This is a genomic window from Jeotgalibacillus terrae (genome assembly GCF_016908195.1).
Taxonomy (GTDB): Bacteria; Bacillota; Bacilli; order Bacillales; family Jeotgalibacillaceae; genus Jeotgalibacillus; species Jeotgalibacillus terrae.
In genome coordinates this window covers 1-57,671 of the sequence record NZ_JAFBDK010000005.1, presented here as the reverse complement: position 1 = coordinate 57,671, position 57,671 = coordinate 1, and the positions used below count along the sequence as shown (strand labels likewise).

The 57,671-nt window shown below is 40.0% G+C and carries 50 protein-coding genes, 8 tRNA genes, 2 rRNA genes and 3 pseudogenes (1 of these 63 running past the window's edge); 14 read left to right on the top strand and 49 right to left on the bottom strand.

All coding sequences use genetic code 11. The features are described from left to right. From JOD21_RS05975 to JOD21_RS05955, 5 genes are all read right to left on the bottom strand, one after another. Positions 1-582: the 5' portion of an ABC transporter ATP-binding protein gene (locus tag JOD21_RS05975; protein WP_204728738.1), read on the bottom strand. Its footprint begins 291 nt before the window's first position; the window shows 582 of its 873 coding nt (coding positions 1-582); it begins with the start codon at positions 580-582; its stop codon lies off the left edge, out of view. Continuing rightward, positions 576-1,334, bottom strand: a complete 759-nt coding sequence (locus tag JOD21_RS05970) for a hypothetical protein (protein WP_204728737.1) — start codon at positions 1,332-1,334, stop codon at positions 576-578. The genes JOD21_RS05975 and JOD21_RS05970 overlap by 7 nt, the downstream gene beginning before the upstream one ends. Before the next feature lies 1 nt (position 1,335). Further along, positions 1,336-1,851: a sigma-70 family RNA polymerase sigma factor gene (locus JOD21_RS05965; protein WP_204728736.1), complete on the bottom strand. Its 516-nt coding sequence runs from the start codon at positions 1,849-1,851 to the stop codon at positions 1,336-1,338. Between the two features lie 336 nt (positions 1,852-2,187). Then, the gene (locus JOD21_RS05960) at positions 2,188-2,904 is read right to left on the bottom strand and encodes a class I SAM-dependent methyltransferase (protein WP_204728735.1); all 717 of its coding nucleotides are present in this window, start codon (positions 2,902-2,904) and stop codon (positions 2,188-2,190) included. Between the two features lie 189 nt (positions 2,905-3,093). Then, positions 3,094-4,716, bottom strand: coding sequence for a sensor domain-containing diguanylate cyclase (locus JOD21_RS05955; protein ID WP_204728734.1), 1,623 nt, complete (start codon positions 4,714-4,716; stop codon positions 3,094-3,096). Between the two features lie 466 nt (positions 4,717-5,182). Between JOD21_RS05955 and JOD21_RS05950 the strand changes: the two genes are divergently transcribed. Then, complete coding sequence (locus JOD21_RS05950) at positions 5,183-6,289, top strand: DNA alkylation repair protein (protein WP_204728733.1); 1,107 nt, start codon at positions 5,183-5,185, stop codon at positions 6,287-6,289. Positions 6,290-6,501: 212 nt separating this feature from the next. On the opposite strand, the gene JOD21_RS05945 is transcribed toward JOD21_RS05950, so the two are convergent. Together JOD21_RS05945 and JOD21_RS05940 are read right to left on the bottom strand one after the other, a co-directional pair. Continuing rightward, positions 6,502-6,906, bottom strand: a complete 405-nt coding sequence (locus JOD21_RS05945) for an HIT family protein (RefSeq protein ID WP_204728732.1) — start codon at positions 6,904-6,906, stop codon at positions 6,502-6,504. A 34-nt stretch (positions 6,907-6,940) separates the two neighbouring features. Next, complete coding sequence (locus tag JOD21_RS05940) at positions 6,941-7,726, bottom strand: aminoglycoside adenylyltransferase domain-containing protein (RefSeq protein WP_204728731.1); 786 nt, start codon at positions 7,724-7,726, stop codon at positions 6,941-6,943. Positions 7,727-7,950: 224 nt separating this feature from the next. Here JOD21_RS05940 and JOD21_RS05935 point away from each other — a divergent pair, with 224 nt between their 5' ends. Further along, entirely contained in the window at positions 7,951-8,544 is a 594-nt protein-coding gene (locus JOD21_RS05935; protein WP_204728730.1) for a type IV toxin-antitoxin system AbiEi family antitoxin domain-containing protein, read from the top strand. Beyond that, complete coding sequence (locus JOD21_RS05930) at positions 8,541-9,392, top strand: nucleotidyl transferase AbiEii/AbiGii toxin family protein (RefSeq protein ID WP_204728729.1); 852 nt, start codon at positions 8,541-8,543, stop codon at positions 9,390-9,392. Before JOD21_RS05935 ends, JOD21_RS05930 begins: the two co-directional genes overlap by 4 nt. Before the next feature lie 301 nt (positions 9,393-9,693). On the opposite strand, the gene JOD21_RS05925 is transcribed toward JOD21_RS05930, so the two are convergent. Then, positions 9,694-10,236, bottom strand: a complete 543-nt coding sequence (locus JOD21_RS05925) for a DUF6155 family protein (protein WP_239581453.1) — start codon at positions 10,234-10,236, stop codon at positions 9,694-9,696. A gap of 34 nt (positions 10,237-10,270) precedes the next feature. Beyond that, on the bottom strand, positions 10,271-12,517 hold the full coding sequence (locus JOD21_RS05920; protein ID WP_204728728.1) for a DEAD/DEAH box helicase: 2,247 nt from the start codon (positions 12,515-12,517) through the stop codon (positions 10,271-10,273). A 215-nt stretch (positions 12,518-12,732) separates the two neighbouring features. On the opposite strand from JOD21_RS05920, the gene darT reads away from it, so the two are divergent. After that, positions 12,733-13,350: a type II toxin-antitoxin system toxin DNA ADP-ribosyl transferase DarT gene (gene darT, locus JOD21_RS05915; RefSeq protein WP_204728727.1), complete on the top strand. Its 618-nt coding sequence runs from the start codon at positions 12,733-12,735 to the stop codon at positions 13,348-13,350. A gap of 14 nt (positions 13,351-13,364) precedes the next feature. Continuing rightward, positions 13,365-14,423 carry a type II toxin-antitoxin system antitoxin DNA ADP-ribosyl glycohydrolase DarG gene (gene darG, locus JOD21_RS05910; protein ID WP_204728726.1) on the top strand — a complete coding sequence of 353 codons (1,059 nt, stop codon included), beginning with the start codon at positions 13,365-13,367 and terminating at the stop codon, positions 14,421-14,423. A 195-nt stretch (positions 14,424-14,618) separates the two neighbouring features. On the opposite strand, the gene JOD21_RS05905 is transcribed toward darG, so the two are convergent. The 3 genes from JOD21_RS05905 to JOD21_RS05895 form a co-directional block, all read right to left on the bottom strand. Then, positions 14,619-15,353 (bottom strand): urease accessory protein UreH domain-containing protein, encoded by a 735-nt coding sequence (locus JOD21_RS05905; protein WP_039806478.1) that lies wholly within the window; start codon positions 15,351-15,353, stop codon positions 14,619-14,621. Positions 15,354-15,440: 87 nt separating this feature from the next. Beyond that, the gene (locus JOD21_RS05900) at positions 15,441-15,689 is read right to left on the bottom strand and encodes an SHOCT domain-containing protein (RefSeq protein ID WP_204728725.1); all 249 of its coding nucleotides are present in this window, start codon (positions 15,687-15,689) and stop codon (positions 15,441-15,443) included. A gap of 179 nt (positions 15,690-15,868) precedes the next feature. Further along, on the bottom strand, positions 15,869-16,078 hold the full coding sequence (locus JOD21_RS05895) for a copper ion binding protein (RefSeq protein ID WP_204728724.1): 210 nt from the start codon (positions 16,076-16,078) through the stop codon (positions 15,869-15,871). A 360-nt stretch (positions 16,079-16,438) separates the two neighbouring features. On the opposite strand from JOD21_RS05895, the gene JOD21_RS19545 reads away from it, so the two are divergent. Beyond that, positions 16,439-17,365, top strand: coding sequence for a plastocyanin/azurin family copper-binding protein (locus JOD21_RS19545; RefSeq protein ID WP_204728723.1), 927 nt, complete (start codon positions 16,439-16,441; stop codon positions 17,363-17,365). Positions 17,366-17,500: 135 nt separating this feature from the next. Further along, positions 17,501-18,139 (top strand): YdhK family protein, encoded by a 639-nt coding sequence (locus JOD21_RS05885; RefSeq protein WP_380269414.1) that lies wholly within the window; start codon positions 17,501-17,503, stop codon positions 18,137-18,139. A gap of 235 nt (positions 18,140-18,374) precedes the next feature. Here the strand turns inward: JOD21_RS05885 and JOD21_RS05880 are convergent, their stop codons facing one another. After that, the gene (locus tag JOD21_RS05880; RefSeq protein ID WP_236953561.1) at positions 18,375-19,895 is read right to left on the bottom strand and encodes a multicopper oxidase family protein; all 1,521 of its coding nucleotides are present in this window, start codon (positions 19,893-19,895) and stop codon (positions 18,375-18,377) included. Positions 19,896-20,134: 239 nt separating this feature from the next. Here JOD21_RS05880 and JOD21_RS05875 point away from each other — a divergent pair, with 239 nt between their 5' ends. Together JOD21_RS05875 and JOD21_RS05870 are read left to right on the top strand one after the other, a co-directional pair. Then, positions 20,135-22,165 carry a copper-translocating P-type ATPase gene (locus tag JOD21_RS05875; protein WP_204728722.1) on the top strand — a complete coding sequence of 677 codons (2,031 nt, stop codon included), beginning with the start codon at positions 20,135-20,137 and terminating at the stop codon, positions 22,163-22,165. An 83-nt stretch (positions 22,166-22,248) separates the two neighbouring features. Continuing rightward, on the top strand, positions 22,249-23,694 hold the full coding sequence (locus JOD21_RS05870) for an MATE family efflux transporter (RefSeq protein WP_204728721.1): 1,446 nt from the start codon (positions 22,249-22,251) through the stop codon (positions 23,692-23,694). Between the two features lie 56 nt (positions 23,695-23,750). Here JOD21_RS05870 and JOD21_RS05865 read toward each other — a convergent pair whose 3' ends face one another. The 12 genes and pseudogenes from JOD21_RS05865 to JOD21_RS05810 form a co-directional block, all read right to left on the bottom strand. Beyond that, the gene (locus JOD21_RS05865) at positions 23,751-24,647 is read right to left on the bottom strand and encodes a F510_1955 family glycosylhydrolase (RefSeq protein ID WP_204728720.1); all 897 of its coding nucleotides are present in this window, start codon (positions 24,645-24,647) and stop codon (positions 23,751-23,753) included. Between the two features lie 227 nt (positions 24,648-24,874). Further along, positions 24,875-26,218 (bottom strand): murein hydrolase activator EnvC family protein, encoded by a 1,344-nt coding sequence (locus tag JOD21_RS05860; protein ID WP_204728719.1) that lies wholly within the window; start codon positions 26,216-26,218, stop codon positions 24,875-24,877. A 1,082-nt stretch (positions 26,219-27,300) separates the two neighbouring features. After that, positions 27,301-28,035 carry an urease accessory protein UreH domain-containing protein gene (locus JOD21_RS05855; protein ID WP_204728718.1) on the bottom strand — a complete coding sequence of 245 codons (735 nt, stop codon included), beginning with the start codon at positions 28,033-28,035 and terminating at the stop codon, positions 27,301-27,303. A gap of 79 nt (positions 28,036-28,114) precedes the next feature. Then, entirely contained in the window at positions 28,115-28,363 is a 249-nt protein-coding gene (locus JOD21_RS05850) for an SHOCT domain-containing protein (protein WP_204728717.1), read from the bottom strand. 261 nt (positions 28,364-28,624) lie between these two features. Beyond that, a complete protein-coding gene (locus JOD21_RS05845; RefSeq protein ID WP_204728716.1) occupies positions 28,625-29,059 on the bottom strand; it encodes a disulfide oxidoreductase in 435 nt (144 codons plus the stop codon). Positions 29,060-29,061: 2 nt separating this feature from the next. Further along, complete coding sequence (locus tag JOD21_RS05840; protein ID WP_338032879.1) at positions 29,062-29,727, bottom strand: thioredoxin domain-containing protein; 666 nt, start codon at positions 29,725-29,727, stop codon at positions 29,062-29,064. A gap of 12 nt (positions 29,728-29,739) precedes the next feature. After that, positions 29,740-30,822 (bottom strand): copper resistance D family protein, encoded by a 1,083-nt coding sequence (locus tag JOD21_RS05835; protein ID WP_239581452.1) that lies wholly within the window; start codon positions 30,820-30,822, stop codon positions 29,740-29,742. Further along, the gene (locus tag JOD21_RS05830) at positions 30,819-31,328 is read right to left on the bottom strand and encodes a copper resistance CopC family protein (RefSeq protein ID WP_204728714.1); all 510 of its coding nucleotides are present in this window, start codon (positions 31,326-31,328) and stop codon (positions 30,819-30,821) included. The genes JOD21_RS05835 and JOD21_RS05830 overlap by 4 nt, the downstream gene beginning before the upstream one ends. Before the next feature lie 21 nt (positions 31,329-31,349). Further along, positions 31,350-31,898, bottom strand: coding sequence for a thiol-disulfide oxidoreductase ResA (gene resA / locus JOD21_RS05825; RefSeq protein ID WP_204728713.1), 549 nt, complete (start codon positions 31,896-31,898; stop codon positions 31,350-31,352). A 22-nt stretch (positions 31,899-31,920) separates the two neighbouring features. After that, on the bottom strand, positions 31,921-32,628 hold the full coding sequence (locus tag JOD21_RS05820; protein WP_204728712.1) for a cytochrome c biogenesis protein CcdA: 708 nt from the start codon (positions 32,626-32,628) through the stop codon (positions 31,921-31,923). A gap of 30 nt (positions 32,629-32,658) precedes the next feature. Next, the gene (locus tag JOD21_RS05815) at positions 32,659-33,048 is read right to left on the bottom strand and encodes an ArsR/SmtB family transcription factor (RefSeq protein WP_204728711.1); all 390 of its coding nucleotides are present in this window, start codon (positions 33,046-33,048) and stop codon (positions 32,659-32,661) included. A gap of 429 nt (positions 33,049-33,477) precedes the next feature. Continuing rightward, positions 33,478-33,801, bottom strand: a pseudogene (locus JOD21_RS05810) (recombinase family protein); the annotation flags it as partial. A 271-nt stretch (positions 33,802-34,072) separates the two neighbouring features. On the opposite strand from JOD21_RS05810, the gene cadC reads away from it, so the two are divergent. From cadC to JOD21_RS05795, 3 genes are all read left to right on the top strand, one after another. Beyond that, positions 34,073-34,441: a Cd(II)-sensing metalloregulatory transcriptional repressor CadC gene (cadC, locus tag JOD21_RS05805; RefSeq protein ID WP_003322301.1), complete on the top strand. Its 369-nt coding sequence runs from the start codon at positions 34,073-34,075 to the stop codon at positions 34,439-34,441. Continuing rightward, complete coding sequence (locus JOD21_RS05800) at positions 34,434-36,605, top strand: heavy metal translocating P-type ATPase (protein WP_204728710.1); 2,172 nt, start codon at positions 34,434-34,436, stop codon at positions 36,603-36,605. The genes cadC and JOD21_RS05800 overlap by 8 nt, the downstream gene beginning before the upstream one ends. 116 nt (positions 36,606-36,721) lie before the next feature. Further along, entirely contained in the window at positions 36,722-37,390 is a 669-nt protein-coding gene (locus JOD21_RS05795; protein ID WP_204728709.1) for a CadD family cadmium resistance transporter, read from the top strand. Positions 37,391-37,915: 525 nt separating this feature from the next. On the opposite strand, the pseudogene JOD21_RS05790 reads toward JOD21_RS05795, so the two are convergent. The 5 genes and pseudogenes from JOD21_RS05790 to glmS all read right to left on the bottom strand — a co-directional run. Further along, positions 37,916-38,092: pseudogene (locus tag JOD21_RS05790) on the bottom strand (heteromeric transposase endonuclease subunit TnsA); the annotation flags it as partial. A 663-nt stretch (positions 38,093-38,755) separates the two neighbouring features. Next, entirely contained in the window at positions 38,756-40,396 is a 1,641-nt protein-coding gene (gene merA / locus JOD21_RS05785; protein ID WP_204728707.1) for a mercury(II) reductase, read from the bottom strand. Positions 40,397-40,536: 140 nt separating this feature from the next. Then, complete coding sequence (gene merR / locus JOD21_RS05780; protein WP_204728706.1) at positions 40,537-40,935, bottom strand: Hg(II)-responsive transcriptional regulator; 399 nt, start codon at positions 40,933-40,935, stop codon at positions 40,537-40,539. Between the two features lie 451 nt (positions 40,936-41,386). Further along, a pseudogene (locus JOD21_RS05775) lies at positions 41,387-41,668 on the bottom strand (nucleotide-binding domain-containing protein); the annotation flags it as partial. Between the two features lie 333 nt (positions 41,669-42,001). Beyond that, complete coding sequence (gene glmS, locus JOD21_RS05770; RefSeq protein ID WP_204728704.1) at positions 42,002-43,804, bottom strand: glutamine--fructose-6-phosphate transaminase (isomerizing); 1,803 nt, start codon at positions 43,802-43,804, stop codon at positions 42,002-42,004. Between the two features lie 729 nt (positions 43,805-44,533). Between glmS and JOD21_RS05765 the strand changes: the two genes are divergently transcribed. Beyond that, on the top strand, positions 44,534-46,243 hold the full coding sequence (locus JOD21_RS05765; RefSeq protein WP_204728703.1) for a DUF2207 domain-containing protein: 1,710 nt from the start codon (positions 44,534-44,536) through the stop codon (positions 46,241-46,243). A gap of 164 nt (positions 46,244-46,407) precedes the next feature. Here the strand turns inward: JOD21_RS05765 and glmM are convergent, their stop codons facing one another. From glmM to sigW, 6 genes are all read right to left on the bottom strand, one after another. Further along, entirely contained in the window at positions 46,408-47,757 is a 1,350-nt protein-coding gene (glmM, locus tag JOD21_RS05760) for a phosphoglucosamine mutase (RefSeq protein ID WP_041120889.1), read from the bottom strand. Between the two features lie 41 nt (positions 47,758-47,798). Further along, complete coding sequence (locus JOD21_RS05755; protein ID WP_204728702.1) at positions 47,799-49,136, bottom strand: CdaR family protein; 1,338 nt, start codon at positions 49,134-49,136, stop codon at positions 47,799-47,801. Continuing rightward, positions 49,129-49,968 (bottom strand): diadenylate cyclase CdaA, encoded by an 840-nt coding sequence (gene cdaA, locus JOD21_RS05750; protein WP_204728701.1) that lies wholly within the window; start codon positions 49,966-49,968, stop codon positions 49,129-49,131. The genes JOD21_RS05755 and cdaA overlap by 8 nt, the downstream gene beginning before the upstream one ends. Positions 49,969-50,093: 125 nt before the next feature. Next, positions 50,094-51,137, bottom strand: a complete 1,044-nt coding sequence (locus JOD21_RS05745; RefSeq protein ID WP_204728700.1) for a GGDEF domain-containing protein — start codon at positions 51,135-51,137, stop codon at positions 50,094-50,096. Between the two features lie 263 nt (positions 51,138-51,400). Further along, the gene (locus tag JOD21_RS05740) at positions 51,401-51,997 is read right to left on the bottom strand and encodes a zf-HC2 domain-containing protein (RefSeq protein WP_204728954.1); all 597 of its coding nucleotides are present in this window, start codon (positions 51,995-51,997) and stop codon (positions 51,401-51,403) included. Between the two features lie 45 nt (positions 51,998-52,042). Continuing rightward, positions 52,043-52,606: an RNA polymerase sigma factor SigW gene (gene sigW / locus JOD21_RS05735; RefSeq protein ID WP_204728699.1), complete on the bottom strand. Its 564-nt coding sequence runs from the start codon at positions 52,604-52,606 to the stop codon at positions 52,043-52,045. A gap of 219 nt (positions 52,607-52,825) precedes the next feature. On the opposite strand from sigW, the gene JOD21_RS19430 reads away from it, so the two are divergent. Next, on the top strand, positions 52,826-52,954 hold the full coding sequence (locus tag JOD21_RS19430; RefSeq protein WP_275579571.1) for a hypothetical protein: 129 nt from the start codon (positions 52,826-52,828) through the stop codon (positions 52,952-52,954). A 63-nt stretch (positions 52,955-53,017) separates the two neighbouring features. Here the strand turns inward: JOD21_RS19430 and rocF are convergent, their stop codons facing one another. From rocF to JOD21_RS05670, 13 genes are all read right to left on the bottom strand, one after another. After that, positions 53,018-53,920, bottom strand: coding sequence for an arginase (rocF, locus tag JOD21_RS05730; protein WP_204728698.1), 903 nt, complete (start codon positions 53,918-53,920; stop codon positions 53,018-53,020). A gap of 204 nt (positions 53,921-54,124) precedes the next feature. Next, on the bottom strand, positions 54,125-54,541 hold the full coding sequence (locus JOD21_RS05725; RefSeq protein WP_204728697.1) for a universal stress protein: 417 nt from the start codon (positions 54,539-54,541) through the stop codon (positions 54,125-54,127). Further along, entirely contained in the window at positions 54,538-55,170 is a 633-nt protein-coding gene (locus tag JOD21_RS05720) for a class I SAM-dependent methyltransferase (RefSeq protein WP_204728696.1), read from the bottom strand. The genes JOD21_RS05725 and JOD21_RS05720 overlap by 4 nt, the downstream gene beginning before the upstream one ends. A gap of 119 nt (positions 55,171-55,289) precedes the next feature. Continuing rightward, positions 55,290-55,362: transfer RNA gene (locus JOD21_RS05715), tRNA-Lys, on the bottom strand. A 3-nt stretch (positions 55,363-55,365) separates the two neighbouring features. After that, positions 55,366-55,440, bottom strand: a tRNA-Gln gene (locus tag JOD21_RS05710). A 67-nt stretch (positions 55,441-55,507) separates the two neighbouring features. After that, positions 55,508-55,591, bottom strand: a tRNA-Tyr gene (locus tag JOD21_RS05705). 16 nt (positions 55,592-55,607) lie between these two features. Beyond that, a tRNA-Thr gene (locus tag JOD21_RS05700) sits at positions 55,608-55,683 on the bottom strand. Positions 55,684-55,690: 7 nt separating this feature from the next. Further along, positions 55,691-55,766: transfer RNA gene (locus JOD21_RS05695), tRNA-Val, on the bottom strand. A 16-nt stretch (positions 55,767-55,782) separates the two neighbouring features. Next, positions 55,783-55,857 (bottom strand) — tRNA-Glu (locus tag JOD21_RS05690). A gap of 4 nt (positions 55,858-55,861) precedes the next feature. Next, positions 55,862-55,937, bottom strand: a tRNA-Thr gene (locus JOD21_RS05685). A 7-nt stretch (positions 55,938-55,944) separates the two neighbouring features. Further along, positions 55,945-56,019: transfer RNA gene (locus JOD21_RS05680), tRNA-Asn, on the bottom strand. A 5-nt stretch (positions 56,020-56,024) separates the two neighbouring features. Next, positions 56,025-56,140, bottom strand: a 5S ribosomal RNA gene (rrf, locus tag JOD21_RS05675). 143 nt (positions 56,141-56,283) lie between these two features. Beyond that, positions 56,284-57,671: ribosomal RNA gene (locus JOD21_RS05670) — 23S ribosomal RNA — on the bottom strand; the annotation flags it as partial.

Below are 57,671 nucleotides of genomic sequence, written 5' to 3'. Positions count from 1 at the left end.
TTCAATGTCAGAGACAATGTGAGTAGATATTAATACGATGCGGTTTCTGGCCAGATCAGACAGCATGTGGCGAAAGCGTGCGCGCTCTTTCGGATCAAGTCCGGCTGTCGGCTCGTCTAAAATTAATATTTGCGGATCTGCGAGGATAGCCTGTGCAATCCCCACCCGCTGGATCATTCCACCTGAAAACTTTCTCATCTTCTTATCCTTCACGTCACTTAAAGCAACGAGCTCAAGCACCTCATCAATCCGCTTCTCCACTCCTGACTTTTTCATCCCTTTAAGCGCAGCAATATACCGTAAATATTTACGCGGGGAATAATGCTTATAGTAGCCAAAGTGCTGGGGCAGATAGCCAATCAGCTCTCTGTAGCGCTCTCCCATTGCATGAATTGATTTCCCATCATAGAGAATTTCGCCGCTTGTCGGCCTGATTAACGTAACCAGCATATTAATGAGCGTTGTTTTTCCTGCTCCGTTTGGCGCCAGCAGGCCATAAATGCCATTTTCAAATTGAACATTCATCTCTTTCAGCGCTGTAAAACTGCCATATGTTTTTCCAATGTTGCGGATCGTCAGCATAATCCTAATCCCTCCTGCTTTCTAGTCATTGTTTGTGCGAACGTATAAAAACACCAGACAATTGCGATGGCCAGGATGCCTGTATAGATGATGAGTGGCAATTCAAAAACAGCCAGGCGATAGTTTTCCGGATGTGTGAGCACCAGCGTGGCATTGATCACAACCCAGCCAATAGCCGCTCCCCACGTTCTTCTCCATACATCTCCCCGTGTGAGCAATCCGAGCAGGAGAGCCGTAAAACTGAATAATCCGGTCAGTGAAATGAGCCAGACACGTAAAAATGGCACATCAAAATTAGCTGCAAGCACGAAAGAAGATGTCATAGACACTACCAGCGCCACTCCACTAAAACTCAGCATACGCAGTGCGATGATTTGAAAAATCGTAATCTTCATTGTCATTTCAAGTGCCATGACATGCTTCTCACGCTTTTCATACATGGCATACAGGGTGAGCAGTACAATCGGCAGCGGTGAAGTAAAGAATATATAACTGTAAAGGATACGGGCTCCCTCATATTCATTGGCCACCACAAAGCTCAGTGAACCGATTAGCAGAGCAATCACAATCGCTGTAAATATCAACTCACTTCTATTAGGAAACAGATACATCCAGCCCATCTGCTCTTTGATGTCTCTGACCTGCGATAAAAAAGAACGTCTTTTTGGAAATGCACTTCTTACAATATGGGCAGTCTGCTCCTCAATCTCCTTATCAGATGGGTACGGGATCTTCCATGGATCATTCTCCAATTCATCTCTCCTCCATTTCCTTTCGTATTGTTCGGATGGCTTTATAATACTTTGTTTTTACTGATGACTCTGGAACGTTCAAGCTGACCGCAATTTCCCGAAAGCTTTGTTCTAAAAACAGCTTATAGCGGACAATGAACTGGGTGTCCTGATCAAATCGTGCAAGCACAGCCTGCAGGCCCTCCATCTGCTCTTTTTTGAGCACACCCTCCAGAACGTTCTCCGTACTTTCAACGTCCTGATCTTCTATGTAATCAATCCTGCTTTCTGTCTTATAGCTTTTCGACCGGAAATAATCAATACAGTGGTTTGTAGCGATGCGATACAGCCATGTCCTGAAGCTCGCCTTCCCGGCATCATAGTTTTCGATAGACTGCAGCATACGGATACAAACCTCCTGTGTCAGATCAAGCGCTTCCTGTTCATCCATCACTTGTTTATAGACGAATGCAAAAATTTCTTTATAATAGTGCTTCACAAGCTGATTGGCACTCTCCTCATGCGCGGACTTCTGCACCCGCCTGATCCATCTTTTCTCTCGGTTCACTCACTTTCACATCACTTTCAAGGCCTCAGTTATATATTCGGAAAAGAGCTGAGAATAGTTTTACTTTTTTTGAAAAAATTTCACTGGGGGCAGAGTTATATCTATTATGCCGTCGACATCCTTTTGTGGCAGTACGGATTCAGCATCATAAAAAAGAGGAACGTATATGTTAAGTCATTCAGATACTTGAATGACTCAACATATACGTTCCTCAGTTACACAAAATCTATCGTTTTATTTCATATGTCATTTTCTTGAGCACTAATCACATGAGACGTAATATTTATACCCTTTCCTAAAATCGTATCATACTGTCTTTCTCGAACTCCCTTTAATGATCAGAAAATGAGGACTGGTCATGAGATAGTGATAAGACTTTTCCTTCACTTCCTTCATTTTTTCCTGCGGCTGGGGTTCAATCAGCTGATCGAGACTAAAAAATTGAGTGGTTTCATTCAGGATGCTTTGCATCGGTCTTCTGTAATAGCTGACATCAATCGTGATCGTCGGTTTTCTCCAGGTTTCTGATAAGGATTGAGTGTCAAAATAATCCTCACAATTGTGCCTGGTGTAGTCCATAAATGGATGATGTACTGAAAATAATAAGGTTCCGCCTGCTTTTAGCACACGGTTGAATTCCTGAAATGTGTACGTCCAATCCTTTAAATAATGAAGCGCAAGTGAGCTGACAATGACGTCAAAAGCATCATCATCAAACGGGAGTGCTTCCTGCAGATCATGACAAAGAATTGTCGCTTCTTCACCTACACGCTGCTTTGCTGCTTTCACCATTTCAGGGCTTATATCTATACCAGTCACTTCAGCTCCGTACTGCAATAATTCAGAGGCATACCATCCAGCAGAGCACCCGGCATCAAGCACCTTTTTTCCTTTTAAATGTGGAGGCAGCGCTGCCATCATTGCCGGACGCTCGTAAAAAGCGTTGTAGGGACTACCCTCATCAATATCGTGTTGATATGTATGAGCCAGCTGATTGTATATCTCTCTTGTAGAATTGTTCATTTAATCCCCTTCTTCAGATCAGTCTGCTTTCTTTACCAATAGACACGCTCATTTCATCTCTACCGTTATAGCAGGTACTTTTCCTTCGCGTGTTAATCACTCACTTCTAATTCTTACTTATGCGATCTGCTTATATTGTCAGAGTTACTCATTTTTCTGAAGGACGGTAATGATGCTTTATGACTAATGTTAAGCTTCATAAAAGTGAACATGATTTTTTCCCTGCTTCTTCACTTGATATAGAGAGTCATCTGCTCTCTTGATTGTTTCTTCTATGCTGACAGCGCTTGATTCTGTCCAGAAAGCCGCTCCAATACTGCAACTGACAGAGGCAGATTGGCCATTCAGCCAGTAGGGTTCGCTGATTGCTGAAAGCATGGTTTCCCCCATCCTTTTTCCTTTGGCAGCCATTTCTTCTATTGGGTAATGCAGCACGACGATGAATTCATCACCACCTACCCTTGCGATCATTTCTTCTTCTCCTACACTCTCCTTCAACCTGGCTGATACTTGAACGAGTAATTGATCACCAGCCAGATGACCTAATGTATCATTGACTGCTTTAAACCCATCCAGATCAATGTAGAAAACGATCGCTCTATCGTACTTTTGAGTGTATTTGTGTAAAAACAATTCCAGCGCATACCGGTTTGCCAATCCTGTCAGTTCATCCTTGTGCGCAACTTCCTCCATTTCTTCCAAAGCCGATTCTGTTTTGGTAAGATTGGCGATCAGCTTTCTTAAGGAAGCTGATAAGGTCTCAAGTTCGGAAATCCCTTTGTAATGTGGAATCTGAACATGTTCTCCAAATCTCAGCCTGTCAGCTGCAGTTGCCAGATTTTTAAGGGGAGAAGCAATTTTTCCAGCAAGAAACCAGCCGAGAACAGCAAAAAGCAATACGAACATGATGCCCGCTATAATAAAGAAAACCATCAGTTTCTTGATAGGTGTAAAAGCAACTTCTATAGGTTGTCTGACTAAAATGGTCCACTCCATACCCGGGTACTCGTTGTAACCATCTTCGAGCATATATCCGGTTACATAGTCACCGCCATCCGGCCAGGTTTCAGTTACCCAACCGTGCTGGCTGGTTTGTGCCAAGTCAATACTTTCCAGCTGTAGCGTTTGTCCAATCATCTCATCAGGGCCTAATATAATGGCATTATCAATTTTACTGACAATAAAGAATTCAATGCTATCACGATTTTTGACAGCATCAAGCATAGCTGACTCTACTTCTTTCACCCACTCCCAGCTTAAGTGGGTAGCCAAGACCCCAATAAACTGATCGTCATAATCATAAATAGGGGTACTAATATCAACGAATTTCATTGCTTCTCCTGTCGGATTCGGCAACAGGTCGGCGAGAAGGACCGCTTCATGGACATCCCCGATAAACGGTTTTTCCAATGCTTCTTTATATACTGGACGAGCGGAAATATCGGCGCCTTTCAGTATCGAATCAGTAGCTGCCAATACTGTACCATTCTGATCTGTAAATCCGATCCAGGAGAAAGAAGGGATCGTTGACTGCAATTGATCAAGCAGATCTTCGATTTCTTCGGTACTATCCGGCTGTCTGATGGTAGGCAAACCGCTTAACAAAATTGTTTCGCTATACCTCGACCACATATACTGATTCAGGTTATTCTCCATCATATAAGCTGTGTCGCTTAATGAATTTCCAATTTCATTTTCCATTTGATTAATTGAACGCTGACCATACACGATGCTGAAAATAAGGATTAACAAAGTGGTGGTAATCGCAAATATAATAGCCAGGCGTGCTTGAAGACTTAAAGAAACGTGCATGGTTTTCCTCCAAAACTCTTTATGTCAAAAGTAGTGATTAGATTAAATTCTCTAAAAGCTGCTGAAAAGGGAATGCCTGAGTGAGATTGCTTCTATACTTGATCCCGTAAACAGATCATCCCAGCTACTCCGATTCAATAAAATAGATCTTTCAGCGAATTTGCTCTTTATTTATTTATCGTGCCAGAAAGAGCGTACTTTAATAAGTTGGTATATTTTTTGTATGACGTTCATATTTATTGTGGTGTCTTCCCAGGACCATATCTTTCCCACAACAACTAATGGCTGACATGACTCATGTATCCACCGCTAAAATGATCTGCAGGTGGATCATGTTGCTTATTTTGACTGTATCAATACGATGAAGTGCATGGGGATTTTATAAATTCGCTACCTTTTAAAATATAATATGACACACTGTTGTGAGGTTATATCTTTTATAATGGATTCAGGGAGATGATGAAAAATGGCTGCACAATTAAAAGACATATATACGAAAGATTTTTTATTGGATTTCAGCAGAAAAGTCCAATCGGTATACCCTGCTTTTCATCAAGCAGACTTTATCAATTCGATCATGGATGAAACGTGGGACAGCCTGGCACTCAAAGCTCGTACCAGACGGATTTCAAAGCAGCTTGGCGTGTTTTTGCCGGACAAATATAAGGAAGCTTTAGACATTCTGTTTCAAATCGCGGATGATTGTGCAGGATTTCCTTATCTTTTCTTCCCCGACTTTGTAGCTGTATATGGACAAGCAGAAGAACATTGGGACCTTTCTATGAGTGCACTTGAAAACTTCACGCAGAAATCATCTTCTGAATTTGCTATCAGACCGTTTTTACTGCGTGATCCGGACAAAGTCATGAAGCAAATGGTCACATGGGCAGAGCACCCCAATGAGCACGTCCGGCGATTGGCCAGTGAAGGCTGCCGTCCCCGTCTTCCATGGGGTGAGGCACTGCCCGTATTCAAGAAGGACCCGGCACCTGTTTTGTCAGTTTTAGAGATCCTTAAAGAAGATGCTTCGTTATATGTACGCAAAAGTGTCGCCAACAATCTGAATGACATTTCAAAGGATCACCCTGACCTCGTACTTGAAACCGCACGCCGGTGGGCAGGTGAAAATTCCGATACAGACTGGATCATCAGACACGGCTGCCGCACATTAATCAAGCACGCAAACCCTCAGGCGATGGCATTATTCGGTTATGCAATGGACGCCGCGCTTACCACCCAGGCTTCCATAACAGTACAGCCTGCCGCATTAACAATAGGCGAGAGATGCGAGTTCCATTATCAAGTAACGATCCGCCAGGGTGAACCCGTATATCTTCGGATCGAATATGCGATCGACTTTATCAAAGCCAAAGGACAGACAAGCCGCAAGTCATTTCTCCTGTCGAACAAAACAGTATCCGGTGGTGCACACCTTACAGCTACAAGGACACACAACTGGTCAGATCTGACGACTCGCCGCCACTATCCAGGCGAGCATCGCATTGTGCTTTTGGTTAATGGACAGGAAGTTGCTTATACTGTGGTGAGTCTGCGGCAGCCTTCAACCGGATAAGGTTTTAAATATACAGGACCTGTCATTCAATACATTTGAAGAATCCATTTTGGGTAAAGCTTGATCAAAACACTCAAAATCCTCGCTATTCTCAGGAAAAAAGGACGTATACCGTGAATCATTCGGATGTCTAACGATTCACGGTATACGTCTTCCACGCATCTCACCTTCAGATTCTTGAAGAGTTGCGTTACCCGAGCATGATAGCAGAATTAAGCTTTCTCCCTTCTATTACTCTCCTGTTTCAACCAATATCTAATCCCCTTGCCAGCCAAAGGTTCATCATCATATCTCGGTATCACATGAAGATGACTGTGGGAGATTTCCTGATTCGATACCTTTCCTACATTCCACCCCAACGTATAACCATCCGGAAAATAGGTTGCATCCAAGAACCGTTTCGCCTCATGCAGGATCTCATAAGTATCCTTCCACTCCTCAGGCGTTAATTCAAACGCATCCTTACGATGATTCTTGGGAACAATCAGTCCGCTTCCCTCTAATACACCTTGATGTTTGTTGTGCTGCAGAAAATAACAGGTTGAGTTCTCCAGTACAATATTTTGTTCGCTATCCTGATCTGGATTACACAACGGACAGTTCTGATCGTATGCCATTTCTTTCACATCCTAAATTCGATATGCTAAGCGTTCACTCTAAAAGCTGTTCCTTCATATATTCTCTAAACGCAATTAATTCCCCTTGCTCAAACGACTTGAAATCTTCACTATTTTTATAGCACAATAACGCTTTTTCAACAGTCTCTTTTTTCTTACCACTCAGCACTGACACACCCCACTCGCCAGTCTCCTGCTTTGAAGAAATCACACCACTTTTTATGTACCAGTAAACCCTCAGCATATTTAAAATGCAGTACACCGGATCCTCTTCAATATGCTCAATACAGTCCCGGACATCATTCATAATAGATGACAAATAATCAGCAGCCGGAACCTCAGGGAACACCTGATGAATCGGCCTGCCGTAAAGACAAAGCCCCCGATGATTCAAAATCGTGATGTGCGCTGCAAGATCAGGATCACGACTCACATGATCATTCAAATACTGATCCGTCCCCTCCGACAAATCCTGCTCATACCGCTCCCTCCAGAATTCACTATAATGAAAATCAAATGGACTTGGATGACTCCATTTCTTTAATTGTCCAGTATTCAAAAAGCTGACTTCAATCGGATAGGCGGAACGATTGGACTGCATCAAAAAGAACCCTGCCAGCTCCCTCTTCGTCTCCACACTGATCGGCTCTTCCGTCACTACCAGCAGATCAATATCACTGTGGTTCGGGTTGAAGCCACCCATGGCGAGTGAGCCGTGGATATAGATGCCGGTTAGGTTGTTTTGGAGGATGTGTGAGATTTTGTTTTGTAGGGTTGATAAAAAGGGGTCGATAACACTTCTGTTTGGTTGATTCATCATATACTCACCTTCGAACAGTTATTTTAGAGGCTTGATTCCAAGCTAGAATCACTGCTTTATTATTTTTTATCTGAATATATTTTTATGACTTCTCTTATTCGATTGACTGGTGTTTTAAGAATAGCTTACAGGATAGAGAAAATTTCACAAAAGATATTTATGTTTTTTGCTTTTGGGCTTAAATAATATATAATATAAGCATAAAAGCAAAAGTGGGTGATCATATGAATTACCACGAACAGTTAGAGCGTTTAATTGCCGATAACAATGGAATTGTGGGAACAAATGAAGTGGAACAACAAGGTATCCCTCGTCATTATCTAACTCCTCTTGTACGAGAAGGAAAGCTGGATCGGGTCTCGCACGGAGTTTATGTAACACCTGATACTTTTGAAGATGAAATGTACATGCTTCAAATGAAAAGTCCTAAAGTGATATTTTCTCATGAGACAGCATTATTCTTTCACGATTTAACGGACAGAGATCCGACTGAGTGGTCTGTAACTGTCCCGAGCGGATACAACGCCACAAAGTTAAGAAACTCAGGTATTCAAGTTTTCTCTGTAAAAAAATCACTCCATCTAGTGGGCACAACCAAGGTTGAAACCTTTTTCGGCAGAAAGGTTACCGCCTATGACAAGGAAAGAACCATTTGTGATATTGTCCGCAATAGAAACAATATGGATATTGCGATTTTGACTGACGCACTCAAGAGATATGTTAGTAGTAAAAACAAAGATATTCCTTTGTTAATGCACTATGCCAAAGAGTTACGTGTTCAAAAGATCCTGAGAAGTTATTTGGAGATTCTACTATGAAGAGTTCTACACAAATTAAAGCCTTAATCAGAAACCTGGCAAAAGAAAAAGAAGTAAATGCACAAATTTTATTGAGAAACTATATGTTAGAAAGACTTTTAGAAAGAATCTCCAGCTCAGAGTACAAAAATAATTTTATTTTAAAAGGCGGCATGCTGATAGCCGCCCTAGTTGGTGTCGATATGCGTTCCACTATCGATATGGATGCCACGATTAAATCTTTTCCTGTTGACAAGGGATCAATTGAAGCTGTTTTTAATGTGATTCTGAACGTCACTTTAGATGATGATGTCAAAATGACATTAAAAAGAGTAGACGAAATTAGAGATGAAGATCAGTATAACGGCTACCGGGTGTCAATTGAAGCGATTATGGAAAATGCAAGGATTCCATTGAAAATTGACATTACAACCGGTGATGAAATTACGCCTAAGGAAGTTACTTATACATTTAATTTATTGCTTGAAAATAGGAGTATAGAGGTTCTGGCATACAATATTGAAACGGTCATTGCTGAAAAATTTGAAACGATATTGTCTAGAGGTATTACGAATACAAGAATGAGAGATTTTTACGACATCTATATTCTTGATAAGGTGCAAGGACATCGAATTGAGAATATTGTCCTTGGAGAAGCGGTTAGAAAAACGGCAGAAAATAGAGGATCTGTTTCTTCTTTAACTAACGGGCAAGCCATTCTCTATGAAGTCAGATTTGATGAGAGCTTACAACGGTACTGGTTAAATTATCAAAAGAAAAATAGTTATGCTGATGATATTTCATGGGAAGATATAAGCATTTCCATTTTTAATATATGGAATGTAATACTGGAAAATAGAGATCGTTAGTGATTTTAGTGAAAAGAGCATAGGTTTAGTCGCTTTGTTTGTGCTTCAAAACAACTTATAGATTATACTAATGATTACCACAAAGATTATCTGAGGTGGGAAAGGTTCCCCACGCGCTATCTTTCAGATAGTTATCAGAGATCAGGATTGCCGCCCTGCAGATAATTTTTGTGTTCTATACTCTCTCATATATGAGTTTTGAAGTATTACTATTTGAATCACCTATCTCTTTAGATCTTGATTATGCCAGTGATTATGGTGATTTTTTCCTTAAACTAAAATCAGTAATCCCAAAAACTATTCATTCATCCTCGGGCCTAAACTCCATATCAGAATAAATTTCATTCAGCACATCTGGATATCCCCAACCAACCTGTGCAGCTTCTTCTAAAATAGACTGAAATCTATCTTCATAAGAAGCCACCCGCTCATGGGAAGTGTCAATGATCTCTACTGCCTGCGCAAAAGTGCTCGCCATACTTGAATAAAATGCTCCATCAATATCACCATACATAGCAGTAAATTCCGTACCAAGTTCCACATAATAAATCATCAAATCTGCCGTTTTATCCTCATCACCAGTCTGCCTCTTAAAATCCGATATAGCTTTTTTAGCAGTAGTTAAAGACAGCTTGCCGAATCCTCTATCCGGAAAAAATACATTCTTGATTTTCTTTCGGGCTTCTTCAAAAAGAACTTCCACAGCCTCTTCTCCCTGAAACTTAGCGGAAAGGTAGTTTTTCACTTCAGGATTAAGCTTGTACAGTTCGCTGATGAGACTAATCAATTCTTTTTGGTCGTAGCTCTTTAATTCCTTTTTCAACTCAGTTAACTTTATTGGCATGATGAAACCTCCTTCTGTTCCAATAGCTATTTCCTTAAAACAACTTCATCTGTTTCTTCTCCTTTTTTGCTTCCTCCACTGTAGAATAACCAAGTGATTTATACCCCTTTAACCGCTTCTCATACTTTTCCATTAATGCTTTTTCATTCTTATCAACATAATCATAAACCTCCACAGACTCTTTCCCTTCGTATGCTCTATGAAGACGGCCAACATACTGTGCAAGAGTGCCTTTCCAGGAGACAGGCATTGTCAGGAAAATCGTATCAAGCCTCGGATTGTCAAAGCCTTCTCCCGCATACTTACCTGTAGCAAGAATAATTCTCTCTTCATGATCAGGTATAGAGGCAAGTTTCTCGAACTCAGCCTTTAGCTCTTTCTTGCTCAAAGCGCCTGTCAGGATGATCATATTCTTTGTAAAATGCTTAAGCTTTTCAACAAGCAGATGAAGATGTTCTACGCGTTCCGTTAATACAAGCGGATTTCTCTTCTGATCAAGCGCCTTCAAAATATCGTTGAAGATCATTTCATTGCGCTTGTCATCATAAATCAGCTGCTTGTACACATCCTGTTCGTCTTTCGTGTCTGCCCTGCTTTTAAAATTTGTGATTCTCGGATGAATCAAATGATGAAACTGTCTGATTTCCGCCTGATCCTTCGCATCCACTTTATAAACGACCTGACCGCACTGCATAAACATCAGAGGGTGAAGTCCGTCTTTCCTTACCGGTGTTGCTGTCAGACCATGTACGTAAGCACTTCTGAGTTTCTTAAGAATTTCTTCAAAAGAATAAGCAGAGATGTGGTGACATTCATCTACAACCACCTGCCCATACTGATGAGGTAGCTCCTTGTTTCTGATACTCTGGATAGTGGCAATATCTATTTGACCAGTCGGTTTGTTCTTACCTCCTCCTATCTGGCCAATCTGATCAGGCTCTATTGAAAGAAATGAAGTAAGAGCTGCTTTCCACTGTTGAATCAATTGATTTCTATGTACCAAAATCAGCGTATTTACTTTCCGCTCTGCAATCAGCGCTGAAGCCACAACCGTTTTGCCAAACCCTGTCGTTGCAGACAGCACACCGCAGTTCTTCTCTTTTAACCGATCCAGAGCTTCCTGCTGCTGCGGAAATAAACTGGCCAGGAAATCCACCTCCAGTTTTTCACCTTCGTGTCGTAAATCCTTCAATTCAACTCCCTCACCCAGTTCCGCCATTACCTCTTCAACTTTCCCTCTTGGAAAAACAAACGCATTTGTACTTTCTGAGTAAGCCTTGATCTGTGAAGGGATTCTGTCTGTCGAAAACCGCTGCGCTTTTGCCTTAAAGTATTCAGGATTACTAACCGTGCACATAGTAGTAAGCCTCTCAGCAGTCACTGCATTCAGCATGCTTTTAGGAACGAGGATCCCTTCTCTTAAAACAACTTCATTCTTCTCTCGGACTTCGGTTTTTACTTCACCTTCAACTGCATCGTCAATGAACCTTTGAACCTTATCGCGCGAGTAGCGTGAAACCTTTTCTAGATGTCCCCACTGATCCTTTATAATCTGAAAATCCTGATCAACAAAAACAGTCCGTCCCAACCTGCGCTTTTCTCCCTGTAGAGGTAGTGCAATCAAATTTCCCAGACCGTTATCCGTTAAATGATCCTGCGTTGGAAACATACGATCAAATGACTTCAGCTTCTTCGTCCCCTTGATAAAAGCCGCCTCTGTTAACAGCAGTTCCCCTAACTGACGGGCAAGAACTGCAGGAACCTTCTCAGAGAAAAACAGCCATACATGACACCCTTTACCAGATTGTGAAACTTCAAAAGAACATTCAATATGAAAACGAGCACATGCCTGACCAAACGCAGAAACATCATCCATCCAGTTCTTCTTGTCAAAATCAAAGACAAGAAAATAGCAGCTATGATCTTTAAGCAATGGATACAACCCAACAGTCTGCTCACCCGCCAGATGACGATAAAGAACCTCTTCAGTCAAAAGTGCAAACGAACCTTCCTGATTCTTCATCGGCGCATAACCAGCCTGCTCACCAGAGATCCATCTGTACGCAAAAACGTCTTCTCTGCCTTTGAAAAGGGCTTTGTAAATTTGAAGTCGTTTGCGGATGACTTCGTTTTTGTTAGTTTCATTTGGTGTTGGCTGTGTTTTATGATCTTCTTTTGGAAGAAGGTTGTTTTGTCCGAGAATTTGGCGGTATTGCTCATTTTGTTCCTTTAAGCGTTTATTTTCAGCGGTCAGTTCCTGGAGTTTTCTTTCTATGGACATGATGTCACCTCCTGAATTAGGGTGAGGTTCTAACATTTGAAGTAGTTCGATTAATATTGATTTAAGTATAACTAAAAGAGTTTTACAGGACTATGTATTAAAAGTACGTTATTATTTTACGTGTTAATTAGCCCCATCTCTTCTTCACACGATGATTCCTTTGCTTCCTATGTTAAAATAAGTATAATAAATTCCTGCCTCAATGGATGTGAATTATGAAAAATCGCAGACTTTTATATCATCTGACACATATAAATAACCTGATATCTATCTTTTCAAATCAGGGGTTACTAAGCTACTCGGAAGTCATCAAAAGGGATAAAGAGTATAAAGATGTCGCTGACCAAGGTATACAAATACAACGTTCAAGCACGATTGTCCCGATCAGTCCTGGTGGCAGCTTACATGACTATGTTCCTTTTTATTTTGCAGGCCGTTCTCCCATGCTTTATCGTTTGAGCCATAATGGCTTCCATCAAAAAGAACTCGTGTATTTAATGACTAATACTGAGAAAGTTAAGGATAGCCGCTTACCTTTTGTTTTTACTGATGGACACGCAATTATGTTTCTGACTGAGTTTTATAATAACCTTGAGTTTTTAAATAAAATTGACTGGGATGTCATGGAAAGCAAATACTGGAGTGATACTGATGAGGATCCTGATAGAAAAAGAAGGCGTCAAGCTGAGTTTTTGATTCATCAACAAGTATTAATGAAGGATATCACCGGGATTGCAGTGTATAGTGAAGATACTAAATTATACGTTGAAGAACTGCTTCAAAAAGAGCAAATTATAAAACCAGTCATTGTTGTAAAAGAATATTATTATTGAAGGGGGTGTTCACAGTGATTATTTTTAAATCGGGAAATTTACTTGAAGATTCTGCTGAAGCATATGTTAATACAGTTAATACTGTTGGAGTAATGGGTAAAGGGATTGCACTTCAATTTAAACAAGCTTTCCCGCAAGTTTATAAGGAATACGAAAAAGACTGCAGAAAAGGACTGGTTCAAACAGGTCATATGCATGTCGTTAAATTAGATGGCTTAACTAACCCGAAATACGTAATCAACTTCCCTACTAAACAACACTGGAAGTCACCTTCAAAAATTGAGTATATTCAATCCGGTCTAATTGATCTAATACGTGTTATCCAGGAGCTAAACATTCGTTCAATTGCTTTACCGCCACTCGGTTGTGGGAATGGTGGCCTTGATTGGAAAAAGGTATTGCCAGAAATAGAAGCTGCTTTCAATAATACAAACGTTGAAGTTCACCTGTACGCGCCAGAGGGTGCACCAGAACCTGATCAATTAACAATACGAACTAAAAAACCAAAAATGACTAAAGGTAGAGCCTTACTTATTTCATTAATGGATAGCTATGCAGCTCCTGGATACCGCCTTTCTAATCTTGAAGTTCAAAAGTTGGCTTATTTTCTCCAGGAAGCTGGGGAACAAATGAAATTGGATTTTAAGAAGTACAAATATGGTCCTTATGCAGAAAACTTAAACCACGTATTACAAAGAATTGAAGGTCATTATATCCGTGGATATGGTGATCGGACTCGGGAAGCAGAAATTTATCTTATTGATGATGCGACTGAAAAAGCTAAAGAATTTCTTCAAAGTGACAATGTTGCAACAGAGCGACTTAAAGAAGTTAAATCCCTAATTAAAGGGTTTGAGAATCCATACGGAATGGAATTACTTTCTACAGTTTACTGGATAATGAAAGAGAATCCAATGAAGTCTAAAGACTACATTTATGTTGCTGAAGAGGTTAAGAATTGGAACCCCCGAAAAAGAGAAATCTTTTCTGACAATCACATTTTGAAGGTTTGGACTTACCTGGATAACCAAATAGATTTAAAAGAAAAAAATCCTGATGAGCATATTCTCTAGTGTAGGTTTGAAAAAAAGTTTAATCAAAAACATGCTACAAAAGTTGATTTCAGAATAAAATAACCTCTTCATTTTAAACAAAGATCAGTTAAAATGAAGAGGTTGAATTTATTATAAATGAAATTTTTATAAAAAAGATTGATCAAAACAAGTATTATGAGAGAGGTTATTTATCATTGACATAAGATGCTTACGTCACACCCAGTAAGTAGCGATATCGATTATCCCCAAAAAAATGATAAATATCCCAGCAGCTTTCTGTACGTAGTTTCCGATTTTTCTCCCATTCTTTTTTAAGTTTCTATTCTCAATGTCAAAAAACCATAATAAAAATAACGCAATCAACAATGGAAGTGATGTTCCCACTGAGAATATGGCAGGCAATATAAAGCCGTAACTAACAGTAAATGAATATGGCAGCAGCGTGACAAAAAATAAAACGAACATTGTTGGACAAAACCCAAGAGAAAAGCTAACGCCCATTAAAAAAGCACCTAACTTCCCCCTTTTAAACCACCTTTCTGGAAGTCTTATGAATTGAACTCCCAAACGTGATTTAAAGATGCCTAACAAAAATAATCCAATGACAATTAATATTGGTCCGACGATCCTTCTGAGCCATGGAAAGTAAGTAATCAGGCTTTGTTCGATTTCATTTCCAAACTGCCAGACAACAAAACCAAGGAGTGAGAATACAAAGATTTTACCGACTATAAAAAAATAAACCTCAGTCCACGCGATTTTGTTCTGAATTGAACGATTACCATATATTGCGATAGCCCCCAGATTACCTGTGAACTGACAGGGTGCCAATGCACCGACAATACCAAGAAAAAAAGCAGCAATGATCGGAAAGCTTTGCGCCTGATGGAACAATTCAAAAAATGGTTCACTGAAAGTATTACTGACTTGCCAAAACAAATCATTCACTGCATTTCACCCAACTTTGCTTACTGTGATTGTCAATGCTGAATTTGTTCAATATTTCAGCAATATTTCTAAAATACTTTTATTTTTTTATTTTTCTGACTTAAGGATTATACCTTTCAGATGATTGTATTCTTCTACTTGTATCTCACCCTTCGCTAACCTTTCATTGAGGATGATCAAAGAAAAATCTCCTTCATTTTGATGCTTAGCGGAATCACCGTCTATTCTAGAATTAAGCAGTTTAAAAAATGCGAATATCACAAGTATGACCACCAAACCAACAAGCAGTATACCGAGCCACATTCCACCCGCCATCATGCCAGAGCCATTCATCATAATCATCATCTCCTTTATGAATATAGTCATTCATTCTGGTTCAATCACATGAACATAATAGAGTAAATTTATCGAGAAATGATGCATTCTCTCACAAAAAAACAAAATAATCTACAAGTAGCAATTGCTCCTTGTGGACTATTTTGTTACTCTAACGGGCTCGAACAAATTCTAAGATACTATTTATTAACTTCGTAACCTTGATCTTCTATTACAACTTGCATTTGATCTAAAGAAACCTCATCTTCATTATAGTTTACATTGACAATGTTTTCTTGAAGTGAAACAGAAACTTTCTCAACACCCTGCATCTCACCAAGGTTTTTTTCAATAGATTTTACACAATTCTGACAAGACATACCTGTAACTTTTAGTGATACACTCTCCATTTTATATCCTCCTCGCCATTATAATTTTTTCAAATAATCACTTCTGAACCGTTATTACAAATCTACTGTATACAATTCAACAAATACATACTTTTTCAATTATCTTCTAGATCTAACGCGTTTATTATTCAATTCAGTTTAGCTCATGTCGAAAACCTTTTATTACCAAACTAAATTTCGTTAGCGAAAAAGCACACTCTTTATTGTAAGAGATTATTTGATCAATTATTGGAACCTATTATAAATATAATAATATACCCATACTAGGTATGTAAAGGTGTTTTTTACATATGATAAAAATAAATTAACCAAAAAATTAAATACAGGAAGGAATTAGATCTATTGAATGTAGGATTGCTCGTGATTATTGCCCTGTCATTTATATTGTATGGAACGATTGTTGCTTTAATGTATACCCATAAAACAATTAGCAAAATGAATGGTATGATGATTTCCATGTCTACGGCGATGTCAACAGGATTAATAATTGGAACCATTTTAGGAATATATTTTTCAGACAACTTATTTATTGCAACGGTTTACAGCATGATGACCGGTTTAGTGGTTGGAGCAATCCCTGGAAACGGAATAGGGAAAGTAGCCTTACTGGATGGGATGTTATCAGGTGTTATGGCCGGAATGATGGGGGTTATGCTGGGATCTATGATTCAAAGTGAAAATTACGATTCTATGGTAAAGATTTTATTCTTTAGTCATTGTTTTATTTCAGCATTGGTTATTAGATTAATCGGAGATGAAGTAAATAGCACTAGAAAATTATTGATAAATGCTGTCTCTAACCCATTAAAAGCAGGGGTCATATTTATAATTTTGTTTTTTATAGTTGAAATGACTGGACCTTTATTTTTTATAAATGAAATTAAAAGCCACCCCCATGTAAATAACAATCAAATTTTATCTGAAAATCATACCACAAAAGAACCACAATCCAGCATATCAGAAAAAGTAGAGGTGAAAATGAACGAATATACTTACTATCCTTCAAAGATACAATTGCAAAAGGGCTCTTTAACTGAGATAGTACTGACTAACACCGGAACAATCGATCATGACCTTCAATTTGAAAATAATACAATAGAAATCCTTAATAACTTAAGTAATACACATAATCATGGAACTAATTCAAATAAAGTACATATACATTTGAAACCTGGTGAATCGAAATCGGTCCAATTAATTGCAAAAAAAGCTACTCAAGTTCCCTTCTTTTGCTCATTACCAAACCATAAGGAACAAGGAATGGAAGGTATTTTCCAAGTCAATTGAAATTACATCGACATAGCCTCCTTGTTTATAATGTGTTTTATCACAAAAAAATTTTAATTTTATTTTCAATCCTCCATCATTTCTGCACAAAAAATGGGTATCCCATTTATATAACGATATTGGGAGGTTATATTAGTGGCATTGAGTAAAAGACTGATGATAGGTACATTTTCACTGGCAGCAAGTACAATTTTATTTGCCTGTGCAGATAATGAAGGAGCAGAATCTGGCGCAGTGAATGATTCTGAGACCGAAGAAACTGAAAATGAAATGGAATCAATGGACGAAGAGAATTCTTCAGAACAAAGCGATTCTACCGGGGAGATGGACCATTCAGGTATGGATATGTCCGGTTCAGGTGAAATTCCTGAAGGTCTGCAAGAGGCCGAGGCACCGAAGTTTGAGGCTGGTGACACAGCAATAATCACTGCATCACATATGGAAGGCATGGAGGGTGCAGAAGCTACAATTGTAGGAGCCTATGACACTGTAGCTTATAGTATTTCTTATGACCCAACCGATGGTGGAGATAGAGTAGAAGATCATAAATGGGTTATTCATGAAGAAATTTCTGACAGACAGGAAGAGTCTTACCAAAAAGGTGATGAAGTAAAGGTAGAAGCTTCACACATGGAAGGTATGGAAGGTGCAACGGCTGAAATTGATACTGCCGAGGAGACAACTGTTTATATGGTTGACTTTACTTTAGAAAACGGAGATGAAGTGACTAATCATAAATGGATTACAGAGGAAGAGTTAAAAGAGCCGGAATAAATGAAATAAATAAGCTTGCAGTGCTCATAATTGATGGGACACTGCAAGCTTTTTATTATTACCCAAACTTCGCACAATCAAAAAATAAGTTAGCCTCTGCCTCGATGATAAGCCAACTTTTTTGATTAATTAAATGTAAGGTTTTCAAGGCATAATAAAGCAAATAATCCAAAGGGTCTCCAAAAGGTGAAAGCTTAACCTTTGGAGACTCTTTGTACTATATTGAGTTTTCTGCTTAATACACTTCAATCTGTCCCATCATGCCATTATCTTCATGTTCTAAAATATGGCAATGGAATACGTAAACCCCTTTTTCAGGAAAAGTGACGAGCAATTTTACTCTTTCACCAGGTTCAACTGCAACACTATCTTTAAAGCCTTGTTCACTTTCTTCCACTTCTTCACCGTCACGGGAAATTACTTTGAACTGGGTACCATGAATGTGGAATGGATGTACCATACCACCCATCATATCCGGTTTATTATAAATTTCCCACACTTCTGTCACGCCCTGCTCCTGACGCAAATCAATACGATCAGCATCGAATTTTTTTCCGTTAATAGATACCATATCCATCATTCCAAATAATTCAATGTTTTTAGTAACAGGCATTTCTTTCTCCTCATCTGTCAAAAACGGCTCATCAGTGGTCCATGTTTTAATAGAGCCCGCTGTTGAATCAGTATCTTTCACATCAAATGGGAGTAGCACTACACCTTCTTCATTAATGATAGAAAGTGATTCCTCTTCAGTTAATTTCGAAAAATCTATAAGAATTTCAGCACGCTCCGAAGCAGCGAGTGTAAGTTCTTTACGGTCAACTGGCTCATCGAGTAAGCTGCCGTCAGAGGCAATTTGAGTGAAATTATCACCATTACTTAAGCGAAATGTATAATTACGTGCATTTGATCCATTTAATAAACGAAATCGCATAATAGGTTCTGTGACAGTCATCTTTGGATTGATTGTTCCGTTCACCATGGAAACGTCACCCAAAGTGCCGTCTACATTCATGAGATTGTCGTAATCTAATTGCTTATCTTCGTCAAAAAGACGGTCTTGAAAAATAAGCGGAATATCGTTAACCCCATATTCGTTTGGAATCTCCAAATCTGAATTAATGGAATTGTCAATGATTAACATTCCTGAGAGTCCTCTAAATACTTGTTCAGCAGTCATTTCATGAACATGTGGGTGATACCATAATGTAGCAGCTGGTTGATCAGCTTCTAATGTAATGATCCGGCTTTCTCCTGGTTGAATTTCATCACTGGGTCCACCATCTATTTTACTGGCAACTTCCAAACCATGCCAATGAAATGTAGTTGGTTCATTTAAGTCATTTGTAATTTTAACATTCACACTCTCTCCTTCTTCTATTTTCAGTGTGGGACCAAGCAAATCACCATTATATCCGTAAGTCTCAGTTGAGATTCCTTCGAAAAATTCAGTGATCCCTTCTTGTGCCGTCACTTCATAATCATAGTTTTTTCCTTTTTGCTTTTCTAATAATGGAGGAATCACCAACTCATTTACTCCTTCAGAAGATGCAAGTGAAGGTACCTCCCCATGATCCATCATTTCATTCATACCATCCTGATCCATACCTTGATCAGGATTATCTTCATTATCCATCATCATACTAGAGTTCATTCCCCCACTATCACCTGTGCAAGCCGATAAGATTATTGCAGCTAAAATAGATAAGGTTCCTTTTAGCAATTTTTTTTGCATTATCTCAATCCCTTCTTTCATTAGTATTTGCTTTCACCTTAACTCATAAATATGCATATTTGGCGGAGGAATGGTAGCATTTCTTTGACTTTTAACAAAATGAATTCATTAGCAGAACTGAGTTTGTATTTTATGAAAATCTCAGTATGATATGGTCATTATTTAGATCATAATTAAATTTTGATCTGCATGATTTCTTCAAAATTTTTGGGTAAAGATAATTGATAAGAGAAGAAAATAGACCAGAAGGGAGTTTTTCTATGTCAACAAACCATCAACATCACACAACACATGATCACCAAGAACACAAAGGAGCAGAACATTCAAAAAACAAAGAAGATCATAGTCATCATCATGAGAATATGATTAAGGACTTTAAAAAACGTTTCTGGATTTCCATTATTGTCACGATTCCTATTTTAATATTATCTCCAATGATTCAGATGTTCCTAAACGTCGACTGGCGGTTCCAAAATGATATGTATATTTTATTTGGTCTATCTACTTTTATATTCTTCTATGGGGGCTGGCCGTTTCTTACAGGAGCATATGATGAGCTAAAAAACAAATCTCCAGGAATGATGACACTTATCACATTGGCAATCTCAGTAGCTTATGTTTATAGCTCCTTTACTGTTTTTGGCGTAGGGGGTAATGATTTTTTCTGGGAATTAGCCACTCTCATTAATATTATGTTGCTGGGTCATTGGATTGAGATGAGATCAATTTTAGGAGCTTCGCGAGCACTGGAGGAACTTGTAAAACTAATGCCATCTGAGGCCCACCTGATACAAGAGGACGGCTCGATCAAAGATGTACTAATTGATAAAATTCAAAACGGAGATAGAGTATTGGTGAAGCCCGGAGAAAAAATTCCGGTCGATGGGCTAATTATTGAAGGGAAATCTACAATTGATGAATCCATGTTAACTGGGGAGTCTGTACCTGTGGATAAATCAGATGGCGAGGAAGCGATAGGAGGCTCAATAAACGGGGAAGGTTCCATTACGTTAAAAGTACAGAAGGTTGGAGAAGAAACATACTTATCTCAAGTAATCAGCTTGGTCAAAGAAGCACAAGAATCTAAATCAAAAACCCAGGACCTATCTAACAGAGCAGCAAAATGGCTATTTTATTTAGCTTTAGCAGCAGGAGTTACTACGTTCTTAATATGGACATTATTAGGTTATCCCCTTTCATTTGCTGTTGAAAGAACCGTTACTGTAATGGTCATTTCATGTCCGCATGCACTTGGACTTGCGGCTCCGCTTGTTGTTGCAGTTTCTACTGCGATTTCAGCTAAAAAAGGGTTGCTAATTCGTAATCGAACAAATTTTGAAAATGCCAGAAAAATAAATGCTGTAGTGTTTGATAAGACCGGCACCCTCACTGAGGGGCAATTCGGAATAACAGATATCAAAGTAATGAAGGGTTTTGAAGAAGATCGCTTGATCACATATGCAGCTTCAGTAGAATCACAATCTGAGCATCCAATTGCAAAAGGTATTGTAAAGGAAGCTGCAAAGCGAAAACTTCCTCTTAAAAAAATAAGTGATTTTCAATCAATTACAGGTAAAGGTTTACAAGCTACAGTTGAAGGTTCAGCTATCATGGTTGTAAGCCCGGGCTATGTAAAAGAGAACGACATTTCTTATGATACATCCAACTTTGATGATTGGTCTAGAGAAGGCAAAACTGTCGTATTTGTTCTTATTGATAAAGAGATTGCAGGTATGATTGCACTAGCAGATATTGTTAGAGAAACTGCTAAAAATGCAGTTAGTGATTTAAAAAAACTAGGTATAGAATCAATTATGCTGACAGGGGATAATCATCAGGTAGCAGAATATGTAGGTAAGCAAATTGGTATAGATAAAGTATATGCTGAAGTTCTTCCTCACCAAAAGTCAGAAAAAATCACAGAGATTATGAATACAGGTCGAAAAGTTGCTATGACAGGAGATGGAGTCAATGACGCTCCTGCTTTAGCTAAAGCAGATTTAGGAATTGCTATTGGAACCGGGACAGACGTAGCGATTGAAACAGCTGATGTGATTCTTGTTAAAAGTAACCCGCAGGATGTTGTAAACATCATTCAGTTGTCGAAAGTCACTTACAGAAAAATGGTTCAAAACCTATGGTGGGCTGCAGGGTACAATATTCTGGCTATCCCTCTTGCTGCTGGTGTTTTATATAATATTGGCATTGTGTTAAGTCCAGCAGTTGGTGCAATTTTAATGTCTGTTAGCACAGTCGTTGTTGCTATAAATGCGAAGTTACTTAAAATATAATTGGTTTAATAGCCTGACAGCCTTCTGTGTTGTTTTGTCAGAAGGCTGTTATTTATCAGGAGCAAGCAAGGAGGTATACAGGTTTGTCCCTTCACGTTAAAGATAGTACGTTTGATCATGCTGATACTAATAAAAAGAAAATACATATTATTCTGATATTAGCACTGCCGGCTGTAATAGAAAATTTCTTCCAAACAATTTTAGGATTTATAGACACTTATTTTGTTTCGAAGATCGGCTTAGTAGAAGTTTCAGCGGTAGGAGTTACAAACGCTGTACTCGCTATTTACTTTGCATTATTTATGGCGTTAGGCGTTGCGGTGAATATATATGTTGCTAATTCTATTGGAGCTAAGCAGGTAGAACGAGCAAGGCATATTGCTCAACAGGCAATCATTATTGCTATTGTAATAGGGATTGTCACAGGGATTATTACATTATTTTTTGCTGAACCTCTTTTGACATTAATGGGTATTGAAGATGATGTTTTACAAGCAGGCTCCACATATTTCAGAATCGTAGCGATTCCTTCCATTTTCATGTCTTTAATGTTCGTGCTCAGTGCTATATTAAGGGGTGTCGGTGATACAAAATCTCCTATGAAAATAAGTATTATGATTAACATTGTAAATGCCGTTTTAGATTATGTTTTTATATTTGGCTTTTGGTTCATCCCGGAACTCGGTATTATTGGAGCAGCCATTGCAACTGTAATCTCTCGTATTTTAGGTACAATTGGACTTTTGATGTATATTCGAAAAACTAAAGAAATAAAATTTAAAAAATCTTACTGGAAACCAGATAAAGATCATCTAGTAGAATTATTGAGTCTGGGCGGCCCTGCAGCAGGCGAGAGACTTATCATGAGAATAGGACAAATCGTTTATTTTGGTTTTGTAGTGGCATTAGGTACCAATGTGTTTGCGGCTCACCAAATCGCTGGGAACATCGAGATTTTTTCTTATATGGTAGGATACGGCTTTGCTACAGCAGCAACAATCATTGTTGGGCAATTACTGGGTGCTGGTAATATTAAAGAAGCCAAGCAATATGCATGGCTTTGTGTTTGGCTGTCAGTAGGCTCTATGACTGTGTTAGGGGTCTTATTATTTTTTCTCGGCTCTTGGACAGGTAGTTTCTTTACACAGGATCAAGATGTGATAAATGATATTTCTATCGCTTTAAAAGTCTCAGGGATATTCCAACCTTTTTTAGCTGTTGTCTTGATTTTAACTGGAGTTTTTCAGGGAGCAGGCAATACAAAGTTTCCAATGTATTTGACTGGTTTTGGGATGTGGTTGATTCGCACATCATTTGTTTATCTGTTAACCGTTCAAGTTGGCTGGGGATTACTCGGAGTATGGATTGCCATCGGACTTGATATTATATTTAGGGCCGTTGTGTTATTGGTTCAATTCTCAAGGGATAAATGGAGGGTTCAAAAAGCAGACGAATCTGTTAGTTCAGGTGATGATTGTCATCCTCAAACGAGTAAAGAAGATATTTCAATATGTACGAACAGCTACTAAAAAAGCTAAGTAAATTCTCAATGACATGCCGTTGCAAATGACATGTCATTGAGAGATCAATTGGATCCGGGGTTAATATTGTCCCAGGTTGCTCCGCCATTATTACTAAAAAATAAATTATTTTCTACTGCAGCCCATACTTCATCTGCATTACCCGGGTTAACTGCCAAGTATAAATTGTTTCCTGGTTCTACGGGCAGAGTACCTCTTAGTGTTATTTCTTTCTGGTTTAACTGGTAACTATTAAAGGATACCTTTTCTCCATCATTTGCAGAAAATAATAATGAATCTTCAGTAAAAGTAAGTCCGGTTGTATTCAATGTTCCTTCAATAAGCGAAAATGTTTCACCAAAGTCGTTAGAAATAAATATGCCCTCTTCACTCGATAAAGCTAGTTGTTCATCATTAGAAGGATGAACTGCAAGACCATTTATAGTTGTTGCTTTTAACCCAGCTAGTGAAAGTTGTTCCCAATCTTCACCTTCATTTTGTGTTCTATACAAACCAGGTGAAGTAAGTACACTATTCGGCTGACTTAAAGCTCCATATATCGTCTCACCCTCAAAACTTGCTGCTAATAAATGAAAGTCAGTTTCCCCAGAAAAAGCCAGAGATTCTATACTTTTTCCTTGATCAGTACTTTTTATAAGCCCCAGAGGGTTTTCAATTTTGCTTCCTTTTTCAGGGTGTCCGCTTGCGTAAAAACCTTCTTCAAATGGCGTAAAGCCCATGTAATCATGATTGTCGCGCGTAGTTTCATACCATTCATCTTCACTGTATTTTAATAAACCATTATGAGTAGCTACAGCTAAATCTTCGCCAATAAACCCCATCCCATGCATATGAGAAATAGATGGCTCTTCAGTTTTCACATAGAATGCCTGATCTTTATCGTCTGAGGAGCAGGCAGATAAAATGATCACACTAATTCCCAACAATGCAAATCTATTCATTATTACCTCTCCAATTCGCTAATTTTAAAGCAAGACTATTTAAATTTTAAAAATAGTTTTTCATTCAAATTTGAATAAGGGAAATTTTTCAACTTTATATATTATGTTTATAATCACACATAAACATAAAATTTAATCTCTCCCGTATACCACTAAACTCTATTAATATTTTCTCTAACTAAATCACCCTCAAAGCTAGGTCATACTAAAATTGCTTTCAGACAGTACTACCAATTAATATATTTTCTAGGATTGACTGCATTAGGTTTTCCATTATTCCAAGCGCCCTCATGAAGTTCGAAATGAAGGTGCGTTCCAAATGAAAAGCCGGTATTGCCCATGCCGCCAATTTGCTGACCCTTTTCTACATATTGTCCCTGCCCTACTGAAAGACTGTTCATGTGGGCGTAAACAGTAGAATAAGTCTGACCATTAATACTGTGTGTAAGGATAATCCAGTTCCCATAAGAGTCACTCGATTCAGCAGTTGTTACATACCCATCTGCTGCTGCGAGAATAGGTGTCCCGGTTGCACCGGCAATATCCATTCCGTAATGGAATCTTGGTTTGCCATTTAAAACATCATAACCAAATTCAGTTGTAAATCTCCCGTTTGCTGGTGCACCCCAATCACTAGAAACCGGTGACGGTTGTGAGCTGGAAACTGAATTCTCAACGGTCTGATTAATTTCACGTTTACTTTCTCTTGAACGTTCTTCTTCAGCTGCCTGTTTTTCTAATTCTGCCTGCTTCTCAAGTTCTTTTTGTTTGGCCAGCTCTTTCTGTCTTTCCTGTTCAGCCATAATATCAGCTTCTATCCCTTCTTCCAGGGAATAAAGATCAGATTCTTTTTCTTCAAGATCCGTTCTTTCTTCTTCAGCTGCCTGCTGATCTTGTTCTAATTTCTCAATCAGCTGATTCTTTTCTTCTTTTTTAGAAGAAAGACTGGAAATTAATTGATCGAGCTCATCTTTTTCACTTTCTTGTTCATGCAATCGATTTTCCATTTCTGATTTTTTGTCTTTAAGTGCTTCCTGATCCATCTTTTGTTCTTTCATAATATCTCTGTCCGCACTCATCAATTGGTTAACTGCAGAAAAACGGTCTATAAAGTCACCGAAACCCTCAGCACCCATGAGCACTTCAACATAATCCACTGACCCACCAGTTAATTGAATCGCTCTGGCACGCTCCTCAAGAAGGCTTGTTCTTTCTTCTATTTTAGTCATTAATTCTTCTATATCGTTTTGTAACCCATTGATCTCCTGCTTTAATTTCTCTAAATTCTTATTTACAACTTCAACTTTATTTTGAGTATCTGCAATTTCATTATCAAGCTCATTAATTTGTGTAAGCATTTCTTCCTGTTTCTTAATCAACTTGTCAATTTCATTATTTTTAAGAGAGATGTCATCTTGAATTAACTCTCGCTCTCCCTGTATTTCCTGTTTCTTTTCTTCTAAACTATCAATACTTTCTGATAGAGCTGTATCACTAAAATTAAACAGACTGCTTCCTGTAAACCCTGCAAATAAAACCAAACTCCCCAAGACTTTACCTATAAATTTCATAAATTAATTTCTCACTTTCTTAGTTATGTATTCTTCTAATGCAGAAGTATCTTTTTCTTAACCTAGAATAATCATAACATTTACCAACTGATCTACTAGTTTCATTACTATTACTTTAGCATTACGCTGATATAACAAAAGTGTGCAGTTTCTAAGCATGACCTTATAAAAAGCGCGTTCCTTCTTGGTTTTTATATTTTTCATCAATTAATAATTGAACTTTGTGTGAAACACTAATGAAGCATATTTTCTAAAGTCAAATGGGAATAGAAATTAAATTTGTAGGTAAAAGACAAAAGAAGTATGATGCTATTCTTCATGTATGTGTCTCCACGCAAAAAACCCTTACCAAACCCCCACCCTCTCCAAACCCTTACCACACCTAGCCTCAACCCGCTTTTGCACACAAACCTGCTGTAATGAAGTTTTACAGAAAAACCGCTGATTTCTAACGAAATGGATGAAAAAACGTCCGAAAAAAGATGCCGAAAATGGAATGAAGTTTTACCAAGAGATCAGGATAAAGGCTCGGGAAAAGATTAGGCTTAAGGGGGATCTTTCAGTGAGGGAGCGGGAACAATTTCAGGGAGAAGAGAAGCTGACTTTTACTCATGCTTTTCTTCTCTCTTTTTCTTCATGCTTGTTGATATGACGGTCTTTCTCATGCTTTCTCCTCTCTTTTTCCTCCTACTTTTACTCCCCTGCTGTTCATTTTTTTGATGCAAAAAAAGACCGAACAGCGTACCAGATGGTACGTGTTCAGTCCTCTTTTCTCATGCTTTTTCATGCCCTGTTTTGCTCGTTTTTTCCTCACGTTCTGTAAAACTTTATTACCTTTGGTAAGAGTTTATTACGTTTGGTAAAAGTTTTTTGCGTGGGGACATCTAGTGTAGGTTTGGAATAAAGTTTAATCAAAAACATGCTGCAGGAGTTGATTTTAGAATAAAATAACCTCTTCATTTTAAATAAAGATCAGTTAAAATGAAGAGGTCGAATTTCTTATGATTAATATTTTTATAAAAAAGATTGATCAAAACAAATATTATAAGAGAGATTATTAATACTGACAAGCAATACTTACATCACGCCCAGTAGGTAGCGATATCAATTATACCTAAAAAAATGATAAATATTCCGGCAGCTTTCTGTACGTAGATTCCGATTTTCCGCCCGTTTTGTTTCAAGTTTCTGTTGTCGATGTCAAAAAACCATAATAAAAATATCGCTATAAGTAACGGAAGTGATGTTCCCACCGAGAATATAGCTGGCAATACAAAGCCATAACTAACAGTAAATGAATATGGAAGCAGCGTGACAAAAAACAAAACGAACATTGTTGGACAAAATCCAAGAGAAAAGCTAACACCCATTAAAAAAGCACCGAACTTCCCCCTTTTAAACCATCTTTGAGGAAGGCTTATGAATTGAATTCCCACACGTGATTTAAATATGCCTAACAAAAATAATCCAATGATGATCAATAATGGCCCCACGATCATTCTGAGCCATGGGAAGTAAGTAATCAGGTTTTGTTCGATTTCATTTCCAAACTCCCAAACAACGAAACCAAGAAGTGAGAAAACAAAAATTTTACCGACTATAAAAAACGAAACCTCGGTCCACGCTATTTTGTTCTGAATTGAACGATTACCGTATATTGCGATAGCTCCAAGATTACCAGTGAACTGACAGGGTGCCAGTGCACCGACAATACCTAGAAAAAAAGCAGCAATGATTGGAAAGCTTTGCGCCTGATGGAACAATTCAAAAAATGGTTCACTGAAAGTATTACTGACTTGCCAAAACACATCATACACTGCATTTCACCCAACTTTGCATACTGTGATTAACTATGCTGAATTTATTCAATATTCCAGCAAGATCTCCAAAATACTCTTATTTTTCAGACTCAAGGATTCTACCCTTCAAATGATTATATTCTTCTACTTGGATTTCACCTTTAGCAAGCCGTTCATTCAGGATGATCAAAGAAAAATCTCCTTCATTTTGATGTTTAGCGGAATCACGATCTATTCTCGAATTAAGCAGTCTAAAGAATACAAATATCACAAGTATGACCACCAAACCAACAAGCAGCATTCCGATCCACATTCCACCCGCCATCATGCCAGAGCCATTCATCATAATCATCATCTCCTTTGTAAGTATAATCATTCATTCTGTTTCAATCACATGAACATAATAAAATAAACTTATCGAGAAATGATGCATTTTAATCAAACTTAAGTGTCTGACGATTATTTCTTTCTAAAATAGCTAAATATCAACCTGGCGATCATCAGTAACACGGCTGCACCGGCTCCGATTATCATAAAATAGTACGGCGGCCAATCCGGCATGCCTTTTCACCTCAATTAGAATATAAATGTTTTAAAGAACGTGTGTTTATGCAGCCTTTTTCTTCGAGAAGACATGCACAAAAATCATCAGGATTGTAATAAGTACAAATGCAGTTAAAGCGAGAAATGGAATGGTAATGAAACCGAGCCAGTTGATGTATTTTGCATCACACGGCACTCCGCTGACACAGGGTTTTATACTTCCAAAGCCAGGGATTTTCTGTTCCATATAATGAAACACTGATATTGTGCCTCCTCCAATCGCAAGAGGAAATACAAATTTTTTAACTGAATAGTCGCTTTGAAATACGCCAATCCCCAAAATGAGTGTCAGGGGATACATAAATATCCGCTGGAACCAGCAAAGATCACAGGGAATAAACCCTCTAATCTCGCTGAAATACAAGCTTCCAAATGTAGCAATCATCGAGACAAACCAGGCTGCAAAAAGCAGTACATTACTAACACTATTTGTTTTCATGATTAATTTCCCTCTAGTTCCTGGTCAATCAGCGATTTAATTGCCTCATAGTCAAAAGGATCTTCAAGCATGGTTCCGTTCACCATAATACTTGGTGTGAATTGTACACCGTATTCCTTTACAAGTTCAGCGTCCAGGTCAACTTCATCCTGCATGGTTCTTTCAGTTAATTCCGTTTCAAATTCTTCCAGATCCACTTCAGTCGTTTCACCTGCGATTTCAAGGAGCTTTTCAATCGTTACCCATTCGGCATCGTGATTTTGTGCCGGCTGTTCATCATATACTCTCTTTTGAAAATCCCAGTAAGATTCTGGATCCATTTTATAGACTGATTCTGCAGCGAGCGACGCAAGTTCTGATTCTTTGCCATGAAATAAAACATTAATGTAGGAGAAAGAAATCTTGTCAGTTTCTACGTAATCACTGATTAACTGCGGATAGACCATTTCTCCCCATGCTTTACAAGAAGGACATTTAAAATCACCGAATTCAACCACTTGTACTGGAGATTCAGTGTTCCCCATAGTCGGCTGTCCATCAATTGGAGGATACCCCTCACTATTGGTAGTGTCCGTTTGATTATTTTGATTTAAAAGCACAATAGCTGTAACAACAGCAAATAGCAAGAGTGTGACAAGCATCGCTATTCTGAATGGTTTGTTTTTCATTTTCATATTCTCCTAACTAAATGATAGATTTAACATAAGTCCAACGTATAACGCACAAATAAACGCCAGTCCAAAAAAAATCGGCACCAGAATGGGCAGCTTTTTATAAAAGCTTGCAAAGATCATCAAAATAAAAAACCCTGCCATAGATAAAACAAGGATACCTGTGAATGAAACATCTATGATTGCCTGGACCGGTGTACTTATATTTTCGTTTAACAGGGACTCAAGTATAGGTGCTGGTCCTTCTGACAGAAGCGTTACATCAACATCATGCGGTGGAGATAATGTACCGAGCACACTCGTTAAACTGAAAACAATCAGAATAAATACCCCCTCTGCTTTCAGCCATGGTTTTGGATCAAATTCAGACTGTGCTGATTTCTTCACCAGCCATCCATTAATAAATGCAAAAATAATCAGCGGTATGATGCTAATGTGTTTTAATAAAAGCGTCTGACCGTAGGAAAGGCTCCAGGCATTTATATAACCCTGACCATCTACTAAATAAGAAGTAATGAAGATACCTGACCCAAAAATAATCAAAAGCGAGATGATGGAATAAGGTGTAAACCACTTTAGAAATTGAGACCAGTTTTTAAGATTTCTAGAGAAAAATGACACGTGAATAAGAATGCCTGCCCATACCATAATTAATAAAAAATGAGTGGTATGTGAAATAAAGCCTGCCCAAAAATCTAATGAAGCTACATGACTTGCATAACCTACCCCACACACCATACCAAGCAAAAGGATAGCCTGTAAGTGTTTTGATGCATTCGCATGGATCGCCATCCATAGAAATGTTGCGCACATACTGGTGAAAACCCACGCTTTTCCTACTTGGAAATCTGTAAAAACAGAAAGCGTAGTCTGTAGGAATCCCACACTATCAGAGAAATATAACACTACTTGAATAATAGAACCCAGAGAAAACAGGATAATGCCGAGTGTTGCTAATAACAAAGCTGGCAGTGGTACAGAAAAAGACGGCTTTTTAGATTCCGGAACAAAACGCAGAGCTACATACCCACATAAAAATGCAAATAATGAATAGGTAATCGTTTCAGCAATTGGTATAAGAACCTCTATCATTTCTTTCTAGTCCTAAATAACAGCCAAATACCTGCTATAGTAATAAGTGCAAATAATGTCGTTAAAATAATAGGAACCACACTCTCAGGCACATCTTCCTGGCTTTCAGCTGATTCGATATTTTGATACTCTGTACGATTTGTATCAGTATTTTCTCTTGCCTTAATACTAAATGAGATTACCCCTTCAATAGGATGCCCGTCTTCACCAATAATCGACCAGTCAGCAACATAATCCCCATTTACTAACTCTTCAGGAATATCTCCTATAAGCTGGTTATGGTCAGTAAGACGAACATCAATCTCTACAAGCTCATCATTTCTATATAAGCTCATAGTACTTAATTCTTCAACTTCTGTTTCAAATTGCAAAACGATCTCCTCCACAGGCTGCGTTAATACCTGACCGTCTTCAGGGGTAGAAGAAGAAAGATACGTATGCGCGAGCCCGTTGAATGGAAAAGCAAAAAGTAAAAATAAACTAAACGTAAAAACTATTTTTTTCATATTTTCACCTGTCATAGTCATTTACTGGTATTCAGCTGGTTGTATCATTTGCATATACTTCTTTATATCTTCTTCTGTCATTTCGCCTGTGATGACTTTTATGATTTCACCTTCCGGGTTGATCAAAAGTGTTGTAGGCAGTGGACCTATTGTATAGGCATTTTGAACATCTTTCTTTTTATCGATGACTACAGGAAAACTCATGTTATATTCATCCACAAAATTTTGAACCTGAAAATCTGACTCACCTACATTGACTGCAATGGTTTGTACACCCTTCTCTTTAAAGAGGTTATATTGATTTTCAATATAAGGCATTTCTTTTTCACATGGTTTACACCATGTGCCCCAAAAATTTAAAAATACTCCCTGCCCTTTGTAACCAGAAAGCTGGTGTGTGTTACCATCCAAATCAGTTAATACAAAGTCAGGTGCAGAATCACCGGCTTTTACGAGTGATCGACTATCTCCTGTAACTGAGGAATAAATAGAATAGCCAGCCGCCCCTAAAAACAAACTCAGGAGACACACTCGGAAAATTAATCTTTTTGTTTTTTTATTCTTTTTCATGTTGCTTCACTCCAGACAAAATTTAAAATCCCGTGAACCCTCCGAATAAGCCAGTTAAAAATGAAATAATCTTTGTCAGCATATCAAAATATAAAAGGATACCCATAAGAATCATTAATACTCCGCCTATTTTCATAAATAAACTGCTGTTTCTTTGAAGGAATGACATTTTTCCAATAAATAATGAAAGTATTAAAAATGGAATAGCAAAGCCCAGCACATAAAAAAGCATATAGGATAAACCTTTTCCCGGGTCTGTTATTCCCATGGCCATGACTGCAGCTAAAATAGGTCCTGTGCAGGGGGTCCATCCTGCAGCAAATGCAATACCGATTAAGACACTCCCCAGATAACCAGAAGGTCTCTTTCTGAATTGAACTTTCTTTTCTTTCATCAGAAAATCAAATTTCAACACTCCTGCTAGTACACAGCCAAAAAACACTAAAATGATAGCGCCCAGCTGACGCAGTAAATCCTGATATAAGAAAAAGAACGATCCAATGAGTGAGGTTGATAATCCCAGTGCCAGAAAAATAAACGAAAAGCCCAATAAAAATAATAACGTGTGAATCACTGCACTTTTGCTAACCAAATGCTTGTTATGTTTTAAATCACTAACAGACATTCCTGTAATATATGATAGAAATGCAGGATATAAAGGCAAGGAACAGGGAGATACAAAAGACAGCAGTCCTGCCCCAAATGCCAGTAAATAATTTATTTCAACCACTTCAAGACCAACTCCATAACGATTCTATTATTAGCTTTTAACCACTTCTTCCGTTAGACGATTACTCATCTCCTGCTGGTGTTCAAATGCAATCTTAATTAAATTCTTCACGTGATCATCATCAAGGGAATAGTAGACAAGCTTACCCTCTTTTCGGTATTTCGTCAGTCCCATTTTTCGTAACAGACGTAAATGGTGGGAGGTTGTCGCTGTGGAAGCATCAATAATCGCTGCAATATCACACACACACAATTCTTCTTCCAAAGCCAGAATATAAGCAATTTTTATCCGCGTATCATCAGCAAGAGCTTTAAAGATTTTTGCAACATCAAGTGTATTGTGAGTAAATAATTTTTCTTTAATTCTGCTTACCTTTTCCTCATGTACACATGAGATCTGACAGACATCTTGTTTTGACATGACATTACCCCTTTATTCAAATATTTGTTTGACTAAAAGTATATAGATATGTATTTTTATAATCAAACATTCTTTTGACTGTTCATTAAAAGTTCAATTCTGTAGATAAGGAAAGAAAATACATATCTTTAAGAGATTTTTATTTTTTATATGAAAAGTCTGGGTTAGGGGTGGACAAGATTGATTTATGACGTAGTAATTATTGGGGGCGGGCAGGCAGGACTCGTAATGGGGTACAACCTAAAAAATAGAAAGGTTTCTTTTTTAATAACGGATGCATCATCTGAGGTTGGTGAGACATGGAAACAACGTTATGATTCTTTACGTCTGTTTACTCCTGATTATTTTAGCTCACTCCCTGGGTTACGGCTTGAGGCAAAGTCATATCCAACTAAAGACGAGATTGCTAACTATTTAAAATTATACACAACGGAAGAAAAAACGTCCCATTGCAGTTGACGTATCAATGCTGTCACTTATAGAAACAAAATTCACTTTTCTTTCCTCAAAGGTTTCTGCTAATTCAATTAAGTGCTTGGTAGATCTTGAGATACGATCTAGTTTATAGACAACCACTGTATCTCCTTCACTTATTGCTTTTAAGAGTTGCTCTAATTCTAAACGCTCTTTTTTTGTGCCCGTCATTTTTTCCTTGTAGATAACAGCTGCACCAGCTTTTTGTAAGGCATCCATTTGTAATTCTAAATTTTGATCTTGAGTAGAAACTCGAGCATATCCAAAAATTTTCCCCATTCTATTCCCCTCCTGAAATTAATTATTCCCTAATACGGGGGTACCGTCAATTTTAGGGAATAAGTTAAAGGGAATAGTTTAGGGAATGGTAAACAGTTCAAAACTATGTAAATATAAGCGTGCAAAAAAAAATCCCTAAAACGTTCGTTAATGGGAATTACTATTAGAAAAATCATTTTATGTTTTTCATTCAAATATTCACTTGAATATTAACCAAGGAAAGGTATATACTATATTCAAGTGAACACTTGAATATCAATGGGGTGATAATGTGAATAAGAAAGATACTTGTGAAATTTTTTGTTATGACGAGGAAAAGGTCAATCGAATACAAGGTGATTTAAAAACAATCGATATTGTTAGTGTTGCCCAAATGTTAAAAGCAATTGCGGATGAAAATAGGGCAAAGATTACCTATGCTTTGTGTCAAGATGAAGAGTTATGTGTGTGTGATATAGCAAATATTATTGGTATTACGGTGGCAAATGCTTCTCATCATTTAAGGACCCTTCATAAGCAGGGGATTGTAAGATATAGAAAAGAAGGAAAACTAGCGTTTTATTCGTTAGACGATGAACATATTAGACAAATAATGATGATTGTACTAGAACATAAGAAAGAAGTGAATGTCAATGTCTGATCAAAAGGCAATAACATCTGAACAAGAAATGAAGGCCTATCGTGTACAAGGTTTTACTTGCGCAAACTGCGCGGGTAAATTCGAAAAAAATGTAAAACAGCTATCTGGAGTTGAGGATGCAAAAGTAAATTTTGGTGCATCTAAAATTGCTGTTTATGGTAATGCAACGATAGAAGAACTAGAAAAAGCAGGTGCATTTGAGAATCTCAAAGTGACACCTGAAAAATCTGCTCGCCAAGCATCACAAGAGGTAAAAGAAGATACGAAAGAAGATAAAGTGCCGTTTTATAAAAAGCATAGTACTCTACTTTATGCTTCCTTATTGATTGCCTTTGGTTATCTTTCCTCGTATGTGAATGGAGAAGAGAACATTGTTACTACCTTATTGTTTTTAGCATCCATGTTTATCGGAGGATTATCACTTTTTAAAGTTGGTTTGCAAAACTTACTACGTTTTGAATTTGATATGAAAACCCTTATGACAGTGGCTGTTATAGGTGGTGCTATTATTGGAGAATGGGCAGAAGTTGCCATTGTTGTTATTCTCTTTGCAATCAGTGAAGCACTTGAGCGATTCTCTATGGATAGAGCAAGACAATCGATTCGTTCATTAATGGATATCGCTCCTAAAGAGGCACTTGTTAGACGTAATGGACAAGAAATAATGATTCATGTTGATGATATTGCTGTTGGGGATATCATGATTGTAAAACCTGGTCAAAAGATTGCGATGGATGGTGTAGTTGTAAGTGGGTACTCTGCCGTTAACCAAGCAGCTATTACAGGTGAATCAGTCCCTGTCGAGAAAACGGTTGATAATGAAGTATTTGCAGGTACCTTAAATGAAGAAGGATTACTTGAAGTAGAAATAACGAAACTTGTAGAAGATACAACAATTTCTAAAATTATTCATCTTGTAGAGGAAGCACAAGGGGAACGTGCTCCTTCGCAAGCATTTGTTGATAAATTCGCAAAATATTACACACCGATTATTATGATCATTGCAGCATTAGTTGCTATAGTCCCTCCATTATTCTTTGATGGCAGTTGGGAAACATGGATTTATCAAGGATTAGCTGTTCTTGTTGTTGGTTGTCCTTGTGCGTTGGTTATATCGACTCCTATTTCTATTGTTTCAGCGATTGGAAATGCTGCGAAAAAAGGGGTCCTTGTAAAAGGCGGAGTGTATTTAGAAGAAATGGGCGCCTTAAAGGCTATTGCATTCGATAAAACAGGAACATTAACAAAAGGGGTCCCAGCTGTAACTGATTATAATGTGTTGAACAAACAGATAAATGAAAAAGAATTACTATCCATTATTACTGCATTGGAGTATCGTTCTCAGCATCCTCTTGCTTCAGCCATCATGAAAAAAGCAGAAGAAGAAAACATTACTTATTCTGACGTACAGGTAGAAGATTTCTCTTCTATCACAGGAAAGGGTATAAAGGGTATCGTAAACGGGACGACTTATTATATCGGTAGCCCGAAACTCTTTAAGGAATTATTGACTAATGGTTTCGATAAAGACTTAGAGCAAAATGTTACTACTCTTCAAAATCAAGGTAAGACAGCCATGATTATTGGAACCGAAAAAGAAATACTTGCAGTTATTGCAGTTGCTGATGAAGTTCGTGAGTCAAGTAAGGAAATTCTTCAAAAGTTACATCAACTTGGAATCAAAAAAACAATTATGCTTACTGGTGATAACAAAGGTACTGCGAATGCTATCGGAGGTCAGGTTGGAGTATCTGATATAGAGGCAGAATTAATGCCACAGGACAAATTAGACTTTATTAAACAGTTGAGATCCGAGTATGGCAACGTAGCAATGGTAGGAGATGGGGTCAATGATGCACCTGCATTGGCGGCCTCAACAGTTGGGATTGCAATGGGTGGAGCTGGTACAGACACAGCCTTAGAAACTGCAGATGTCGCTCTAATGGGAGACGATTTAAGAAAACTTCCATTCACTGTAAAACTTAGCCGGAAAACTCTTAATATAATCAAAGCTAACATTACTTTTGCAATTGCTATTAAATTTATTGCCTTACTATTGGTTATCCCAGGTTGGTTAACGCTCTGGATTGCCATTCTTTCCGATATGGGCGCAACCCTTCTAGTAGCTCTAAATGGTTTGCGACTAATGAGAGTGAAAGAATAAAGGGAAAAGTGCTAAAAAGGGCTCTTCCAGACAGATGGAAATTCCTTTTCTAAAATGGGCTCATTATTAGTACAACTTCTAAATATAATAAAAAATCAGTTAGTGAGTTGATGTAATTGACTTTAATTTTGAACGTTATTTCTGCAATAGGGGCATTTATAGTTACCAATATTGATGATATCTTTGTTTTGATGCTGCTATTTTCACAGGCAAAAGCACAGGTGAAAACGAGTGAAGGTTTAAAAGGTAACCAGACAGAGAATAAGCATATATCCCCTAAGGATATAATTATTGGACAATATCTAGGTTTTACCTTGTTAGTAGTAGTTAGTCTCTTAGGAACTTTTGGAGTTATGTTAATTCCAGAGAAATGGGTAGGATTACTTGGACTAATTCCAATCTATTTAGGGATTATGTTGTTTATAAAGGGAGAAGATGAGGATGAAAATGCAATTCTTTCAAGTTTAAATTCTGGAAAGTATAATAGTGTCTTTTTAAGTGTAGCATTTATAACATTTGCTAATGGCGGAGATAACATTGGAATATATGTTCCTTTCTTCTCTACTTTAACCATGAACCAACTAGCAGTAACGGTTATTACTTTCTTTATTATGGTTGCAATTTGGTGTTTTATTGGATATCGTTTGGCAGCTTTTAAACATGTCTCTGAAACCTTAGAGAATTACGGTAGGTGGATTATACCCATTGTCTTTATTGGTTTAGGAATCTATATCATGGTGGAGAACGAAACTTTCAATGCCCTTTTGAGTTTAATAAATTATTAAAAAATAATCTTCAAAAGTCGCTCTAGTTAACAGTTGGGACTTTTGTTTTTCTTATTTACAAATAACGGAACCTACCTTAACCAACTAACTATTGGATATAAGTAATTGCTTGTCTACCCTGTGGCACCCATGCAGCTTCAAAGTCTGCTATTTTGACCTTTTTATTCTTTGTGTTTGCTAGTGGATCATTAAAGTAAATACAGCATTGGTCATATCCTGTCGTTAATACAGAGTGCAGCTTATGAAGCCCTATTAGATTACTTTGCAACACAGGGGCTAACTAACATTTCAATAGAAAAAACTGAGGAGTTACCACAAAGGAACCCTAAAAATGACAAGTACCAGCATGTTTGGATTGATTATCATGAATAACCAAGTGGAAATATATCTGGATTTAAACAGATAATAAAACGGCTAGAATAGTTACTAATAAGCCGATGATTCCTTAGCGTAGAGAATCATCGGCTTATTTTATGTCGAAATTTGCTTAGCGTGGGTTTTATGTCAAACTGTTGGTGGTACCCCTAAATCAGATAAGAATTCGTGCTGTCTATTCGTTTTAATACCTTTTAAACGCGTGGATCTTCCTAATGAGGAGACATCCTGAATATTTAACCAGGGCTTATAATCAGCTCCAATTCCAGAGCCACGACCTTCTTTAACCCACTTTTCTACTTTAGATATCCTAGTTCTTTTTGACATAAAAAACACCCCTTTAGATTAATATAATCCAAAGAGGTATTTCATCGTAACTTTTTTACAAACACCGCGACTTTATTTTAAACGTCGCATCTTTATTATAAACATCTCATCTTTATTTCAATTCTACATCTAGTGTACCCGTAAAATGAAGTCGTTCCCTGACCCTTTTTTCAAACCCTTGCCCTGACTGACTTTCCATATATTGTAGGCGAATTAGTTGTTCCCTCATCCGCTCTTTTTTATCCTATTTTTTGTCAGATTTCATGATTTTCAGGTAAATAAGTTGTTCCCTGAAATTTGGATTTTCTCTTCTTTTTCTTGCTTTTCCCCACGCCTTTTCTCATGCTTTTTCTCGCACTTTCCCCCGCTTCTTTTTTCTCCCGCTTTCCTTTCAAACCGAAGGTTTATCAGGCTTTCTCTCACGCTTTTCTTCTCGCTTTTTCCTCACGTTCTTTCTCGCCAGGCTTTTTCCTCGCTCTTTTTATCCAACAAAAAACACGAGGAAAATCGGATGGTGATTCCGATTTTCGCTCGTGTGAGGGAACGTTTAATTTGACCAAGAATACAGTTTATTTTGCTAAGGAAGAACTATATTTTGCTGGTACATAGAATGCAGGCGTTAGGACTTACAAGGTGCAGGGTAACTTATTTGTATAAAATAGATTATCCTGCACAACAAGATAATTTTGAAACGTCTTTATCAAACGTAAGAGAAGCCAACTTTAACCCTTCTGCCATAGTTAAGTATGGTGCGAGGCTTTCCTTTAAGTCTTCTACAGTTAAACCAAATTTTACTGCTAATGTCCCTGCATAAATTACATCCCCTGCATTTTCAGATACAACATGAACTCCTAATATCTTTAATGTTTTCGCATCTGCCACTATTTTGAATACCCCTGTGGTTTCACGATTTACAATTGCTCTTGGAACAGCATCTAAAGGTAATACAGATGTTTTGACATCATATACTTTTTCTTTTGCTTGTTCTTCTGTTAAACCAACGGTTGCAATCGAAGGATTTGTAAATGTAACACCTGGTACAACCGATAAATCCAATTTTTTATTTAGTCCACCAATTGCATTATCAGCTACAATTCCACCTTCATAGGCCGCTACATACACAAATTGTGGCCCAAGCGTTACATCCCCAGCAGAATAAATCTTTTCATTACTTGTTTGAGCATAGTCATTTATCTTTATTTCTTTACGGTTTCCAACCTCAACACCTGCTACACTTAAATTTAGAGAATCTGTATTTGGTTTTCTACCTGTAGCAACAAGTAACTGTTCTGATTCAACGACCTTTTTCTTACCATCTACCGTAACATAAACCTTTTTGATTTCACCAACTTGTTCTACACGTTCAAAAGTTGCCCCTTTAACAAGGGTTATACCTTGTTCTAATAACGCTTTTTCAACTACCTCTGAAATCTCTGGGTCATATTCTTTTAAAAGTCGCTCACCTCTTTGCATAAGCGTTACTTCTGAACCTAAATTGTGAAAAAGTTGTCCAAATTCCATTCCGATGTACCCCGAACCAATAACCGTTAATCGTTTTGGCACTTTTTTTAATTCGAGTAGGCTTGTACTCGTTAAATAATCCACTTCTTCCAGTCCTGAAATCGGTGGTAAAGATGGAGAAGCACCTGTTGCGATTAAAAAGCGTTTTGCAGAAAGTTTTTTTCCATTAACCTCAACTGTACTTTCATCAACAAATTTTGCTTCACCCTCAATTAAATCAAATCCATATTCATCAATTAAATTAACATATTTTTGATTACGGAGTTCACTAACCAATTCATTCTTTTGCTTTACTAAAGGTGCTAATTCCACTTCCCCAGCAGAAGTTTTTAACCCTATAAATGGATTTGATTTTGCTAAATGATTAATTTCTCCAGCTCGTAAAAGGGTTTTAGAAGGAACACAACCAATATTTACGCATGTTCCCCCAACCGTTCCACGCTCAATCATCCCAACTTTTGCCCCATATTCTATTGCTTTAATGGCGGCCGAAAAGGCCGCTCCACCAGAACCGATAATAAGTAAGTCATAATCTCCTTCATTACCTAAGACCAATTCATCTCGTGATGAAATTTCCTCTATTTCACCAGATTTATATTTTGCTTCATCAACTGCCTTTTGTGCAATATCAACCTCTTTATCATCGGGTAATTCAAATATTGCTTCTCCACGATTAAAATTAGCCTCAATGTTCTTTGCTCCTATATTTTCAAGTGCAACGGCCACATGTTCTTCACACCCTGTACAAGTCATTCCTTCAATATTTATCCGATATTTTTTCATGTGTTTTATCCTCCTTTATTTTACACCGTAACCTAAATCAAAAACGGACTCTTTAATGATTTTAATATCTGCTTTTACATCATCATAAGAAACCGTTACAGTTCCGTCTGTTCCTTTTGTTTCAATAATTACATTTCTTATTAGTCCTCAATCAACGCTTCAATAATAGGACATTCATGTAATTCCTTTTCATCTGGACATCTTTTCTTTAAATCTTTCAACATACATTCAATCCGCTTTAAATCTTCTATTTGTTTTTTAACTTCTTCTGCTTTTTTTGATACAAATTCAAACATGTCTCGGCATCGAATTTCATCTTTATCAACAACCCCAAGTAATTTATAAATTTCATTCAAAGAAAAACCCAGCTCTTGCATTCGTTTAATAAACCCTACACGCTTAACATCATCCTCTGAATATATCCGATAACCTGAATTTGTTCGAGAAGGTTCTTGTAATAACTTCTTTTTTTCATAATATCTAATTGTTTCCTTATTTACATCACATCTATCTGCAAAACCACTAATACGATAGCTCAAACAATTCACCTCCAAACAAAGTATAAACCCCGTACTATACTACGGGGTCAAGAATAATACTAAACATCTTTCTAATAATTAAAAATGTTTTCTTCATATAATTAATCATTGGCATTATGACTATTTAAAAATCCCCCCTCAATTCTTCAATCGATTCTTCTTGATTAACAGCTTTCTCGACAACTTTCAACCATCTTAATTCATAATCCTTGCTTTGACATTAAACTATTGCAAATTGGATTCTACTATATCCGAAAAACTAAATTGTTCTCTTGTTAACTCTTTTACTTCAACAAAAAACGAGTAAAATCGGATGGTGATTCTGATTTTACTCGTGTGTGGGAGTATTTTATTTGACTAAGGATACAGTTTATTTTCTGGTACATAGACATCAGGATGAAAGAAACAGGGAATTTGAAAGTGGACAAGCCTTTTACATTGATGTGAACTATTATTGATAAGAAATAGGCACATCAATTTTTGTTCTTGCCACACAGACACCGTTTTTCACTATGAAACATTCTACAAAGTGCTCTCCTTTAAATTGAGTAGCCTCAGTATGAGTTTTAGAGTTAGTCTTTATTATTTGACCTCGTACAAGGTTTCTTCGTTTTGCTTCTTCCCCTCTATTTTTCACTTTCCAATAAATATTATATGGCTTCGGAGTAGTATTTGTATGATGAAGAAATTCAATGTTTTTTGTGGTGATAGCCACTTTCCTTGCTTCAACATATTCATTAAAGTGTCTATTCTAAAAATCGGATGGTGATTCCGATTTTCGCTCGTGTTAGGGAACGTTTCATTTTGCCAAGAATACAGTTTATTTTGCTAAGGAAGAACTATATTTTGCTGGTACACCACGACCTTCTTTAACCCACTTTTCTACTTTAGATATCCTAGTTCTTTTTGACATAAAAAACACCCCTTTAGATTAATATAATCCAAAGAGGTATTTCATCGTAACTTTTTTACAAACACCGCGACTTTATTTTAAACGTCGCATCTTTATTATAAACATCTCATCTTTATTTCAATTCTACATCTAGCTCATCAGGATTTTTTAAAATTATTCTACAGTAACACTCTTCGCAAGGTTACGTGGCTTATCAACATCACAATCTCTATGAAGCGCTGCATAATAAGCAATCAGCTGCGTTGGCACTACTGACACAAGTGGTGCAAGCAGTTCGTGTACGTGTGGGATCACGTAGCTGTCGCCTTCTTCTTCAAGGCCTTTCATTGAGATGGTGCATGTGTTGGCGCCGCGGGCTGCTACTTCTTTGACGTTGCCGCGGATGCTCAGGTTGACGTTTTCCTGTGTTGCTAGTGCAACGACTGGTGTGCCGTCTTCGATTAGGGCGATTGTTCCGTGCTTGAGCTCGCCGCCTGCGAAGCCTTCAGCCTGGATGTACGAGATTTCTTTCAGCTTCAGCGCTGCTTCCTGAACGACATGGTAATCCATTGAGCGTCCGATGAAGAATGCGTTGCGCGTTGTGCTTAGGAAGTCACGTGCGATTTGCTCGAATGCTTCCTTGTCGTCTGTCAGTGTCTGGATTGCGTTTGCTACGATACCCATTTCCTGAACAAGATCGAATTTCATGTCGAAGCCTTTTGCTTTTCCAGCTGCTTCTGCAAGGATCGCAAGGACTGCGATTTGTGCAGTGTATGCTTTTGTAGAAGCAACTGCGATCTCTGGTCCTGCGTGCAGCAGAAGTGTGTGGTTGGCTTCACGTGACAGTGTTGAGCCTGCTACGTTTGTCAGTGTCAGTGCAGGGTGTCCAAGTTCTTTAATGTGTACAAGAACGGCACGGCTGTCAGCTGTTTCACCACTTTGAGAGATAAAGATAAATAATGGCTTTTCAGATAGTAACGGCGTGTTGTAGACGAACTCACTCGCTACATGTACTTCAGTCGGGATTTTCGCTGTTTTTTCAAGGTACTCTTTCCCTACTAGTCCTGCATGATAGCTTGTTCCGCAAGCGATGATATAGATGCGGTCAGCTGCATTTACCGCGTCAAGCGTGTCTTTCGCGATTGAAAGCTCACCTTCTTCGTTCTGGTAAGCCTGAACGATTTTACGCATCACTGCCGGCTGCTCGTCGATTTCTTTTAGCATGTAGTGAGGGTACGTACCCTTTTCGATATCGCTTGCATCGATTTCTGCTTTGTATGAATCACGTGCAACTGTTTCGCCATCAAGCGTTTTGATTGTTGTGCTTTCTTTTGTCACGATGACCATTTCTTTGTCCATCAGTTCAACGTACTCATCTGTTACCTGCAGCATTGCCATTGCGTCAGATGCGACAACGTTGAAGTCTTCTCCAAGACCGACTAACAGCGGGCTCTTGTTTTTCGCTACAAAGATTGTGTCTTCATTCTGGTTATCTAAAAGTGCGATTGCATATGAACCTTTCAGTTCTTTCAATGCTTTAGCAAATGCAGCTTCTGTTTCAAGGCCTTCTTTGACGAACTTTTCGATCAGCTGAACGATGATTTCTGTATCTGTTTCAGAGACAAGGTTCACATCAGCAAGGTGCTCACGCTTCAACTGTGCATAGTTCTCGATGACACCGTTGTGTACAAGTGTAAAACGGCTTGTTGTACTCTGGTGAGGGTGTGCGTTCACCTGGCTTGGTTCACCGTGTGTTGCCCAGCGCGTATGGCCGATTCCGATGTTTGCGCTCACGCTGTCATCTACGATTGCACGAAGGTCTGCGATGCGTCCTTTTTCTTTGAATACTGATACGCCGTCGTCATTTTTCACTGCAATTCCTGCAGAGTCATAACCGCGGTATTCAAGCTTTTCAAGACCTTTCAGCAAAATTTCCTTCGTATCGTTTGATCCAATATATCCTACAATTCCACACATAATTAGTTTCCTCCTGTGAGTATAAGGAGGGCATGACCGTATAAGAGGACGGACGTGCCCTCTTTATCTCTCTATTAGTTTTTTGTGCTCTGTTAAAGGTGGCTGGTGATTTCCGCTCCAGACGGATGCTTTCCGGACGGCGGTCGCTGAGCCTCCTCGCGCTTCGCGCTGTGGGGTCTCAGCTGTCCCGCTAATCGTCCCGGAGTCACCGCCTTCCGCTTCAATCACACAGCTGTGCAATCTCTAAGATTGTTATTCTTTACTTCAACATCGCTAGTTTAGTTTTGGGTGCTGCAGTCCTGTTTTCTTTGTCCACTGAGTCGCCTCGGTGATTTTGAATAACAGGTTTTCGGCTGTGCAGTCATCAGCCGGAAGGCATCCGCCGAATGCTCGATGCTCCTTCTCCTCGTCAACTGCCGCTACTCAACGGGCAGTCCTGGCGCTTTTTATAACTAATTGGTCTACCTTACAGCCCTCTCTTTCCTTCTGAAATAAAAGTGCGACTTTTCCTGTATACCCCTTTTCAAGAAAAATACGCTTACCTTATCATACGTTATGGATGATTTTGACGTCAAACAAATTTTTCGTGACGCACGAGAGATAGTATAGCATGCTGGATTGTTACATTGGTTACAGGATATTTTCAGTTTTGCGCAACTCCTTCTTTTTGAAACTTTTTCCTGATATCATTCGTAAGGATAAACGACTGATGAATAAGAAGGTGACGATATGTTAAAGAAACTGATGATGACTGCAGGATTATTATGGCTGTTATTCGCCGTGGAGGCTGCTGCTTATACGGTTGAGGAGGCGAGGGTGCGTGCCTGGATTCAGCCAAATGGTGATGTAACAGTCAATGAAGTGTTTCATTATTCATTTACTGAGTATGAAGAAGAAGTTGGGCGTACGCTTTACCGTGAAGGTCATAGCGGGGTAGATGACTTTGAAGCGTATGCGATTACCGGACCGAATGATGAGCCGGGATTTATCCAGACCTCAGATCTTACGCCGCTCTATTATGAATACGGTGATGAAACGGTATGGACAGAGGTTGAAGGTGAGTATGAAACCATTAAGGTATTTTATTCCTACACACTTGAGGATGCTGTGAGGGTCTATGATGAGTACACAGATGCCTATCTGCCGTTTTTCAGTGATGGATCACATCATGATGATCATATTAATGAACTCTACATAGACGTTATATTCCCTTCAGCGGTTTCACCGGATGAGTACACTGCTCTTTTCGCTGACAGAAAAGGCGAGATTACGCACCAGGATGAGGCAGGGGTACGATTTTATACACCGTCCTCTCCAATGTACACAAATTCTGAAGTGCGCGTGCTGTTCCCTTCAGACGTGATGACTGGAGCTGAAACAGTGCCTGCTCCTATGTCAAAAGAAGAGCTGATTGCACAGCAGGAAGCAAAGTACGCTGAAGCGGATGAGCGTTTTGACACCCAGGCTGTAATCGGAGAAGGAATCAAATGGTTTAACGTTTTCATGATCATTGCAATCCTCACTTCTGTAGTGCTGATGTTTGTGATGAGGAAGCGTACGACCGGTCACGCTGAAAACGTCATGAATTTCAGCCCGTTGACGATTTTGTTCGTGCAGCGGGACAAGCCCACCCAATATGAAAGCCTCCTTGCAGGGCTTTCTACGTTAAGGGAAAAAGGAGCATTAACTTCACAAGTCAGCGGAGAAACGATCGCTTTTCAAAAGAGTGATCAGTCTATATCACTGACACAAAGTGAACAGTTCCTGATTGATGAGCTCTTCAGGAACCATCATGAGGTTAAGCTGAACCCTTCCCTTGTATCGGCGTTTTCATCTAACGGCTATAAAAAGTGGGAGAAGCTTGCCAGAAAAGAGTTCAATGGACAATTCGAGCTGAAAAAAAGACCGCTCCTTGTACTCAGGATACTGATGGTACTGATGTTTGTGCTGCTTGCTGTTACGCATTCATTCGAAGGTGATAACTGGATCGTTGTCTTTGGATTTCTGGCGTTCCCTGTTCTGTTGTTTGCACTCACATTTAAGTTCACGTATAACAAATGGCTATGGGGAATTGCGATTGCGTTTAATATTTTTATTGGCATCGGACTGACGTCTCCCGGGATTGATCTGGTATTCCTGACATATGGCATCTGTCTGATCGTTCTGTTCCTTTTAATCAAGCCGCTTTCGTTCAACGTTGAAGAGAAGCAGCTTATGGACAGTATCTCATCATTCAGATTGATGGTCGCATCAGAGGAATCCTTTTCTATTAATAAGGAAGCCCTGGACCCGTGGATGATCCGGGCGTTTGAAATCCCGGTTATGGGGATTGATTTGAAAACGTATATTCCGGCGGATCAGCAGCTTGAAGAGGCGCCGCTGAGTTATTTTGTTGCAAATGGTGTACATCCGTATGAGCTGATGATTAATAGGGCTTGACTAGTGAAAGGCATACGCTTGGCGTGTGCCTTTTTGGCGGGGATTGGGATCGCATATCATGGTGTCTCTGGCCAGAGCTTCAGGCCCAGGCGTCAGTCCCCCACGCCAATCAAAAAAAGGAATACCCTGCCCATTAGCAGAGTATCCCTCTCAAACACATTATATTAAGCTTTTACACCCATCTCATTTTCAACAACCTCTGCAATGCGATTCACATACTCTTCGCAAAGCTCTTTTGTCGGTGCTTCTGCCATAACGCGCACAAGCGGCTCAGTACCGGATGGTCTTACAAGAATACGGCCATTGCCGTTCATTTCTTTTTCCACCTGCTCAATGATCGCTTTCACTTCTGCGTTATCTGTGACGCCATGCTTATCGCTGACGCGGATATTGACTAGCTTCTGCGGGAAGATCTCCATTTCAGCAGCAAGCTCTGACAGCTTCTTGCCAGTCAGCTTCATGATATTCACAAGCTGAAGACCTGTCAGCAGGCCGTCACCTGTCGTGTTGTAATCAAGGAAGATAATGTGGCCGGACTGCTCACCGCCAAGCGTGTAGCTGCCTTTTTTCATTTCTTCTACAACATAACGGTCACCGACAGCTGTCTGGATGCTCTGGATTCCTGCTTCTTCAAGACCTTTATGGAAGCCGAGGTTACTCATGACAGTTGAGACAACTGTGTTCTGCTTGAGGCGTGATTCGCTCTTCAGGTGCTTTGCACAGATGAACATAATCTGATCGCCGTCTACAACTTGTCCATTTTCATCCACTGCAATGATGCGGTCACCATCGCCATCGAATGCAAGGCCGACATCTGCCCCTTTTTCTTTTACAAAGCCTGCAAGTGTTTCAGGGTGTGTTGACCCTACACCTTCATTGATATTCAGACCGTTCGGTGATGCACCCATTGTTGAAAGGTCTGCATCCAGATCTGCAAACAGGTGTGTAGCAAGTGCAGACGTTGCGCCATGCGCACAGTCAAGTGCCACGTGAATACCGCTGAAGTCCTCATCAGCAGACTGCTTCAGATACTGAAGGTACTTCTGTCCGCCTTCAAAGTAATCTGTCACAATGCCAAGGTTCTCACCAGTCGGGCGAGGTGTGTTATCTGTTTCAGCATCGATCAGTGCTTCTATTTCAGCCTCCTGCTCATCTGTCAGCTTAAAGCCGTCAGGACCAAAAAACTTGATTCCGTTATCAGGCACCGGGTTGTGTGAAGCTGAGATCATCACGCCAGCCTGCGCACCCATTGCTTTTGTCAGAAATGCTACACCTGGTGTTGAAATGACACCAAGACGCATTACTTCTGCACCAATTGATAAAAGACCTGCCACAAGAGCACCTTCAAGCATATGACCTGAAATTCTTGTATCACGTCCAATTAACACTTTCGGGCGTGTTGTTTCTTTTGTCAGCACGTATCCTCCGAAGCGTCCAAGCTTAAATGCCATTTCCGGCGTAAGCTCAGCGTTTGCTACTCCGCGGACCCCGTCCGTTCCAAAATATTTACCCATGATAAACATCGCTCCTTCTTATAAACGGCCCCTCCCAGGGCTTATGCAGCTGCCAGTGAAAATGTCACACTGGTCTGCGATAAAATATATGTCACATTGGAAGGCCCATCGATCTGGACTTCCATCTCATGTTCGCCTTCTTCTAACCCTTCAGCATCTACAAACAATGAAACGTCGTCTTCTGACAACTCTTCAAGCGCTTCCGGTTCTCCGGTCACGCGTAAGTTAAGCTCCCCGCTGGCAGGACTCAGGAAAGTCGCCTGCAGTTCATCGCCTATATTTCTCATTTCAACAGGAAGAGCCGACAATGTCAGCTCTTCCGTTGAATCACTATTATCTTCGTTAGAGGCCGTATCCTCAGCCGGTTCCTCTTCTCCAGTATCCTCAGGCGTTTCAGCTGAAGCCTCTGCATCTTCAGCCGGAACTTCTCCTGAAGCTTCTGTCAGGGAAATGACGCCGGAAACCATCTCACTCGACAGGCTTGTCACACCCTCAGGTACCGGAATTGGGACTTCCACCCGCGAACCGTCGCTTGATACACCCGAAAGATCAAATGGTACTTCAATTTCATTGATATTGTCAATCGTGTCTCCAGGCCCATAGATCGTAACCGTCTCTTCAGACAGTGCAATCGACTCAAACTGAAGCCCTTCAGCAGGCGTTCCGGATGGCGCAGCCACTAACGCCACTTCCTTACTTGGCTGTGTGACACTGACAGTCAAGTCGACTGTCTGCGGTTCCACTGTGACAGGCAGCTTATCAAGTGATCCGTTCAGCACCTGAACAGTTGACTCAATGGTTTGCTCATCCTCTACTGTTTCATCCATATCAACTGAAGCTCTGACATATCTGATTGATTCAATAACACTTCTTGCGCCTGTCACCATAACGGTTTCAGGATCAGCTGTAATGCCAGCAAGCTCATAACCCTCCGGAATAATCGACTGGTTGAACTCTGCATCCACTGCAAATTCCTCTGTTACACGTTCATCGATTGTGACAGTTGCAACAGATGGAGAGATAGTAACCGTTAGCTCTGATGAAAAACCTTCAGGCTGCAGCGGCACTTCATGTGTCCCTAGTTCCAGGTCTGCAAGGTTTAAGAACACACGAAAATCTCTCACTGCCTCTGCTCTCGTCACATACTGGGCAGGACCTTCAATTGTCACATCTACCGTACTCGGTACACCTGTTACAACAAACTCCTCATCATTGTACATCGTATCGACCGGAACACTCTCAATCACTTCCACATCATTTTGCGAGTTTACAGATGTGTTTGTACCTTCTTCTTCAGTATTCACTGTATAAAACATCAGGAGCGCGATGAGTAAGGCGAACCCTCTCAGGAACCATCGGCTTTCAAGGAATTTATCCATTCTTCTTTTTCCCCCTCCAGTTCCATCGCGTTGAAGAGGTGACATTTTCTTTTTCACCGAACCATTCACGGCGGATGATCTTGCTGAACTCATCCAGCTCCAGATCACGCTGAAGCTCTCCGTTGGTCGTGACAGAAATCGCACCAGTCTCTTCGGATACCACGACTGTAATACTGTCGGTTACTTCGCTGACACCAAGCGCTGCCCGGTGACGTGTACCAAGTTCTTTTGAGATAAACGGACTTTCTGAAAGCGGCAGATAACATGCAGCCGCTGCAATACGGTTTTTCTGAATAATCACCGCACCATCATGAAGCGGCGTATTAGGAATAAATAAATTGATTAATAGTTCGGAAGTAAGATTCGAATCCATCGGGATCCCTGTTTCAATATAGTCTCCCATCCCTGTCTCACGCTCGAACGTAATCAGGGCACCAATCCGGCGCTTTGCCATGTAGCTGACTGACTTTGTGACAGCTTCTACAAGGCGGTTTCGCTCCTCTTCTTCCTGAAGGTTTCCCCGGGCAAATAATTTCCCCCGTCCCAGCTGCTCAAGTGCGCGGCGCAGCTCAGGCTGGAAAATAATCATAACGCCCAGAACCCCCCAGTACATCACTTGCTCCATAATCCAGGCCAGTGTATTAAAACCGAGTAATTCACTGAGGACCCGGACCACAACAATAACAAAAATTCCTTTTAACAGCTGTACAGCCTTCGTTCCTCTGATCACCGTGATCAGCTTATAAAAAACAAACCACACGAGGAGTACGTCAACTGCGTGAACAGCAAAATCTAACACCGTTAAATCTGAAAACTGGTCGGCAAACGGCATGTGACTTCCTCCAATTATCTATTTAAAGAATCATTTATATACATAGCAATTAAACCATCTCATTATAACACAACCTGACTGAAGAAGTCTTATCGCGGATGATTGAAATCATAATTTAACTGTTGTTACAAGGCATACAAATAAGGCAGAATCTCGTCATTATTCAGCACTGCACATGCACGCCCGTTCTTCTTCGCCTGGTACAGACGATGATCAGCAAGTCCAATCACCTGCTCTGCTCCTTCAGCCTCTTCGCTGATGGCATGTCCAAAACTCAGGCTCAGACGCCAGTCTTTCTGTGCTAACTCCACCTGTTCAAGTTCATTTCTTAATTCATAAAGAAAATCTTCGACATAAAAATCTTTCCCGGGAAATAAAAAGACAAATTCCTCTCCTCCATAACGGAATGCCGTCCCGTTATGTGCATAGGAAACCTTTTTCAAGACAGGGCCGATTGCAGCAAGTACCTGATCACCAAAAAGATGTCCATACTGATCATTTGCCACCTTGAAGAAATCAATATCGCCGATCAGCAAGTGATAAGCTTCACCACGCTGATTAACCGCTTTCATTTCTTCCCTGAAATAACGGACATTATAAAGACCAGTCAGATAATCCTTCTTCAGTTCATCACCGAGCGTTGCCGCCTGCGTAAAATACCTGCGTTCCCTGAGCACTAAAACAGCACTGAATGTGCTCATGACGATCAGCACAAACGTCTGTACCACACCTGTTACAATCGCCTGATCTGTATAACCCGTAGAATAATAAGGTGCTGACCAGAGTCCGATCACCAGCGCTGACGTCATCCAGATCGCGCCCCGCTCCTTCCAGTGAACCATCGCATGCATTAAGATCACATACATAATCGGTAAAAAAGCACTCTGAATTCCCCCGGTGATCGCAATCAGCCAGATGAATGCCGCGTAGTCAATCCACACACCGCTTCTAAAAAGCAATGGAAAATACACCTGATTTTCTTCATTTACAGAAAGCTGCCACTGTGCAATGACTGTAAACGTAAAGAATAACAGAATCAGCAGATAAAACGATTGTCCGGTATACCCAATTCGCTCATGTAAGAACGGAATCCAGTAAGTGATCGCTACCCCCGCCAGAAAAACCCATCGCAAATAAGAAAAGATTTGTTCAGTTTTGATGTTTTTCAATCTTACAAACCCTCCTTTTAACATAATTTTATCCTGTAATATGATCAATTTTACCTACATAATTTTATTATGTCTTTTTTAACAAATTAAATCAACTGTATCATTACTATATCGGATCAGGATTAATAATAGTAGAATTTTCTGTTATTTTAAGGCGGGATCTCCTAAAAATTTTCCGACAGCATCTCTGATGTTCTCTCTCAGATAACTTTTTCATACAAAAAGCGCCGGCAGTCATTTGATCTGCCGGCGCTTCTTTTCAGTTATTCATCATCGTTGCTGGTGAAACTGCCAAGCTCCTTGGCTGCAGATTTGATGGAATACCAGAGCCATTCGAATGCCTGGTCAACCTCCTCAATCTCACCTGTCACCCCGCCCGCACCAGCCATGAACTGCTGGCCATTGACGACGGTCACATTTCCTTCCACCGTGCCTTCAATGCGAAGGTCGCCATTGCGTACTATGAGGTCTCCCTGAACAGTTTCGCCTTCAGGGACCACAACTGTGTTTCCTTCGACCACGACCTGATCACTTTGTGTAAAGGATAGCTCATCCCCGCCATTCCAGTTCGTCATCAGACTGCCACTCATCAAAATGAAAAATACAGCAGCTGCTGCAAGCAGCGGGTGCCGGTTGAACCAGCGATTCATCCCGGCCTTCTTCTTTTCTTTCGGCAGTTTCGCCATCACATTCTGCGTAAAGTTATCCGGTGCCTGTATATGTGAAGTGCTCTGTACGAGCGCAACTGTCTTTTTCAATTCATGAAAATGAGTTTTGCACGCTTCACAGGACTGAAGGTGCGTCTTTAACTCCTTTTCGTGTTCTTGTGAAATCTCTTCATCTAAATAATCATGCATCATCAGCACGATATTTTCAGGACAAGTGTTCACTGTACTCACCCTCTCCTATATTGATCTTAATTGCTTTCTGAGCGCTTCTCTGCCTCTGTGAATTCTCGTCTTTACTGTACCGATCGGCAGCTCAAGAATTTCACTGATTTCTTTCAGAGAAAGCTCCTCTATATATTTTAATACGATAACAGAACGATATTTGTCGGGTAATCTGGAAATTTCTTTTTGAATTGACTCCTGGAGTTCCATCGACTCCACTTCTTCTTCAGGAAGAGGATCGTCTGTTTCTACCTGAGAATACATCGTCAGGCCATCTGTTCCCGAGACTTCAGCATCAAGATAATAATCTGGCTTTTTCTTTCGGATCCGGTCAATACACAGGTTCGTTGCAATACGGAACAGCCACGTTGAAAACTTCCGGTCAATATCAAACGTGTGGATATTCGTATACGCTCTGATAAATGCCTCCTGTGCAATATCCTCTGCTTCGTGGCGGTTACCAAGCATTCTGAAGCAGACGTGGTACACTCTGTCTTTAAAGAGTTCCACAATCTCACCGAACGCATCCTGATCTCCCTTCCGCACCTGCTGTATTCGCTTTTTCACTATGGATTCCATCTATTTACCTCCGCTCCATGCGGCTCTAACCTATTTACGTAAGAAATGCGCAAAAGGTTTCACGCTTTTTTATTTTTATTTCAAGATTTTTTATGTAATGATATTTGTCGAATTATTTTATAAGCACGCATTTCTATTGTACTACTAAATCTAGTACAGTGTCATCCAGTTATTGCAAAAATGTTAGAAATTATTGGAATACTCGGGAGGGGTATTTGGGTGTGGGTTCAGGAGATTACAGCTGTTTTCCCGGAGATTACGGCTGGTGTTCAGGAAATCACACGGCACGTTCATGAAATTTTGGTGGTCGTTCAGGAGATTTTGACACTGGTTCCGGAAATCATGTAAATAGAACTACACTCTGACCAAGAAAAAACCGCCTGCAGCATTCCCCGCAGACGGCCCACATTATTACAGAAGTTTCTCGCCAAATAGCGAGCCAGCCAACGCAACTGCCACAGTTGCAGTCTTATTTTTCTCATCCAGAATCGGATTAACCTCAACAAACTCAGCTGATGTCAGAATATCCGCTTCAGCAAGCATCTCCATCGCAAGGTGACTCTCACGGTAGCTGATTCCGCCAATGACAGGCGTTCCCACACCCGGAGCGTCATTTGGATCTAAGCCGTCTAGATCAAGCGAAAGGTGCACGCCATCAGTGCGGCCTTTCAGGTACTCAATCGACTCTTCCATCACTTTCGTCATACCCATGCGGTCCACTTCATGCATCGTGTACACGCGGATACCTTTTTCCTTAATCAGTACTCTTTCACCTTCATCAAGTGAACGCGCTCCGATAATCACGATGTTTTCAGGCTTCACCTTTGGCGTATAATCATGGATATTTACAAGATCTTCATGACCAATACCAAGGCTGACTGCAAGAGGCATGCCATGGATGTTTCCTGACGGGGACGTGTCACCCGTGTTCAGGTCACCGTGTGCGTCATACCAGATCACACCAAGATTCTCATAGTTGCTGCTGATCCCTGCAAGTGACCCGATTGCGATACTGTGATCTCCACCCAGAATCAGTGGGAAGTCTCCATCTGTTTTCACTTTCTTCACCTGATCTGCAAGTGCTGTACTGCCTTTTACCACAGCGTCAAGATTACGAAGGTTTGTATCCGCTGTATGTACCCGCTCAGGCTGATCAATCTGGATATCACCAAGATCAGTCACTGTATGGCCAATTGCCTCCAGACGTTCAAGCAGACCGGCATAACGGATTGCACTCGGTCCCATATCTACTCCACGGCGCATCTGTCCTAAATCCATCGGCACACCGATTACTGAAATGTTCTTTTTCTTCATCTCTTTATACCCCCTGTTAAAAGTCTCACTCCACCATTGTAACGCTTTCATTTCAAGTGGTTCAACTGTGCAGGATGATGTATGATTATGCATTGGCAGTTGATATCACCGTTTACCCATCATGTATTAAATTTTTTCTTCTATTATAAATAGGGAGAAAAAAACCCTTTCCGCCCACCATTGAACGAAAAGGGTTTTGTATGTTTACTTCACAACCATTACAGGTGCATCAATGTGCTTCACAAGCTTATGACTGACGCTGCCAAGCACCATCGTCTGGAACTTATTACGCCCCCGGCTGCCGACAAGTACAAGGTCATAGTCATTGCTATTGGCGTGATCAATCAGTACTTCTTCAGGGTCACCGTGTTCAATCATAAGTTTCGTCTTGATGCCTTTCGCTTCCACCAAGTCCACGCTCTCCTGCAGCTTTTTCTCCCGCTTAAAGCTTGCAGTATCTGAGTCTCCATACTGCAGTACATCTGATTTAGAGGTTTCTCCATCCACTACATACATCAGGTTGATGACTGAGTCTTCCTCTTTCCCCGCAAGTTCAATTGCTTTTTCTAAAGCTCTTTTAGCATGTTCTGATCCATCCGTCGCGACTAAAATTTTTTTCATTGCTCTTCTCCTTTCTGACAAACAGCAATACCAAACTGATAATTCATTCCTTCTCTCAATGGCTCGACAAGAACTCCTGACTGATAGTAAAATGTCTTTTCACCATAAGCGTACCTATCAAATAATGACGTAAACTCATCTTTTGTAATCTGATGAATATGAAAAGGCTCCGATGAAGGTTTTCCTCTTCCTTCTCCAAATGGCGTAGAAATAACCAGGGTTCCTCCAGGCTTTAGCATCTGATACAAATTCTCTAAAAAAGCGTCTTCCTCAACAATATGTTCATATGTTTCAAAAGAAAGAATACAATCAAACATACCAAGCTTTTTCGGAAGCATGCGATCAACAGCATTATGACATTCATAAGAGATCATAGGATGATGATACCTTCCACGCGCATACGTAATCGCTTCCTGTGAAAAATCAACTGCTGTCATACTGGTGATCTTACGCTTTGACTGCTTTGCTGCCATCACACTTCCATAGCCTGAACCACAAGCCAGATCCAGTACACGTCCTTTCACATATGGAAATGCAAACTGATATCTCGCCATATGCTCAAGCAGCATCAGGTTTGAAGGCTTCATCTCATCAGGGATGATCCTCTCACCCGTATCTTCTAATTTCATATTTCGTCAACGCCTCTCTTAATAGCCCCTGCTAACCTATCTTTATCATCATCATACATTTAAAAACCTAATAAAAAAAGCTTCCCAGCGATGTCATAATCGCTGAGAAGCTTTGTGAGTGAGCCATGAAGGACTCGAACCTTCGACCCTCTGATTAAAAGTCAGATGCTCTACCAACTGAGCTAATGGCTCGTATGGCTGGGCTAGCTGGATTCGAACCAACGCATGACGGAGTCAAAGTCCGTTGCCTTACCGCTTGGCTATAGCCCAACGCTTACAGGTAATATACCCTGAAAAAACGAAAAGACACCTCAAAAGCATGTCCTTTTTTAAAAAATGGTGGAGGGGGGCAGATTCGAACTGCCGAACCCGAAGGAGCGGATTTACAGTCCGCCGCGTTTAGCCACTTCGCTACCCCTCCATATAAAGTTGAAAACTGGTGCCGGCAAGAGGACTTGAACCCCCAACCTACTGATTACAAGTCAGTTGCTCTACCAGTTGAGCTACACCGGCAAAAAAATGGTGGAGAATGACGGGCTCGAACCGCCGACCCTCTGCTTGTAAGGCAGATGCTCTCCCAGCTGAGCTAATTCTCCAGGGAATGTTTTTAAATGGTGACCCGTACGGGATTCGAACCCGTGTTACCGCCGTGAAAGGGCGGTGTCTTAACCACTTGACCAACGGGCCTCTGTGGAGCTTCCAACAGGATTTGAACCTGCGACCTCTTCCTTACCATGGAAGCGCTCTACCTGCTGAGCTATGGAAGCAGAAAAATGGCTCCACAGGTAGGACTCGAACCTACGACCGATCGGTTAACAGCCGATTGCTCTACCACTGAGCTACTGTGGAACAATGCCTAGCGACGTCCTACTCTCACAGGGGGAAACCCCCAACTACCATCGGCGCTGAAGAGCTTAACTTCCGTGTTCGGCATGGGAACGGGTGTGACCTCTTCGCTGTCATCACTAGACTATCTGCTTACTTGGAACAAAAACTATTATACCAAGTTTCCATTGCTGATTTCAACAACAGGTTTTTAGAAAAAACGAAAAAATTCGTTCTCTCAAAACTGGATACGACATCAATGTAATCAGATTCCTGAGAATCACCTAATTGGTTAAGTCCTCGATCGATTAGTATTCGTCAGCTGCACATGTCACCATGCTTCCACCTCGAACCTATCTACCTGATCATCTTTCAGGGATCTTACCACTTGCGTGTGGGAAATCTCATCTTGAGGGGGGCTTCATGCTTAGATGCTTTCAGCACTTATCCCGTCCGCACATAGCTACCCAGCGATGCCATTGGCATGACAACTGGTACACCAGCGGTGCGTCCATCCCGGTCCTCTCGTACTAAGGACAGCTCCTCTCAAATTTCCTGCGCCCACGACGGATAGGGACCGAACTGTCTCACGACGTTCTGAACCCAGCTCGCGTACCGCTTTAATGGGCGAACAGCCCAACCCTTGGGACCGACTACAGCCCCAGGATGCGATGAGCCGACATCGAGGTGCCAAACCTCCCCGTCGATGTGGACTCTTGGGGGAGATAAGCCTGTTATCCCCGGGGTAGCTTTTATCCGTTGAGCGATGGCCCTTCCATGCGGAACCACCGGATCACTAAGCCCGTCTTTCGACCCTGCTCGACTTGTAGGTCTCGCAGTCAAGCTCCCTTATGCCTTTACACTCTTCGAATGATTTCCAACCATTCTGAGGGAACCTTTGGGCGCCTCCGTTACTCTTTAGGAGGCGACCGCCCCAGTCAAACTGCCTGCCTGACACTGTCTCCCGGCCCGATAAGGGCCGCGGGTTAGAAGTTCAACACAGCGGGGGTAGTATCCCACCAATGCCTCCACCGAAGCTGGCGCTCCGGTTTCCAAGGCTCCTACCTATCCTGTACAAGCTGTGCCAAAATTCAATATCAGGCTGCAGTAAAGCTCCACGGGGTCTTTCCGTCCTGTCGCGGGTAACCTGCATCTTCACAGGTACTATAATTTCACCGAGTCTCTCGTTGAGACAGTGCCCAGATCGTTGCACCTTTCGTGCGGGTCGGAACTTACCCGACAAGGAATTTCGCTACCTTAGGACCGTTATAGTTACGGCCGCCGTTTACTGGGGCTTCAATTCGCACCTTCGCTTGCGCTAAGCACTCCTCTTAACCTTCCAGCACCGGGCAGGTGTCAGCCCCTATACTTCACCTTACGGTTTCGCAGAGACCTGTGTTTTTGCTAAACAGTCGCCTGGGCCTATTCACTGCGGCTCTCTCGGGCTTGCACCCTAATAGAGCACCCCTTCTCCCGAAGTTACGGGGTCATTTTGCCGAGTTCCTTAACGAGAGTTCACTCGCTCACCTTAGGATTCTCTCCTCGCCTACCTGTGTCGGTTTGCGGTACGGGCACCTTGCATCTCGCTAGAGGCTTTTCTTGGCAGTGTGGAATCAAAGACTTCGGTACTAAATTTCCCTCGTCATCACAGCTCAGCTTACACGGAAACGGGATTT

Coding starts and splice junctions, on each gene's coding strand:
- glmS (WP_204728704.1), bottom strand. CDS start 43,804: ATGTGTGGAATTGTAGGATATATTGGATCAAACGATACGAAGGAAATT.
- JOD21_RS05880 (WP_236953561.1), bottom strand. CDS start 19,895: ATGAAAGAAGGGATTGAGATAATGCAAAAAAAATTGCTAAAAGGAACC.
- JOD21_RS05830 (WP_204728714.1), bottom strand. CDS start 31,328: ATGAAAAAAATAGTTTTTACGTTTAGTTTATTTTTACTTTTTGCTTTT.
- JOD21_RS05865 (WP_204728720.1), bottom strand. CDS start 24,647: ATGAATAGATTTGCATTGTTGGGAATTAGTGTGATCATTTTATCTGCC.
- JOD21_RS05720 (WP_204728696.1), bottom strand. CDS start 55,170: ATGAAATTAGAAGATACGGGTGAGAGGATCATCCCTGATGAGATGAAG.
- JOD21_RS05740 (WP_204728954.1), bottom strand. CDS start 51,997: ATGATGCATGATTATTTAGATGAAGAGATTTCACAAGAACACGAAAAG.
- cdaA (WP_204728701.1), bottom strand. CDS start 49,968: ATGCCGTTTGCCGACCAGTTTTCAGATTTAACGGTGTTAGATTTTGCT.
- JOD21_RS05800 (WP_204728710.1), top strand. CDS start 34,434: ATGTCTGATCAAAAGGCAATAACATCTGAACAAGAAATGAAGGCCTAT.
- JOD21_RS05765 (WP_204728703.1), top strand. CDS start 44,534: ATGTTAAAGAAACTGATGATGACTGCAGGATTATTATGGCTGTTATTC.
- JOD21_RS05845 (WP_204728716.1), bottom strand. CDS start 29,059: ATGAAAACAAATAGTGTTAGTAATGTACTGCTTTTTGCAGCCTGGTTT.
- JOD21_RS05960 (WP_204728735.1), bottom strand. CDS start 2,904: ATGAACAATTCTACAAGAGAGATATACAATCAGCTGGCTCATACATAT.
- JOD21_RS05945 (WP_204728732.1), bottom strand. CDS start 6,906: ATGGCATACGATCAGAACTGTCCGTTGTGTAATCCAGATCAGGATAGC.
- JOD21_RS05895 (WP_204728724.1), bottom strand. CDS start 16,078: ATGGAGAGTGTATCACTAAAAGTTACAGGTATGTCTTGTCAGAATTGT.
- JOD21_RS05920 (WP_204728728.1), bottom strand. CDS start 12,517: ATGTCCATAGAAAGAAAACTCCAGGAACTGACCGCTGAAAATAAACGC.
- JOD21_RS05935 (WP_204728730.1), top strand. CDS start 7,951: ATGAATTACCACGAACAGTTAGAGCGTTTAATTGCCGATAACAATGGA.
- darT (WP_204728727.1), top strand. CDS start 12,733: ATGAAAAATCGCAGACTTTTATATCATCTGACACATATAAATAACCTG.
- JOD21_RS05930 (WP_204728729.1), top strand. CDS start 8,541: ATGAAGAGTTCTACACAAATTAAAGCCTTAATCAGAAACCTGGCAAAA.
- merA (WP_204728707.1), bottom strand. CDS start 40,396: ATGAAAAAATATCGGATAAATATTGAAGGAATGACTTGTACAGGGTGT.
- JOD21_RS05950 (WP_204728733.1), top strand. CDS start 5,183: ATGGCTGCACAATTAAAAGACATATATACGAAAGATTTTTTATTGGAT.
- JOD21_RS05755 (WP_204728702.1), bottom strand. CDS start 49,136: ATGGATAAATTCCTTGAAAGCCGATGGTTCCTGAGAGGGTTCGCCTTA.
- JOD21_RS05860 (WP_204728719.1), bottom strand. CDS start 26,218: ATGAAATTTATAGGTAAAGTCTTGGGGAGTTTGGTTTTATTTGCAGGG.
- rocF (WP_204728698.1), bottom strand. CDS start 53,920: ATGAAGAAAAAGAACATTTCAGTAATCGGTGTGCCGATGGATTTAGGA.
- JOD21_RS05925 (WP_239581453.1), bottom strand. CDS start 10,236: ATGCCAATAAAGTTAACTGAGTTGAAAAAGGAATTAAAGAGCTACGAC.
- JOD21_RS05725 (WP_204728697.1), bottom strand. CDS start 54,541: ATGAAAAAAATTTTAGTCGCGACGGATGGATCAGAACATGCTAAAAGA.
- JOD21_RS05815 (WP_204728711.1), bottom strand. CDS start 33,048: ATGTCAAAACAAGATGTCTGTCAGATCTCATGTGTACATGAGGAAAAG.
- JOD21_RS05900 (WP_204728725.1), bottom strand. CDS start 15,689: ATGATGAATGGCTCTGGCATGATGGCGGGTGGAATGTGGCTCGGTATA.
- JOD21_RS05835 (WP_239581452.1), bottom strand. CDS start 30,822: ATGATAGAGGTTCTTATACCAATTGCTGAAACGATTACCTATTCATTA.
- JOD21_RS05955 (WP_204728734.1), bottom strand. CDS start 4,716: ATGCACGTTTCTTTAAGTCTTCAAGCACGCCTGGCTATTATATTTGCG.
- JOD21_RS05875 (WP_204728722.1), top strand. CDS start 20,135: ATGTCAACAAACCATCAACATCACACAACACATGATCACCAAGAACAC.
- JOD21_RS05840 (WP_338032879.1), bottom strand. CDS start 29,727: ATGAAAAACAAACCATTCAGAATAGCGATGCTTGTCACACTCTTGCTA.
- JOD21_RS05940 (WP_204728731.1), bottom strand. CDS start 7,726: ATGATGAATCAACCAAACAGAAGTGTTATCGACCCCTTTTTATCAACC.
- resA (WP_204728713.1), bottom strand. CDS start 31,898: ATGAAAAAGAATAAAAAAACAAAAAGATTAATTTTCCGAGTGTGTCTC.
- glmM (WP_041120889.1), bottom strand. CDS start 47,757: ATGGGTAAATATTTTGGAACGGACGGGGTCCGCGGAGTAGCAAACGCT.
- JOD21_RS05850 (WP_204728717.1), bottom strand. CDS start 28,363: ATGATGAATGGCTCTGGCATGATGGCGGGTGGAATGTGGATCGGAATG.
- sigW (WP_204728699.1), bottom strand. CDS start 52,606: ATGGAATCCATAGTGAAAAAGCGAATACAGCAGGTGCGGAAGGGAGAT.